At 70.1% G+C, this 57671-nt stretch carries 16 protein-coding genes (2 of these 16 running past the window's edge); 3 read left to right on the top strand and 13 right to left on the bottom strand.

The genetic code is table 11. The annotated features are described in order from the left end of the window. Together LXT21_RS23240 and LXT21_RS23245 are read right to left on the bottom strand one after the other, a co-directional pair. Positions 1–37454, bottom strand: partial view of a non-ribosomal peptide synthase/polyketide synthase gene (locus LXT21_RS23240; protein ID WP_254040359.1) — the 5' portion only. 5605 nt of this gene lie to the left of the window's left edge; only the first 37454 of its 43059 coding nucleotides appear in the window; the start codon lies at positions 37452–37454; its stop codon lies beyond the left edge, outside the window. 152 nt (positions 37455–37606) lie between these two features. Further along, a complete protein-coding gene (locus tag LXT21_RS23245) occupies positions 37607–39883 on the bottom strand; it encodes a TIGR02266 family protein (RefSeq protein WP_254040360.1) in 2277 nt (758 codons plus the stop codon). 175 nt (positions 39884–40058) lie between these two features. Here LXT21_RS23245 and guaB point away from each other — a divergent pair, with 175 nt between their 5' ends. Then, complete coding sequence (guaB, locus tag LXT21_RS23250) at positions 40059–41516, top strand: IMP dehydrogenase (RefSeq protein WP_254040361.1); 1458 nt, start codon at positions 40059–40061, stop codon at positions 41514–41516. A 93-nt stretch (positions 41517–41609) separates the two neighbouring features. On the opposite strand, the gene LXT21_RS23255 is transcribed toward guaB, so the two are convergent. Further along, complete coding sequence (locus LXT21_RS23255; RefSeq protein ID WP_407667017.1) at positions 41610–42239, bottom strand: hypothetical protein; 630 nt, start codon at positions 42237–42239, stop codon at positions 41610–41612. 85 nt (positions 42240–42324) lie between these two features. Between LXT21_RS23255 and guaA the strand changes: the two genes are divergently transcribed. After that, positions 42325–43878 (top strand): glutamine-hydrolyzing GMP synthase, encoded by a 1554-nt coding sequence (guaA, locus tag LXT21_RS23260; protein ID WP_254040363.1) that lies wholly within the window; start codon positions 42325–42327, stop codon positions 43876–43878. Positions 43879–44030: 152 nt separating this feature from the next. On the opposite strand, the gene LXT21_RS23265 is transcribed toward guaA, so the two are convergent. Continuing rightward, positions 44031–46157, bottom strand: a complete 2127-nt coding sequence (locus tag LXT21_RS23265; RefSeq protein WP_254040364.1) for a S46 family peptidase — start codon at positions 46155–46157, stop codon at positions 44031–44033. A gap of 261 nt (positions 46158–46418) precedes the next feature. Further along, on the bottom strand, positions 46419–48806 hold the full coding sequence (locus LXT21_RS23270) for an ABC transporter permease (RefSeq protein ID WP_254040365.1): 2388 nt from the start codon (positions 48804–48806) through the stop codon (positions 46419–46421). Positions 48807–49298: 492 nt separating this feature from the next. Between LXT21_RS23270 and LXT21_RS23275 the strand changes: the two genes are divergently transcribed. Further along, positions 49299–49859 carry a hypothetical protein gene (locus tag LXT21_RS23275; protein ID WP_254040492.1) on the top strand — a complete coding sequence of 187 codons (561 nt, stop codon included), beginning with the start codon at positions 49299–49301 and terminating at the stop codon, positions 49857–49859. Positions 49860–50042: 183 nt separating this feature from the next. On the opposite strand, the gene LXT21_RS23280 is transcribed toward LXT21_RS23275, so the two are convergent. From LXT21_RS23280 to LXT21_RS23315, 8 genes are all read right to left on the bottom strand, one after another. After that, positions 50043–50864: a DUF3014 domain-containing protein gene (locus LXT21_RS23280; protein WP_254040366.1), complete on the bottom strand. Its 822-nt coding sequence runs from the start codon at positions 50862–50864 to the stop codon at positions 50043–50045. 143 nt (positions 50865–51007) lie between these two features. Then, positions 51008–51889, bottom strand: coding sequence for a ribonuclease H-like domain-containing protein (locus LXT21_RS23285; RefSeq protein ID WP_254040367.1), 882 nt, complete (start codon positions 51887–51889; stop codon positions 51008–51010). Then, positions 51889–52308 (bottom strand): (deoxy)nucleoside triphosphate pyrophosphohydrolase, encoded by a 420-nt coding sequence (locus tag LXT21_RS23290; protein ID WP_323394877.1) that lies wholly within the window; start codon positions 52306–52308, stop codon positions 51889–51891. Before LXT21_RS23290 ends, LXT21_RS23285 begins: the two co-directional genes overlap by 1 nt. Before the next feature lie 5 nt (positions 52309–52313). Further along, on the bottom strand, positions 52314–53477 hold the full coding sequence (locus LXT21_RS23295; RefSeq protein ID WP_254040368.1) for an outer membrane protein assembly factor BamB family protein: 1164 nt from the start codon (positions 53475–53477) through the stop codon (positions 52314–52316). Between the two features lie 8 nt (positions 53478–53485). Continuing rightward, complete coding sequence (locus tag LXT21_RS23300; RefSeq protein WP_254040369.1) at positions 53486–54286, bottom strand: tetratricopeptide repeat protein; 801 nt, start codon at positions 54284–54286, stop codon at positions 53486–53488. 103 nt (positions 54287–54389) lie between these two features. After that, complete coding sequence (der, locus tag LXT21_RS23305; RefSeq protein ID WP_254040370.1) at positions 54390–55769, bottom strand: ribosome biogenesis GTPase Der; 1380 nt, start codon at positions 55767–55769, stop codon at positions 54390–54392. A gap of 1 nt (position 55770) precedes the next feature. Continuing rightward, the gene (era, locus tag LXT21_RS23310; RefSeq protein ID WP_254040371.1) at positions 55771–56715 is read right to left on the bottom strand and encodes a GTPase Era; all 945 of its coding nucleotides are present in this window, start codon (positions 56713–56715) and stop codon (positions 55771–55773) included. 240 nt (positions 56716–56955) lie between these two features. Further along, positions 56956–57671: the 3' portion of a peptidylprolyl isomerase gene (locus LXT21_RS23315; protein WP_254040372.1), read on the bottom strand. 4 nt of this gene lie beyond the right edge of the window; only the last 716 of its 720 coding nucleotides appear in the window; its start codon lies beyond the right edge, outside the window; its stop codon occupies positions 56956–56958.

The raw sequence follows: 57671 nt of genomic DNA on the forward strand, positions 1-57671 counted from the left end.
AGGACCGCGAGCCGTGGCTCATGGCCCAGGCCCAGCGACAGCAGATGTCGAGCGAGCTGGCTCGAACGGGCCTCCAGCTCCGCGTACGTGAGGCGCTGTCCCTCGAACTGGAGGGCAATCGCCTCGGGCGTGCGAAGGGCCTGCTCGGTGAACAGCGCGGGCAGGGTGGACTCCGACGGGTAGTCGGCCGCCGTGTCGTTCCAGTCCACGAGGATGCGCTGGCGCTCCGTCGCGTCCATCAGGGACAGGGAGGACAGCGGGGCGTCCGACTCGGAGATGGCCGCCTCCAGGAGGCGCAGCAGGTGCGCCACCATGCGCTCGGCGGTGGCGCGCTCGAACAGGTCCGTGCTGAAGCTGAGGACACCTTGGTACCCCTCCGGCGCGCGGACCAGGGCCAGCTCCAGCTCGAAGCGGCTGACGGTGGACTCCACCTCCACGCCCTTGATCGAGAGCTCCGGCAACGTCAGCTCCGCGTTCGGCATGTTCTGCAGGACGAAGAGCGCCTGGAACAACGGCGTGCGGCTCAGGTCGCGCGTGGGCTGCAGCTCCTCGACCAACCGCTCGAACGGGACGTCCTGGTGCTCGTAGGCTCCGAGCGTGGTGTCGCGCACCTGCGCCAACAGGCTCCGGAACGTGAGCGTCGGGGTGAAGCGCGCGCACATCACCAGCGTGTTGACGAAGAAGCCGATGAGGCCCTCCGTCTTGGAGTGACGTCGTCCCGCGATGGGCGAGCCCACCAGCAAGTCATCCTGCCCCGAGTACCGGTGCAGCAGCGCCTGGTACGCCGCCATCCACACCATGAAGGGCGTGACACCTTCACGGCGCGCCAGCTTCTCCAGGCTCTGACTGAGCGCGGGCGACACGTTCACGGGCACCGTGGCGCCCTGGTGCGAGAGCACCGCGGGACGCGGCTTGTCCGTGTGGACATCCAGCGTCCCCGGGACTCCGGCGAGTTGCTGGCTCCACCAATCGAGCTGCTTCCGGAGCGTCTGCCCCTGGAGCCACTGTCGCTGCCACACGGCGTAATCCGCGTACTGTACCGGGAGCTCCGGCAACGGCGACGGACGACCGAGCCGGAACGCCTCGTAGAGCTGGATCAGCTCGCGCACCAGCACGGCCTGCGACCAGCCGTCCGAGATGCTGTGATGCATGCACACGAGCAGCGCGTGCTCCTTGGCGTCGAGCACGAGCAGCGTGATTCGCAGCAGGGGACCCGTGCGCAGGTCGAACGGGGTGAGCGAGTCCTCGCGCGCCAGCCGATAGGCCTCCTCCATCCGCTCGGCCGGTGAGACTCGGGACAGGTCCACCACCCGGAGGTTGCCGGGCTGCGCGGGGTGGATGACCTGTCGCGGCTCACCGTCCACGGCCTGGAACGTGGTGCGCAGGGACTCGTGACGCCGCACCAGCTCGTCGACGGCGCGATGGAACGCGGCGCGCTCCACGCGTCCCGACAGGCGCAGCGCCACGGGCATGTTGTAGATGGCCATCCCTGGCTGGAGCTGGTCCAGGAACCACAGGCGCTGCTGTGCGAAGGACAGCGGAACCGGCCCGTCACCGCGAGCCACCTCGAGGTCCGGGAGCGTGTCTCCCCAGGTGGCGCCGGAGATGCGCTCGGCGAGCCCCGCCAGCGTGGGGGCCTCGAAGAAGGCCCGCAGTCCCAGGTCCACCTTGAAGTCCTCGCGGACTCGCGCCACCAGCCGCGTGGCCATCAGCGAGTGGCCACCCAGCTCGAAGAAGTTGTCGCGACGGCCCACGGTGGGGACGTTCAACAGCTCTCGCCACAGCTCGGCCAGGCGTCCCTCCAGCGGCGTCGCGGGAGGCTCGTGCTGGCGGCTGACACGGTGCAGGCTCGCGTCGGGCGAGGGCAGCGCCTTGCGGTCCACCTTGCCGTTCGGAGTGAGGGGCAGGGCGGCGAGCGGCACGAAGGCCGCGGGGACCATGTACCCGGGCAGGTGCTGTCTCAGGTGGTCATGGAGGGCCAGGACGTCCAGGGTCGGCTCCAGGCCCTCCGTCGGCACCACGTACGCCACCAGGCGCTTGTCGCCCGGCGGTTCCTCACGCACCAGCACCACCGCGTCGCGGACCTCCTCGCGAGCCCGCAGCGCGGCCTCGACTTCACCGAGTTCGATGCGGATGCCGCGCACCTTCACCTGCGTGTCGCCGCGCCCCAGGTACTCCAGGCCACCGTCACGTCGCCAGCGCGCCTTGTCGCCCGTGCGGTAGAGCCGCTCGCCCTGACCGAAGGGGCTCGGGATGAAGCGCTCCGCCGTCAGGTCCGGCCGGCCGAGGTAGCCACGGGCCACCCCCTCGCCGCCGATGAACAGCTCGCCCACCACGCCCGTGGGCGTGGGCGTGAACGCGCTGTCCAGCACGTACGTCATCACGTTCGTCAGCGGCCGACCGATGGGGACCTCCTGGGCGCTCTCGAACGCCTCGGCCGTGGACGCCATCAGGTCCACCGCCGTGGCCACCGCCGTCACCTCCGTCAGGCCATAGGTGTTGCGCAGGGGCAGGGCGGCGCCCACGGTGCGACGCCACGCGGCCACCCGCTCCGGCGCCGCGCGCTCTCCGCCAATCACCACCCACTTGAGCATCGAGGGCAGCTTCGCGCGGCCTTCCTCCAGGCTCGCCGTCACCTCGTGCCAGAAGGCGGTGGGCAGGTTGAGCTGCGTCACCCCCGCCGCCTCGCACTTCGCCAGGAAGACCTCCGGCACGTCGAGCATGTCCGGCGTGCGCAGCACCAGCGTCCCGCCTCGCGTGAGGCACGGGTAGATCTCCTCCGCGCTGGTGTCCCAGCTGATGGAGGCGAACTGGAGCACGCGGTCCCCCAGCTCCACGGGATACGTCTTCCAGGCCGCGCGGGTGAAGTTCACCAGCGAGCGGTGCTGCACCACGACGCCCTTGGGCCGGCCCGTCGAACCCGACGTGTAGAGCACGTAGGCCGCCGCCTCCGGAGGCACCACCACGCAGAGCGGAGCGACGTCGCCCGTCTCAGGCACAAAGTCCACGTCCACGAAGACGCGGTCCGACGTGTCGCCCAGCTTCTCGCGGACCTGCTCGCGCACCACCACCACGCGCGCCCCGCTGTCCTCCAGCATGAAGCTCAGTCGCTCCGCCGGATACTCCGGGTCCAGTGGCACGTAGGCACCACCGGCCTTCAGCACGCCGAGGAGCGCCACCAGCTGCTCCACCGAGCGCTCCACGCACACGGCGACCCGCGTCTCCAGCCCGACGCCCAGCTCGCGCAGTCTCCACGCCAACCGCGTGGCCCGTGCATCCAGCTGGCGGTACGTGACCGAGTCCTCACCGGACACGACCGCCGTGACGTCCGGCGTGCGCAGCACCTGCTCCTCGATGAGCGCGTGGATGCGTGCGTCCGCGGGCAGCGGCTCGCGTTCACCCGTCCACTCCAGGAGGAGCCGCTTGCGCTCCTCGGGAGGCAGCAGCGGCAGCTCCTCCAGCGGAGCCCCCGGGTCCGCCACGATGCCGCGCAGCAGCACGAGCAGGTGCTCCGCGAAGCGCTCCATCGTGGAGCGCTCGAACAGGTCCGTGCTGTACGTGAAGCCACCGGAGAAGCCCTCCGGCGCGCGCGTCAAATCCAGCCCGAGTTCGAACATGGCCAGGTGGGTGGAGTCGATGGGGTGCGGCCCCACGGACAGCTCGGGAAGGACGATCTCCGGCAGCGGCGCGTTCTGCAGCGTGAGCATCGCCTGGAACAGCGGCGTGCGGCTCGCGTCGCGCGTGGGCTGGAGTTCCTCGACGATCTTCTCGAACGGGACGCCCTGGTGCTCGTAGGCGCCGAGCGTCCGCTCACGCACCTGGGCCAGCAGCGCGCGGAAGCACATCTTCGGCTCGAAGCGCGCGCGCAGCACCAACGTGTTCACGAAGAAGCCGATGAGCACCTCCGTGTCCGCCACGTTGCGGTTCGCGATGGGCGAGCCCACCAGGATGTCGTCCTGGCCCGAGTACCGGTACAGCAGCGTCTGGAACGCGGCCATCAGCACCATGAAGGGCGTGGCGCCTTCCTTCTGCGCCAGCGACTCCAGGGCCTGGCTGAGCTTCAGCGGGATGACCATGTCCAGCACGGCGCCCTTGTGGGTGAACACCGCCGGGCGCGGCTTGTCCGTGGGCACGTCCAGCGCGTACGGCGCGCCTTCCAGCTGTTGCTTCCACCAGCCGACCTGCGCCTCGAGCGTCGCGCCGCGCAGCCAGGAGCGCTGCCACACGGCGTAGTCCGCGTACTGCACGGCCAGCTCCGGCAACGGCGAGGGCAGCCCCTTGCGGAACGCCTCGTAGAGCGACGTCAGCTCCCGCACGAACACGCCGAGCGACCAGCCGTCCGACACGATGTGGTGCACGTGGAGCAGCAGGATGTGGTCCTGCGGACGCAGCTTGATGAGCAGCGTGCGGAGCAGCGGTCCCCGGGAGAGGTCGAACGGACGACGCGCCTCCTCGTTCGACAGTCGCAGGGCCTCCGACATCCGGAGGTCCTCCTCGTCGATGCGCGACAGGTCCACCTTCTGCACGGGCACGAAGGTCGCCGGGTGGATCTTCTGGACCGGCTGGCCTCCCTCCGAACGGAACGTGGTGCGCAGCGACTCGTGGCGCCGCACCAGCTCGTCGAAGGTGCGTCGCAGGGCCCGCTCATCCAGCGTGCCCTCCAGCCGCAGCGGGAACGGGTTGTTGTAGAGCGTGGACCCGGGCTCCAGCTGGTCGATGAACCAGAGTCGCTGCTGCGCGAAGGACAACGGCAGGTCCGTCGTGCGCGGCACGCGCGTGAGCGCCGGGGCCTTCGCCACCGTGGCGTTGGCGATCCGCTCCGCGAGCTCGGCCACCGTGGGCGCGCCGAACAGCTCACCCAAGGGCAGCTCGACGCCCAGCGTGGCCCGGATGCGGGACACCACCTGCGTGGCCAGGAGCGAGTGGCCGCCCAGCTCGAAGAAGTCATCGTGGATGCCCACCGAGTCGCGGTGCAGCACCTCCGCCCAGATGCCCGCCAGCTGCGTCTCCAGGGGCGTGCGCGGGGCGCTCTCGGCCGGGTCCTTGGAGACAGGGACCTCCGGGGTCGGCAGGGCCTTGCGGTCCACCTTGCCGTTGGAAGACAGGGGCAGGGCGGCCAGCTCCACGATGGCCGACGGCACCATGTACTCGGGGAGCTGACGCTGGACGAACGTCTTCATCGCGCCCACGTCCACTCCCGGGGTCTCCGGGACGACGTAGGCCACCAGTCGCTTGTCGCCCGGGATGTCCTCGCGGGCCACCACGACGACGTCTCGCAGGCCGGCGAAGCGGCGCAGCGTCTGCTCGACCTCGCCGGGCTCGATGCGGAAGCCGCGGATCTTCACCTGGAAGTCGACGCGGCCCATGAACTCGAGCGTGCCGTCGGCGCGCCAGCGCGCCTTGTCGCCCGTGCGGTACAGGCGTGCTCCCGGCGTGGAGGCGTACGGGTGCGGCACGAAGCGCTCGGCCGTCAGGTCCGGGCGGTTCAGGTAGCCCCAGGCCAGGCCATCGCCTCCGACGAACAGCTCACCGGTGACTCCCGGCGGCACGGGCTGGAACGTGGCGTCCAGCACGTAGGCCGTGGAGCTCGACAACGGTCGGCCGATGGGCACCGAGCGACCCACCGTGTCCCCGGCCCGCAGCGCGTGCGTGGCGGAGAACGTGGTGTTCTCCGTGGGGCCGTAGCCGTTGATGAGCACCGCGTCCGGCGCGATTCGCGACAGGTGCTCCGTCACGCGCTGCACGGGCAGCACGTCGCCACCCGCGAGCACCTGGCGCACTCCCGCCAGCGCCTCGCCCTGGTGCTGGACGACCTGGTCGAAGAGGGCCGCCGTCAGCCACAGCGCGGTGACTCCCGAGCCCTTCAACAGCGCGCCCAGCGACTCGATCGACTGCGCCTTCGGGGGCGCGAGGACCAGCCGTCCGCCGTTGAGCAGCGAACCCCAGACCTCGAGCGTGGAGGCATCGAACGCCACGGGCGCGAGCTGGAGGAAGACCTCGTCCGGCCCGAAGCGCATGAACGTGTTGTCCCGCACCAGCCGCAGCACGCCGCGGTGGGGAACGCAGACGCCCTTGGGCTGGCCCGTGCTGCCCGACGTGAACATCACGTAGGCCAGGTCCTCCTCGCCCACGGAGACCGCGGGCGCGGTGGTCGGCTGCTTCGAGATGGCGCGCCACTCCGCGTCCAGCAGGACGGGCAGGCAGCCCAGCTCGGGCAGCTCGTCCACGAGGTGCTCCTGCGTCAGGAGGATGCTGACCGCGGACTCACGGAGGATCCACGTGAGGCGCTCCGCGGGGTAGCTCGGCTCCAGGGGCACGTAGGCCGCGCCCGCCTGGAGGATGCCCAGCATGCCGATGATGAGCTCCGGCGAGCGCTCCACGCACAGACCCACGCGGCCACCGGGACGCACACCCATCACGTGCAGGTGGTGCGCGACCTGGTTCGCTCGGGCTCGCAGCTCGGCGTAGGTGAGCTGGCCCTCGGCGTAGGTGAGGGCGATGGCCTGGGGCGTGCGCTCCGCTTGCTTCGCGAAGGCGTCGTGGATCGACGGGGGACGCGGCGCCTTCGTGGCGGTGTCGTTCCACTCCACCAGCACCCGGCTTCGCTCCTCGCGGGTGAGCATGGAGACCTGGGCGAGCGGGACGTCCGGTGAGGCGATGACCTCCTCGAGCAGCACGCGCAGGTGGCTCGCCATGGCGGCCACGGTGTCGTGGTCGAAGAGGGACGTGGCGTAGTTGATGCCGCCGCGGAAGCCCGTCTCCTCGCGATGGAAGGACAGCTCCATGTCGAAGCGGATGACCCCGTGGTGGTGGTCCATCGGCCGCAGCGTCAGGCCGGGCAGGGACAGCGCCGGCAGCGGGGCGTTGTGCAGCGTGAAGGAGACCTGGAACAGCGGCGTGCGGCTGGCGTCTCGGGCCGGGCGGAGCTCCTCCACCAGCTTCTCGAAGGGCACGTCCTGGTGCTCGTACGCCTCCAGCGTGGTGTCCCGCACCTGGGCGAGCAGCGCGCGGAACGAGTCCTGGCCTTGGATCCGGGAGCGCAGGACGAGCGTGTTCGCGAAGTAGCCGATGAGGGCCTCGGACTCGGCCAGTCGGCGTCCGGCGATGGGCGAGCCCACCAGGATGTCGTCCTGTCCGGAGTGCCGCTGCAGGAGGACCTGGAAGGCCGCGAGCAGCACCATGAACGGCGTGGCGCCCTCGCGACGGGCGAAGGTCTCCAGCGCCTCGGTGAGCGACAACGGCAGGTGCATCAGCGCCGCGGCGCCCTGGAAGGACTGCTGCGCGGGACGCGGCTTGTCCGTCGGGAGGTCCAGGTGCGCCGGCGCGCCCTCGAGCTTCTTGCGCCAGTAGCCGACCTGCTCCTCCAGGACCGGACCCTGGAGCCAGTCGCGCTGCCAGACGGCGAAGTCCGCGTACTGCGCCGGGAGCGCCGGCAGCGGCGAGGGACGCTCTTCGAGGAACGCCGCGTAGAGCGCGGCCATCTCGCGGACCAGCACGCCGGTGGACCAGCCGTCCGAGACGATGTGGTGCATGTTGAGCACCAGCGCGTGCTCCTGCTCGCCCAGCTTCAACAGGAGCGCGCGGGCCAGCGGTCCGCTCAGCAAGTCAAACGGACGTCGCGCCTCTTCGAGTGCCAGTCGGACGGTCTCCGCCTCGCGCTCCTTCGCGTTCGTGAGCGACGTGAGGTCCACGAACTGGAAGGGCAGGGGGAAGGCCGGGTGGATGACCTGGACGGGCGTGTCACCGTCCGCGCGGAAGGTGGTGCGCATCGCCTCGTGCCGCTCCATCAACGCGTCGAAGCCACGCTGGAGCGCGGAGAGGTCCAGCGCGCCTTCGAGCTTCAGGGCGAGCGGGATGTTGTAGGCGCTGACGGCACCCGCGAACTGGCTGATGAGCCAGAGGCGCTGCTGCGCGAACGAGAGCGGGAGGGGCTTCGTCCGGTCCACGCGGACCATGGGCGGCAGCTCCGCTCCCGGACGACGTGCATCCAGTCGCTCCGCGAGCGCGGCCACGGTGGGGGCCTCGAACAGGGTGCGCAGCGGCAACTCCAGCCCGAGCGCGCTCCGGACGCGGACCACGACCTGGGTCGCGAGCAGCGAGTGACCGCCCATCTCGAAGAACCCATCGTGAATCCCGATGCGCTCCACGCCGAGGACCTGCGCGAACAGCGTGGCGAGCGTCTCCTCCACGGGCGTCCGGGGCGCGACGTAACGGCCGGCCTGTACGACGGGGGCCTCCGGCGCGGGCAGGGCCTTGCGGTCCACCTTGCCGCTGGGCGTCAGCGGGAGCACGCCCAGGTGCGTGAAGGTCGACGGCACCATGTACTCGGGCAGCCGAGGCTGGAGGTGAGTCTTGAGCAGCGACGCGGTCAGCGGCTCGGCGTCACCCGTGACGTAGGCGACGAGGCGCTGGTCGCCCGGGGAGTCCTCGCGCACGAGGACCACGGCCTCTCTCACCGAGGCGTGCGACAGCAGCGCCGCCTCGATGTCTCCCAATTCAATCCGGAACCCTCTCAGCTTCACCTGGAAGTCCGAGCGGCCCAGGTACTCCAGCGTCCCGTCCCCAAGCCACCTCGCCACGTCCCCCGTGCGGTACAGCCGCGCCTCGGGCACCTGCGAGTACACGTCCGGCACGAAGCGCTCCGCCGTCAACTGCGGCCGCCTCCAGTACCCCAGGCCCACCTGCACGCCGCCGATGTAGAGCTCTCCCGGTACGCCCACCGGCGTCGGCTGGCCCTGCGCGTCCAGCACGTACAGCCGCGTGTTCGCCACCGGCCGCCCAATCGGGATGCTCGTGCGCTGTGTGCCTCGGACGCAGTGGAAGGACGACACGTCCACCGCCGCCTCCGTCGGGCCGTAGAGGTTGTGCACCTCCGCTCCCGCCGGCAGCCGCGCGTGCGCCTTCGCCACCAACTCGGCCGTCAGCGCCTCTCCACTGCACACCACCCGCCTCAGCTGGCTCAGCCCCTCCAGCCCCGGCTCCTCCAGGAAGGCTCTCAGCATCGACGGCACGAAGTGCACCGTCGTCACTCGCTCTTCCTTCAGCAGCTTCGCCAGGTACGCCGGGTCCTGGTGCCCTCCCGGCTTCGCCACCACCAGCCGCGCTCCCGTCAGCAGCGGCCAGAAGAACTCCCACACCGACACGTCGAAGCTGAACGGCGTCTTCTGCACCACCGTGTCCGCTGCCGTCAGCCCGTACTCCTGCTGCATCCACAACAGCCGGTTGACGATTCCCTCGTGCGCGTTCATCGCCCCCTTCGGTCGGCCCGTCGAGCCCGACGTGAAGATGACGTACGCCAGCGAGCCCGCTTCCGCCTCACAACCGGGGTACCCCACCGGTTGCCGGCTTTCCTCCGCCCACCCGCCCTCCAGGCTCACCACTCGCGCGCCATTCGCCGGCAGCACCTCCTTCAGCTTCTCGTTCGTGATGACGACGGGCGCGTCCGCGTCCTCCAGCATCCCCGCCAACCGCTCCCTCGGGTACGCCGGGTCCAACGGCACGTAGGCCGCTCCCGACTTGAGCACTCCCAGCAGCGCCACCACCAAATCCAGCGAGCGCTCCAGGCACACGCCCACCAACACCCCGGGCTTCGCTCCCAGCGTGCGCAGGTGGTGGGCCAGCTGATTGGCGCGTGCATCCAGCTGCGAGTAGGTGAGGCTGGCCCCCTCGAAGCGGACCGCCTCCGCCTCCGGCGTCCGCCGCACCTGCGCCTCGATGAGCGCGTGCAACGTCGCGTCCTTCGGGTACACCTCCGTGCGTCCCTGGAAGCCCACCAGCACCTGCTGCCGCTCCGCCTCGCCCATCAACGGCAGGCGCTGGACCGGCAGGTCCGGAGACGCGACGACGGCGCGAGCGAGCACGGAGAAGTGCTCGACCAGGCGCTTCATCGTGGACTCATCGAACAGCTTCGCCGCGTACTCGAAGCGGCAGTGGAGCTCGCCCTGGCCTTCGACGACCTCGAAGCTCAGGTCGAACTTCGACGTCCCGGTGGCGACATCAATCTGGCTCAGCTTGAGCGTCTGGTGTGACGTCTCCGCGGGCGGCGTGTTGATGACGTTGAGGACCACCTGGAAGACCGGCGTGCGGCTCTGGTCCCTCGGCGTCTGGAGCAATTCGATGAGCCGCTCGAACGGCGCATCCTGTCGCGAGAACGCGCCCAGGGACTGCTTCTTCACGCGGCCCAACAGCTCCCGGAACGTCGGAGCCTCGGTGAGCTGGGTGCGCATCGCCAACGTGTTGACGAAGCAGCCGATCAACCCCTCCGTCTCGGGCTGGGTGCGGCCCGCGATGGGGATGCCGATGGCGAAGTCATCCTGGCCCGCGTGACGACCCAGGAGCGCCTGGTAGAGCGCCAGCATCACCATGAAGGACGTGGCGCCTTCCTTGCGGCCCAGCGCGAGCAGCGGCTCCGCCACCTCGCGGCCCACCACGAAGCGCAGGCTGCCACCGTCGTAGGACTGCACCGCCGGACGCGGCCGGTCCGTGGGGAGCTCCAGCGCGGGAACGCCGAGGAGCTGCTCCTTCCACCACCGGAGCTGCCCGTCCAGCACCACCCCTTCCAGGTACTCACGCTGCCAGACCGCGTAGTCCGCGTACTGCACGGGCAGCTCGGGCAACGGCGACTCGATGCCCGCGTTGTAGCAGGCATAGAGCACGGACATCTCGCGCGCGAGCACCAGCGAGCACCACGCGTCGGAGATGACGTGGTGCATGACCAGGTTGAGCACATGGTCCTGCGGACCCATGCGCAGCAGCACCGCGCGGATGACGGGGCCTCGGGCCAGGTCGAACACCCAGGCGCCTTGTTCCTCGCAGCGGCGCAGCATCGCGGCTTCACGCGCCTCGGGCGTCGCGCCGGGCACGTCCTCCAGCGGCATCGGCAGCCCCGTCGCGGGCTGGACCACCTGCGTCGTGCCCGTCTCGGTGAGCAGGTACGTGGTCCGCATCACCTCGTGACGACGCATCAGCTCGTCGAGCGCACGCTGCAGCGCGGCGGTGTCCAACGGCCCCACCAACCGGAAGCTGGAGCTGTTGTTGTACGCGGTGCTCGACGGGTCCAACTGCTGGAGGTACCAGAGGCGCTGCTGCGCGAACGACAGCGGCAGCGGCGGGTCCCTGCGCGCGCGCGGAATCCCCGTGGGCGCGGTGGGCGCGGCAACAGGGCGAGCCTCGGTCCGCGTGGGCGGCGACGGGGCCTTGGCGGCGGCAGGGGTAGGGGCCTTGGGCGCCGGGACACTGACCGGCTCGAGGCGACCATCCGCGCGCAGTCGCGCATGGCGACCCGTGCGGAACAGCTGGGACGACGCGCCCTTCGGGTGCGCCACCAGCCGGCGACGCGCCTCCTCTTCGGAGCGCCACAAACCGGAGGGCAGACCCGCGCCCTCCAACGCCAGCTCACCGACGACGCCCACGGGCACGGGCAGCCCCGCGGTGTCCAGAATCCACGGACGCAGCCCCGCGGGCACGCGCTCCTCGGGAGCACGCGGCAACAGCGCGCCTTCACGCGGCGCTCCCGCGAGCAGGACCTGGAGCCCGGAGCTCTTCGCCAACGCCGTGGCCAGCTCGGCCGAGGCCCCATCGAGCACCAGCGCCCCCACGGGGCTCAGCGCCTCGCGGGCACCGGGCAGCTCGGTCAACGTGCGGGCCAGTCGCGCGGACGTGTGCAGCAACACCTGACCGGAGCGACGCGCCAGCGCCAGCACCTCGCTCACGCCCTGGTCGCCTTCGACCACCACCTGCTCCTGGCGGGACGCGGCCTCCTGCACCAGCTTCTGGCGGAGCACGGCCAGCTTCTCCAGCCCCTTCAGGACGATGGGCGTATCCAGGCCGAAGTCGATGAGCGCGGCCACCTCGTCCACGTCCGCCTCGCGGACATCGAGCAGGCGCTTGAAGCCGCTCTCCACCGTGCCGATGAGGCCCGTGCCCTTCGCGTGGTGCTCGAAGGTGTGCTCCAGCAGCGTGTTGATGTCCTCCTCGGAGACCTTGTCGATCTCCCCCTGGTGTCCCTGGGCCGCCAGCAGCGACGCGGTGATTTCGGCCGAGCTGCGGAAGTAGCCGAGCAGGGGCTTTCGCACCGTGCGCAGCACCTCATGCTCGTCGTCACCGATGAACGCGTGCAGCATCACCGTGATGTGGCCACGGCCCGGATGACCGTTGCGGCGCCACGCCTCGCGGTACATCGCGACCTTCCACTTCAGCTCGTCGATGGACTGCGCCAGCAGACCCGTGAGCACGCCCGCGCCCACCTCGCCGGCCAGACGGAACGTCTCCGGGTTGCCCACGGCCGTGAGCCACACGGGCAGCTCTCGCTGCACGGGCTTCGGTCGCAGGGCCACCTCCACCGTCACGCCGCCGCCGCCCACGCGCTTCTGCTTCTCGCCCCGCCACAGCGAGCGCAGCGTCTCCAGGTGCTTCATCAGGACGTTGCGGCGGTCCTCGAAGTTCGCCGGGGCGAAGGAGAAGTCCGCCACGTGCCAGCCCGTGGCCACCGACAAGCCCACTCGGCCGCCGGAGAGGTTGTCCACCACGGACCACTGCTCGGCGACCTGCATCGGGTCGTGCAGCGGGAGCACGACGCTGCCGGAGCGCAGCTTCAGGTTCTTGGTGACGGTGGCGATGGCGGCGGCCACCACGGCCGGCTGCGGGTATAGGCCTCCGAACGAATGGAAGTGCCGCTCCGGCGTCCACACCGCGGAGAAGTCATGCGCGTCCGCGAACTTCGAGCCCTCGATGAGCAGCTCGTACTTCGGCCCCGTGAGCGAGTCCTCGTCGTTGGCGAAGTAGATGAGGCTCATGTCCATCGCCTGGGTGCGAGGACCACCCCCCTGGAGTCGGACCAGCCGGGCCGTGACGGCCTCGGAGGGGAAGGCCACGCGCAGGCCGCGCGAGAGCGCCCACAACATCTCCAGCTCCGGCCGCTCGGTCGACGTGTCGAGCGCCGCCAGCCACGTGCCGCCCTCCGCCGGACGCAGCCGCGCGTCCATCGCGGTGAACAGGTCCGCCAGCGCGTGGTGGTCCAGCGTCCACGCGGGTTGGTTCGTCCCCGAGGGCAACACCCACGCGGGGGTCTCCGCGCGAGTCGCGCCCAGGCTCACCGATGCGGCGGACTCCAGATCCTCCACGTACAGCACGCGCGAGGCGTCCAGCTTGGAGGACGTGACGACACCACGCCACGTGATGAGCAGGGGCGCCGCGGCGTCCTGGGGTGCATAGTTCGACAGCCGACCCAGGTCCGTGGCGCCGAGGGCCACCACCGCGCCACCCGCGTCGAGCACACCCCAGAGGACCGCCAGCTTGTCAGGGGAGGGGGGCAGGCAGACCGCGACAGTCGCACCGCTCTTCAAGCCGCTGGCGCGCAGCCTCGCGGAGACACTCCCGGCGCGACGGGACAGTTCGGCCCAGGTCCAGGACTTCTCACCGACGAGCGCGGCCACGGCGTCGGCGTCACGCTTCGCGCGCTCGGCGAGCTGCGCCGGGACGGAGGTGAGGGCCTGCGTGGGACGTGGCGCGGGCCACGCGGAGCGCTCGGCCTCGGTGACGAGCGGCAAACGGGAGACGCGCTCATCGGGTCGGGCCATCGCGGAGGCGAGCAGCACGTGCAGATGGTCAACGAGGCCCTGCGCGGTGCTCGCGTCGAACAGCTCCGTCGCGTACTCGAGCGCGCCGTGGACGCGGCCGGACTCGTCACCCAGCACGAGCGTCAGGTCCGACAGGGTGGTGCCCCACTGCACCGGACCGTCCGGCACCTCGACGATGGAGCCGCGCACGCCGGTCATCTCCAGGGCCGCGGCGCCGCCGCTGATGCCGCTGTGGAAGACGAACACGGTGTCCGCCATGCGTCCCCGGCCGATGTCCTTGCCCGGGATGAGCGCCTCGACCAGGTACTCGTAGGGCACGTCCGGACGGGACTGGACCTCGTTGAGCTCCTGCTTCACGCGGTTGAGCAGCTCCCGGAACGTCGGGTCGTCCGCGAAGCTGGTGCGGAACGCCGCCGAGTGCGCCACGTAGCCGATGAGCGGCAGCAGCTCCGGCCGCGTGCGGTTGCCGATGGGCGTGCCGACGATGATGTCCGTCTGCCCGCTGTAGCGGTGCAGCAGCGTCTGCCACGCGGCGAGCACCAGCATGTACGACGTGTAGCCCTCGCGCTTGCCGAACGCGCCCAGCTCGCGGGCCAGCGCACGTGGGAACTCCACGGGCAGGCGCACGGAGGTGAGAGGGCAGCTCGCGGGACGCTTGCGGTCCGTGGGGACGTCGAGCTGCCTGGGCATGCCCGCGAGGCGCTGACGCCACCAGGACTCCTGCTCGGGGAAGCGTCCTTCGAGGACGCCGGTGCGCTGCCACGCGCCGAAGTCGGCGTACTGGATGGGGAGGGGGGGGAGGGGCGACGGGCGGCCCTGCTTGAAGGCGCCGTAGAGCTGCATCAGCTCGTTGATGAAGAGCGCCGTGGACAGCGTGTCGCAGACGACGTGGTGGATGCTGCCCAGCAGCAGGTGGTGCTTGGGTTCCAGGCGCAGGAGCGCGGTCCGGATGACGGGGCCCGTCACCAGGTCGAACGGCAGCATCGCCTCCTCGCGGGCCAGCCGCATCGCCTCGTCCTCGCGGCGCGCGGGCGTGTCCCCGGCGACGTCGACGATGGGCAGGGGGATGCGCACGTTCTCGTGGAAGCGCTGCACGGGACGGCCGTCGACCACGTCGTAGGTGGTGCGCAGCGCCTCGTGCCGGCGGACGATCTCCTGGACGGCGCGCTCCAGCGTGGCCGGGTCCAGGTCGCCCTCGAGCCGCAGCACGAAGGGGATGTTGTACGCGGACAGACCGGGCAGGTGCTGCTCCAGGCGCCAGACGCGCTCCTGCACGTAGGAGAGTGGCAGCTCGCCCGTGCGAGGGAGCGGAACCAGCGGGAGCTCGCGTGTCGGGGCAGCGGCGGGAGCCTGTCGCAACAGCGGCTCGATGCGCTGGGCGATGCCCGCGACCGTGGGCGCCTCGAACAGCGCGGCCAGCGGGAGCTGGACGCCGAAGGCTTCACGGACCTGGTTGAGCAGCTGCGCCGCCATCAGCGAGTTGCCGCCGATCTCCAGGAAGTCGTCCTCTCGGCCGACGAACTCCAAGCCCAGGCGCTCACGCCACAGCCCCGCGAGCCGCTCCTCGATAGGACCCCGAGGCGCGTCCTCACGCACCGGCGCGACAGGCTCGGGCTCCTGAATCGAAGGGGGAAGCTCGACGGGTGTCATCGGGGCTGCGCGCAGCGACGTCGCCGCCGGCGCGACCACAGGCGGCAACCGCGGCGCGAAGCCCGGCGACGCAGGCGACCCGAAGCCGGTCGATGCGGCATGCGGCGCGAAGCCATTCGACGCGGCAGCCGGTGGTACGAGGCTCGGCGACGTAGGACGTTGCGGCTCCATCCCGGACGGCATGGCCGGCACGGCATGCGTCTCCGCAACGGGGAGCGGCGCCCCCGACGCGGCACGGAGCTGCACGGGCTGCTGTGCCACCACCGACGGCACGGGCTGCGCGCCCGGCTTCGCATCCACCCAGACTCGCTTCTCCTGGAACGGATACGTGGGCAGGTGCAGCCGTCGTCTCTGCTCGTGAGCGAAGAAGACGGACCAATCCACCTCCACGCCCTGCGTCCACAGCTCGCCCACCGAGGCCAACAGGCTCGCGTCCTCCGTCGTCGAGGCGCTCCGGCGCAGCGTCGCCAGCGCCTTCACGCGGTCCTTGTCCTGGCCCAGCGACGCGCGCACCAGCGGCGTCAGGTCCTGACCAGGGCCCACTTCCAGCAGCACGCTGCACCCGTCCTCGAGCAGCGCACCCACCGCGTCCGAGAAGAACACGGGCTGACGCATCTGGTCCGCCCAGTACTGGGGCTCGGCCAGCGCGCCGCGCTTCGCCCACGTGCCCGTCACGCTGGACGCGTAGCGCAGCGTCGGCTCCGAACGCGTGAGCGACGCCACCACGCGCGCCAGCTCCGGCATCAGCGGCTCCACGTCCGCCGAGTGGAACGCGTGCGGCGCGGGCATCCGCACCACCCCCACGTCGCGCGCCTTCAACGTCTCCTGGAGCGCCTCCACCTCCGCCACCGGTCCGGCGACGACACAACGGTCCGCCGCGTTGACAGCCGCCAGCGACAACCGGCCCGTCAGCAGCGGCTGCACCTGCGACTCCGGCATCGCCACCGCGAGCATCGCCCCCGGGGGCATGCGGTGCATCAGCTCACCCCGCGCCACCGCGAGCTTCAGCGCGTCCTCCAGCGACAACGCCCCCGCCACGCAGGCCGCGGCGTACTCACCGAAGCTGTGCCCCAGGACGGCGTACGGCTTCAGCCCCCAGTCCATCCACATCCGCGCGAGGGACACTTCGACGGAGAACAGCGCCGGCAGCGCCACCCGCGTGTCCGCGAGCAACGACGCGTGCTGCGCCTCCTGCCCAGGACCCGACGTCAGGAGCGCGCGCACGCGCTCTCGCAGCGCCCCGTCCAGGAGCGCCAGGCACGACTCCAGGTGCCCGCGGAACGCAGGCTCCGTATCGAGCAGCTCGCGCCCCATGCCGAGCTGCTGCGTGCCCTGGCCCGGGAAGATGAAGGCCACGCGGCGACGGCGCGCGGCCTCCAGGTCCTTGAGCTTCGTGGGCGTGAAGGGCTTGAGGAGCTGACGGGTCAGCTCGGCCGCGTCGCGGGCCACGACGACGCGGCGGTGCTCGAAGCCCTTGCGACCCACGGCGAGCGTGAAGGCCGCGTCGGCCACGGCCAGCGAATCACCCTGATTCTCCGCATGGGAGGCCAGGTTCTTCGAGGCCGCGTCCAGCGCCTCGGGCGTGCGCGCCGACAGGACGAACAGGTGGTGCTTGCGTGAGCTGGAGCCACTCGGAGACATCGGAGCTTCCTCGAGCACGGCGTGGGCGTTGGTTCCACCAATGCCGAAGGAGCTGACCGCGGCACGCCGCGGCGACTCGCTCCTCGGCCACGGCCGAAGGGTGGTGTTGACGAAGAACGGGGTGGCGTCGAAATCAATCTGGGGGTTGGGGCGCTCGAAGTGCAGGCTCGGCGGGACTTCTCCGTGCCGCAGCGACAGCGCCACCTTGATGAGGCCCGCGAGGCCCGCCACCGTGTCCAGGTGGCCGACGTTCGACTTGAGCGAAGCCAGCGCGATGGTGCCCTGGTGCTCGGGCCCCAGGCCGTAGGCGCGCTGGAGCGCCGTCACCTCGATGGGGTCTCCGAGCGGAGTCGCGGTGCCGTGCGCCTCCACGTAGCCGATCTCCTCCGGCTTCACGCCCGAGCGCGCCAGCGCCTGCCGGATGACGGCCGTCTGGCCCTGCACGCTCGGCGCGGTGAAGCCCGACTTGTCGCGCCCGTCGTTGTTCGTCGCCGTCGCGCGAATCACCGCGTGGATGGAGTCCCCATCCCGCTCCGCGTCCTCCAGCCGCTTGAGGACGATGCAGGCCACGCCATTGCCGGAGACGGTGCCCTGCGCCGCCGCGTCGAACGAGCGGCAGTGCCCGTCCGGCGAGAGGATCATCCCTTCCTGGTACACGTAGCCGGTGCGCTGCGGCACCGACAGGCGCGTCGCGCCAGCCATGGCCACATCGGACATGCCCGCCAGCAGATTCTGGCAGGCCAGGTGGACAGCCACGAGGCCCGTGGAGCACGCGGTGTGGATGAGGACGCTCTCACCGGTGAGGCCCAGCTTGAAGGACGTCTTCGTCGCCAGGCTCTCGTGCGTCGCCGTGCCGTAGAGTTCGAACAGCGCGGCACCATCCAACGGCACCGTGGCCCGCACCGCCTCCGTGTAGCCGGAGTCGATGGCCCCCGCGTACAGCGAGATGGCGCCCGGGAATCGCTCGGGGTCGATGCCCGCGTCCTCCAGCGCCGTCCACGCGGACTGGAGGAACACGCGCTGCTGCGGGTCCAGCCACTGCGCCTCGCGCAGGGACATGTCGAAGAACGCGTGGTCGAACCGGTCCGCGCCCTCCAACACGCCACCGGCCGGGACGAACGCCGGGTGCTGGTTCAGCTCGATGCCGTCGGGCAGACCGGGCATTCGCTCCAGCTCCTCGGGCTTGAACCGGGAGATGGACTCGACGCCCTCGCGCAGGTTGCGCCAGAACGCGTCCACCGAGCCCGCACCGGGGAACCGGCCCGCCATGCCGATGATGGCCACGGCCCCCGTCGTCGAGGGACGTGACACCGGCCGCTCCGGCGCCGGCACCGACTGGGGTGCGTTCGCCGCGGCCGTCTCCGCGCTCTGCTTCTCCAGGGCTCGCGCCAGCCCCTGGACCGTGGGGTGCTCGAACAGCCACACAACGGGAATCGGCTGGTCCAGCTCCTCGCGCAAGCGCGCCGCGATGCGCACCACGGAGAGGGACGTGCCGCCCAGCTCTTCGAACAGGTGGTCATGCACGCCGACCCGCTCGGCGCCCAGCTCCCGCGCCCAGACGGCGGAGATGCGCTCTTCCAGCGGATTGGCCGGCTCGACGAAGCGCCCGTGACGTCCCGTGGACGCGGCGTCCGGCTTGGGCAGCGCCTTGCGGTCCACCTTGCCCGTGGTGCTCAGCGGCAGCGAGGGCAGGGTGACGATGATGGATGGAACCATGTACTCGGGCAGGCGCTGACGCAGGCCCGCGCGCAGGTCCGTCGTGTCCAGCGACTGTCCCTCTCGCGGCGACACGTAGGCCACGAGGCGACGGTCTCCCGGGACGTCCTCGCGGACGACGGCCACGGACTCGTGCACCCCGGGCTGGGCGGCCAGCGCGGCCTCCACCTCGGACAGCTCGATGCGGAACCCGCGAATCTTCACCTGGTGGTCGGTGCGGCCGATGAACTCCAGCACGCCCTCGGGCCGCCAGCGCGCCACGTCGCCCGTGCGGTAGAGCCGCTCACCGGGCTGGGGGCTGAACGGATGCGGGACGAAGCGCTCGGCCGTGAAGTCCGCACGCGACACGTAGCCGCGCGCGAGCCCCACGCCTCCCAGGTACAGCTCGCCCGGGACGCCCACCGGCACCAGCTGCATGCGGGCATCCAGGACGTAGGCCGTGGTGTTGTCGATGGGCGTGCCGATGGGGAAGGAGATGCCCGACGGCATGGGCCCCGTCAGCGGGTGGTGGGTCGCGATGACCGAGCACTCCGTGGGCCCGTACGCGTTGATGATGGGCACACGCAGCGAGGCCAGCGCCCGGTGCGCATGCGGCACGGAGAGCACCTCGCCGCCGACGTGGAGCTGCCCCATCCGGGCCAGGATGTCCGGGCGGTGCTCCACGAGCTGCGCGAAGAGGCCGGAGGGCATGTGCGAGAACGAGACCTCGTGCCGCGCCATGACCTCACCCAGGCGGTCCAAGTCACTGGGCACCGCGTCGGCCGGGAAGATGACCACGCGGCCACCGTGGAGCAGTGACGGGCACACCTCGAGCACGGAGCCATCGAACGAGATGGGCGCCAGCAGGATGCTGGTCTCCTTCGCGCCGAAGCGGAGGTAGGGCTCCGAGTAGCACAGGCGCATCAGGCCCCGGTTCTCGATGGCCACGCCCTTGGGACGCCCCGTGCTGCCGGAGGTGAAGATGACGTAGGCCAGGTTGCGAGGGCCCGCGTTGGACACCGGCGGCGTGGACGGCCACGACTCCAGCTTCAGGTCCTCGACGAGCAAGCGCTCCGGGCCAGCAACGGGCAGGGACAGCTTGTCGCTCAGCACACGGGAGGTGAGCAGCAAGGAAGGCCGCGAGTCCTCCACCATGAAGGTGAGGCGCTGCACCGGGTACGCCGCGTCGAGCGGAACGTAGGCGCCTCCGGCCTTCATGACGGCGAGGATGGAGACCACGACGTCGAACCCGCGATCCAGGCACACGGCCACGAGCACGTCGGGGCCCACGCCCTTCGAGCGGAGCAGGTGCGCGAGCTGATTGGCCTTCGCCTCCAGCGCGCCGTAGGTCAGCCGTTGGTCGCCGGACTCCAGGGCGATGGCCTGGGGGTTCAGGCTCGCCTGTCGGGAGAAGCCCTCCACGAAGTTGATGTCCGTGGGGTAGGGCCGCGTGGTGTCGTTCCACGCGTTGACCAGTTGGTGGCGCTCCTCCGCGGAGACCAGGTCCAGCGACCAGAGCGGACGGTCCGGCGCCGCGACCAGGGCCTCGAGCAGGTTGCGCAGGTGGCTCGCGAGGCGCGCCACGGTGGGCGCGGTGAACAGCTCGGTGCTGTACTCGATGACGCCGCGCAGGCCGTCGGCCTCCTCGACGAGGACGAGCCCCAGGTCGAAGCGCGCCGTGTCGTTGTCCACGTCGAGCTGACGCAGGGTGAGGCCGGGCACGCGCAACGTCGGCGTGGGCGTGTTCTGGAGCGCGAACACCACCTGGACCACGGGGCTCCGGCCCAGATCGCGTTGCGGCTGGAGCTCTTCGACGAGGCGCTCGAAGGGGAGGTCCTGATGCTCGTAGGCCGCGAGCGTCGTCTCGCGCACCTGGGCGAGCAGCGCGCGGAAGGACTCCTCGGGACGCACGCGGGCACGCAGCACCAGCGTGTTGACGAAGAAGCCGACCAGCCCCTCCAGCTCGCCATGCCGGCGACCCGCGATGGGCGCGCCGACGAGCACATCCTCCTGACGGCTGTAGCGGGAAAGCAGCGTCTGCCAGGCCGCGAGCAGCGTCATGAACGGCGTGGCCCCGGCCTGTCGACCGAGCGCGACCACGCGGTCCACCAGCTCACGCGGGAGCCTGAGGGGATGCGACGCGCCTTGCGGTGTGCGCATCACGGGACGCGGCAGGTCCGTGGGCAGGTCGAGGACCAGGGGTGCCCCGGCGAGGCGCTGCTTCCACCACTCGACCTCCTTGGCCAGCGTGTCGCCCTGGAGCCACTGTCGCTGCCACGCCGCGAAGTCGACGTACTGCACGGGCAGCGGAGAGAGGGCAGGGGCCTTTCGCGCGGCGAAGGCCTCGTAGGCCAGCGCCACCTCACGCACCATCACCGCCAGCGACCAACCATCCGAGACGATGTGGTGCATGACGAGCACCAGGACGTGCAGCTCCTCGTCCAACTTGAGGAGCACGGTGCGGAGCAGCGGCCCCGTGGACAGGTCGAAGGGCTGACTGGCCTCCTCGGCGGCGTACTTGTGTGCGGCGGCCTCGCGCTCCGGCGGCGCGACATCCGTCAGGTCCGTGAGCGGCAGCGACCATGGCTTGTGCGGGTGGAGTGTCTGGACGGGCTGGCCGTCCTTCAGCCCGAAGGTCGCGCGGAGGGGCTCGTGGCGGGACACGAGCAGGTCGAGGGCCTGTCGCAGCGCCTCCGGGTCCAGCGCGCCCTCCAGGCGGATGGCGCCGGAGATGTTGTACTGCGTGCCTCCGGGCTGGACCTGGTCGAGCAACCACAGGCGCTGCTGCGCGAATGACAGTGGCAGCTCGCCATCGCGAGGGATGGGCCGCAGCGGAGGCACCTTTGACGGTGCATCGCGGAACAGCATCCCTTCCTCGACGAGCTCGGTGACTCGGGCCACGGTGGGCGCGTCGAACAAGGCATGCACGGGCAGCTCGACGCCGAACGTGGTGCGCAGGCGTGAGACGAGCTGGGTGGCGAGCAGCGAGTGTCCGCCCAGCGCGAAGAAGTCATCATGCAGGCCGACGTGCTCGACGCGGAGCAGCTCGCGGAAGGCGGTGGCGACGCGCTGCTGGAAGGGGGTGAGACGTTCGGGCGTGGCGGGCACGGAGGGGCCTCCCGGAGTCGTGGGTGCCACGGGGGCCGGGAGCGCCTTCCGGTCCAGCTTCCCGCTTGGGGACAGCGGGAATGCCGGGAGGACGACGAAGGCCGAGGGCACCATGAAGGTGGGCAAGCGCGTCGACAGGAAGTCCTTCAATCCGCTCGTGTCGGCGGATGGAGTGGACTGGGTGACGTAGGCGACGAGGCGCTGGTCGCCTGGGGAGTCCTCGCGCATGAGGACCACGGCCTCTCTCACCGAGGCGTGCGACAGCAGCGCCGCCTCGATGTCTCCCAATTCAATCCGGAACCCTCTCAGCTTCACCTGGAAGTCCGAGCGGCCCAGGTACTCCAACGTCCCGTCCGCAAGCCACCTCGCCACGTCTCCCGTGCGGTACAGCCGTGCCTCGGGCACCTGCGAGTACACGTCCGGCACGAAGCGCTCCGCCGTCAACTGCGGCCGCCTCCAGTACCCCAGGCCCACCTGCACGCCGCCGATGTAGAGCTCTCCCGGTACTCCCACCGGCGTCGGCTGGCCCTGCGCGTCCAGCACGTACAGCCGCGTGTTCGCCACCGGCCGCCCAATCGGGATGCTCGTGCGCTGCGTGCCTCGCGCGCAGTGGAAGGACGACACGTCCACCGCCGCCTCCGTCGGGCCGTAGAGGTTGTGCACCTCCGTGCCCGCCGGCAGCCGCGCGTGCGCCTTCGCCACCAACTCGGCCGTCAGCGCCTCTCCACTGCACACCACCCGCCTCAGCTGGCTCAGCCCTTCAATGCCAGGCTCCTCCAGGAAGGCTCTCAGCATCGACGGCACGAAGTGCACCGTCGTCACTCGCTCCTCCTTCAGCAGCTTCGCCAGGTACGCCGGGTCCTGGTGCCCTCCCGGCTTCGCCACCACCAGCCGCGCTCCCGCCAGCAGCGGCCAGAAGAACTCCCACACCGACACGTCGAAGCTGAACGGCGTCTTCTGCACCACCGTGTCCGCTGCCGTCAGCCCGTACTCCTGCTGCATCCACAACAGCCGGTTGACGATTCCCTCGTGCGCGTTCATCGCCCCCTTCGGTCGGCCCGTCGAGCCCGACGTGAAGATGACGTACGCCAGCGAGCCCGCTTCCGCCTCACAACCGGGGTACCCCACCGGTTGCCGGCTTTCCTCCGCCCACCCGCCCTCCAGGCTCACCACTCGCGCGCCATTCGCCGGCAGCACCTCCTTCAGCTTCTCGTTCGTGATGACGACGGGCGCGTCCGCGTCCTCCAGCATCCCCGCCAACCGCTCCCTCGGGTACGCCGGGTCCAACGGCACGTAGGCCGCGCCCGACTTCAGCACTCCCAGCAGCGCCACCACCAAATCCAGCGAGCGCTCCAGGCACACGCCCACCAGCACCCCAGCCTTCGCTCCCAGCGTGCGCAGGTGGTGGGCCAGCTGATTGGCGCGTGCATCCAGCTGCGAGTAGGTGAGGGTGGCTCCCTCGAAGCGGACCGCCTCCGCCTCCGGCGTGCGTCGCACCTGCGCCTCGATGAGCGCGTGCAACGTCGCGTCCTTCGGGTACACCTCCGTGCGTCCCTGGAAGCCCACCAGCACCTGCTGCCGCTCCGCCTCGCCCATCAGCGGAAGGTCGGCGATGGGGCTCCGGGCATCACGAACAACCGCCTCCAGCAGGACGCGGAAGTGCTGCCCCAGTCGCTCCGCGGACGCAGCGGAGAACAAGTCGAGGCTGTACTCCAGCGCGCCATCGAGCCCGCCGTCCGGCTGCTCCATCATCGACATCGTGAGGTCGAGTCGCGCCGTATTCGTCGCGGTCTTCAGCACGTCCACGCGGACACCCGGCAGCGCGGGCGGCTGCATGGGCGCGTTCTGAAGCGCGAACATGACCTGGATGAGCGGAGACCTACGGCCCTCGCGCTCACCGCCGAGCGCCTCCACCAACTGGTCGAATGGCACGTCCTGACGGACGTACGCGGCCAGGGACTCCTCGCGGACGCGCGACACGAGTTCGCTGAACGTCGGGTTGCCCTCCACGCGGGCGCGCAGCACCAGCGTGTTGACGAAGAAGCCGATGAGCGGCTCCAGCTCGGACCGGGTGCGCTGCGCCACGGGGCTGCCGACGCAGAAGTCCTGCTGTCCGGAGTAGCGGGACAACAGCACCTCGAACGCCGCGAGCAGGACCATGAACAGCGTGGCCCCTTCCTTCCGCGCCAGCGTCTCCAGCTCCGCCACCAGCTCCGGAGGCAGGGTGAAGAAGTGGCTGCCTCCCCGAATGGTGCGGGTCGCCGGACGGACGGTGTCCGCGGGCAACTCCAACGCGGGCGCGCCGGTGAAGCGGGCACGCAGTCCCTCGAGCTGCTCCTGGATGCCCTCCGACTTCACCCACTCGCGCTGCCACGCCGCGAAGTCCGCGTACTGCACGGGCAGCTCGGGCAGGGGCACGGACTGGCCTTCCGCGAGCGACTCGTAGATGGACGCCACCTCGCGCACCAGCACGCCCATGGACCAACCGTCCGAGACGATGTGGTGCATGCACAGGAGCAGCACGTGCTCGGTGGCGGACGTACGCACCAGCACCGTGCGCAGCAACGGCCCCGTCTGGAGATCGAACCGGTGATGCGCCTCCTCGGACATCCGGGCACGCAGCGCCGATTCACGCGCGGACTCCGGCAGCGTGCTCACGTCCACCACGGGCAACAGCCACTGCTTCGGCGCGGGCTGGATGCGCTGGAACGGCACACCCTCCCGAGCACCGAAGGTGGTCCGCAGCACCTCGTGCCGGCGCACGAGCGTCGCGAACGTCTGCGTCAGCACCTCGACATCGAGCGCGCCCGTCATCCGCAGCGCCACGGGGACGTTGTAGACGGCCTGTCCCGGCTGGAGCTGCTCCAGGAGCCACAGGCGCTGCTGCGCGAACGACAGGGGCAACGCCTCGTCGCGAGCCACCGACACCAGCGGCGGCATCTGCGTCCGGGACGCCTTCAGCATCAGCTCCTCGAGGTGCCGCGCGAGCCCGGCCAGCGTCGGGGACTCGAACAACACGCGCAGCGGCAGGTCCACACCCAACAGCGCGCGCACCCGCGTCACCAGCTGCGTGGCCAGCAGCGAGTGGCCTCCCAGCTCGAAGAAGTCGTCGTCCGGGCCCACCCGGTCCACCTTCAACACCTCACGGAACAGCGCCGCGAGCTGCTGCTGCAGGAGGGGCAGGGAGTCCTCGGAGACGGTCGTCGTCGAGCCGAGCTCCGGCGCGGGCAGCGCCTTGCGGTCCACCTTGCCGTTGGGCGACAGGGGCAGCGCCTGGAGCGCGACGAACGCGGTGGGGACCAGGTACTCCGGCAGCTGACGCCGCAGGTGCTCGCGCAGCGCGCCCGTCTCCAGCGACTCGGGCACCACGTAGGCCACCAGGCGCTTGTCGCCGGGCGAGTCCTCTCGCACCACCACCGTGGCCTCGACCACACCCGAGTGGGTGCGGAGCACGGCCTCGATTTCCCCCAGCTCGATGCGGAAGCCGCGCACCTTCACCTGGAAGTCCGTGCGGCCCAGGAAGCGGAGCGTGCCGTCCTCCGCCCAGCGCACGCGGTCTCCGGAGCGGTACAGCCGCGCGCCCGGCGTCGTCGAGAAGGGATGGGGGACGAAGCGCTCGGCGGTGAGGCCCGGCTGGCCCAGGTAGCCTCGCGCCAGACCGTCGCCACCGATAAACAGCTCGCCCGGGACACCGACGGGCACCGGCTGCATCGACGCATCCAGGACGAAGACCTGGGTGTTCGCGATGGGGCGACCGATGGGCACGGACATGCCCACCTCGTCCCCCGGCGACATCCGGTGGCAAACCGTGAAGGTGGTTCCCTCCGTGGGGCCGTAGCCATTCACGAGTCCCTGGCCACTCGCCAGTCGCTCGCGCACTCGCGGCGCCGGCAGCACGTCGCCCCCCGCGAGCAACTGCGGCACCCGCGCGAGCGCCTCCGGCTGGTGCTGCTGCATCTGGTCGAACAGCGCGGCCGTGAGCCAGAGCAATGAAACCTGGTGACGGACCAGGGCCTCGCCCAGCTCCTTCAGGTCCGGCGTGGCCTGCGGGTAGATGACCAACCGGCCGCCGAACAGCAGCGCGCCCCACAGCTCCAACGTGGACGCATCGAAGGCCAGCGGCGCGAGCTGGAGGACCACTTCCTTGGGCCCCAGGTCGACGAAGCGCGCACCGGTGAGCAGTCGGATGACGCCCCGGTGCGGGATGGCCACGCCCTTGGGCGTGCCCGTGGAGCCCGACGTGTACGAGACGTACGCCAGGTGGTCCGGACCGAGGTCCGCGCTCACCGCGTGCGTGGGCCGGCGCGCGATGGTGTCCCACTCGGAGTCCAGGCTCACCAGGAACTGCGAACCCGCGGGCAGCTCGTCCTCCAGCGAGGACTGCGTGAGCACGGCCACCACGCCCGAGTCCTCGAAGAGGAAGGCCAGGCGCTGCGCCGGATACGACGGGTCCAACGGCACGTAGCAGCCGCCGACCTTGAGGATGCCCAGCACCCCCACCACCATCTCCAGCCCGCGATGCAGGCACACGCCCACGCGGGACTCGACGCCCAGGCCCAGGGCGCGCAGGTGGTGCGCGAGCTGGTTCGAGCGCTCGTCGAGCTGCGCGTACGTGAGCGTCCGCCCGTCGAGCTCCACCGCCACCGCCGACGGAGTGCGCGCCACCTGCGCCGCGAACAGCGCGGGAATCGTCGCCACGGCCGGCAGGTCCACGTGGGTGTCGTTCCACGTGCGAAGGAGCGTCTCGCGCTCCTCGCCGTTCATCAGTGGGAGCTGGCTGAGCCGCTGCTCCACGCCGCCCCGGGCCAGCGCTCCGAGCACCACGCCCAGGTGCTCCGCCATCCGGTGGATGGTCGCCTCGGTGAAGAGGTCGGTGCTGTACTCGAGCTGTCCCTCCAGCGCGCCATCGCGCTCCATCAGCGAGAGCGTGAGGTCGTAGCGTGCCGTCCGGGTCGTGCTCGGCAGCAGGTCCACCTGCACGCCCGAGAGCGACGGGGCGCGCATGGGCGTGTTCTGGAGCACGAACAGCGTCTGGAACAGCGGCGTGCGGGACAGGTCGCGCTCACCGCCGAGGGCCTCTACCACCCGCTCGAAGGGAACGTCCTGCTGCGCGAAGGCGGCCAGGGCCACGTCCTTCACCTGCTGGACCATGGTCGCGACGGTGGGGTCCTCGCTCCACTGGAAGCGCAGCGGGACCGTGTTGACGAACAAGCCGATCAACCCCTCCAGTTCGGGCCGCTCGCGGTGGCCCACCGTCGTCCCGATGGTGAAGTCCCGCTGTCCCGAGTACCGCGCCAGCAGCGCCTGCCAGCCCGTCATCAACACCATGAAGAGTGTCGCGCCCCGCGCGCGCCCCAGGGACTCCATGCCCGTCACGAGGTCCGAGGGCAGACGGAAGGCGTGCATCGCGCCCTGGTAGCTGCGCAGCGCGGGCCGCGAGTGGTCCGTCGGCAGCTCCAGCACGGGAGCCCCCTCGAGCCGCGAGCGCCACCACTCGACCTGCGCGCCCACGGTCTCGCCATCCAGCACCCGACGCTGCCACGCCGCGTGATCGGCGGACTGCACGGGCAACTCCGGCAGCACCGGCGCCTTGTTCTCGAGGAGGGCCGTGTACAGCTCGGCGATCTCCCGAATCAGCACGTCCACGGACCAGCCGTCCGAGACGATGTGGTGCATGCACAGGAGGAGCACGTGCTGCTGTGTGCCCAGCTTCAACAGGGCCGTGCGCAGCAGCGGCCCGTGCTCCAGGTCGAAGGGCCGGTGGGCCTCCTCGAAGATGCGGCGCTCGGAGGCTGCCTCGCGCGCGGAGGAGTCCAACGCGCTCAGGTCCTCGACCTCCAACGCCCAGTGCTCGGGCGCGGCGTGGATGCGCTGCACGGGCTTTCCGTCGCGAGACGCGAAGGTGGTGCGCAGCGACTCATGCCGTTGGGCCACCTCACGGAAGGCCCGGCGGAGCACGTCCACCTGGAGCGGTCCGCGCAGCCTCAGCGCCGCGGGCATGTTGAACGCCACGAGGCCCGGCTGGAGCTGGTCCATGAACCACAGTCGCTGCTGGGCGAACGACAGCTCCAGCGCATTCGCGTCACGGGGCACGGGCACCAACGGCGGCAGCTCGGAGGCGGGCGAGGCGGCCGACAGGTGCTCGGCGAGGCGGGCCACGGTGGGCGACTCGAAGAACGCGCGCAGGGACAGCGAAGCCCCCAACCGGGTGCGCAGGCGCGTCACCACCTGGGTGGCGAGCAGCGAGTGGCCGCCGAGCAGGAAGAAGTCATCCTGTCGGCCCACGCGCTCCACGCGCAGCACCTCGCGGAAGAGGTCCGCGAGCTGTCGCTCCAAATCAGTCCGAGGCTCCTCGAAGTCCGAGGCGCCTGACGTGAACCGCGGCGCGGGCAGGGCCTTGCGGTCCACCTTGCCGTGCGACGTCTGGGGCAAGGCGGCGAGCGCGACGAACGCGCTCGGCAGCATGTACTCGGGAACATGTCCCCTCAGGTGGACGCGCAGCGCATCCACGTCCACGGTGGCGGGAGCGACATAGGCCACCAGGCGCTTGTCGCCGGGCGAGTCCTCTCGCACCACGACCGCGGCCTCGGCGACTCCAGCGTGAGCGCGCAGGAGGGATTCCACTTCGCCCAGCTCGATGCGGAAGCCGCGCACCTTCACCTGGAAGTCGATGCGCCCCAGGAACTCGAGCGTCCCGTCCTGGCGCCAGCGCACCCGGTCTCCCGAGCGATAGAGCCGCTCACCGGGCGTGGTGGCGAAGGGATTCGGCACGAAGCGCTCGGCGGTGAGCGCGGGCTGATGCTGGTAACCCCGGGCGAGCCCCGGGCCGCCGATGAACAGCTCGCCAGGAACACCGACGGGCACCGGACGCAGGTGTGCATCCAGCACATAGGCTTGCGTGTTGGCCAGCGGACGTCCGATGGGGATGGCGTCACCCAGCGGGTCCCCGGGGTTCAGCGTGTGCTGCGTGGTCGCGACGGAGACCTCGGTCGGACCATAGGCGTTGATGAGCGGCGTGCCCCGCATGAGGCGCTCCCGGGCACGCGGCACGGGCAGCACGTCGCCGCCGACCAGCAGTCGCCGCACCCCGTCCAGCGCCTCGGGGTGGTGCTGCTGCAGGACGTCGAACAAGGCCGTGGCCAGGACAGTGGCGTTGACCTTTCGCTCGACGATGAGGCTCGCCAGCTCCGCCACCTCGGGCGTGTGCGCCGGGTAGACGACGAGCCGCGCGCCGAAGATCAGCGTGGTCCACACCTCCAGCGCATGCGGGTCGAACGTCGGCGCGCAGACCTGGAGGACGATGTCGTCCGGCCCCGTGGCCAGGGGCAGTCCCTGGGACAGCCGGAGCACCGCGCGATGCGAGATGGCCACGCCCTTGGGCAGGCCGGTGGAGCCGGAGGTGTACGTGACGTACGCGAGCTGGTCCGAGCTCTCCAGGGCCGAGACCGGGTCCGTCGACTGGCGCGCGATGACGCTCCAGTCCGAGTCCAGTCGGACACGCGAGCTGGCGGGGAGCACCGCGGTGAAGGCGTCCACGGTGAGCACCCTGGAGAGCCCCGCGTCCGCGATGACATGGGCCAGTCGCTGCTCGGGCCACGTCGGGTCCATGGGCACGTAGCTGCCCCCGGCCTTCAGGACGCCGAGCATGCCCACGATGAGCTCCAGCCCTCGCGTCAGGCACAGGCCCACGCGAGGCTCCGTCCCCAACCCCAGGGACAAGAGGTGCCGGGCCAACTGGTTGGCGCGAGCGTCGAGCTGCCCATAGGTGAGCACCTGAGCTCCGGCCTCCACGGCCACGGCGTCAGGGGTGGCCCGGGCCCGCGCGGCGACGAGCGCGTGCAGCGTGGTCTCGGGCGCGGCCTCGGCCACGCGGGTGTCGTTCCAATCGACGAGCACCTGGCGACGCTCGGCCTCGGACATCAGCGGCAGCGCCGAGAGCCGGCTCCGCGAGTCCTCGACGATTCCCTGGAGCAGCCGCTGGAAGTGCTCCACCAGTCGCGCGGCCGTGTCCGGGGTGAAGAGGTCCAGGCTGTATTCGAGCTGGCCCTCCAGCGAGCCCTGGCGCTCCATCAGCGAGACGGTGACGTCGAACTTGGACGTGTCCGTCGCGGTGGGCAGCAGCTCCACGCTCAGGCCCGGGAGGGACGGAGGCTGGAGCGGCGCGTTCTGGAGCACGAACACCGTCTGGAACACGGGCGTGCGGGACAAGTCCCTCGCTCCGCCCAGCGCCTCGACGAGGCGGTCGAACGGCACATCCTGATGCGCGAAGGCCGCGAGCGACTCCTCGCGGACCCGGCCCAGCAGCTCCAGGAAGGTCGGGTCGCCCTCCAGCTGTGCACGCAGGGCCAGCGTGTTCACGAAGAAGCCGATGAGGCCCTCGAGCTCCGGACGCGAGCGGTGCGCCACCGGCGTGCCCACGCTGAAGTCCGTCTGCCCCGAATAGCGCGACAGCAGCGTCTGCCAACCCGCGAGCAGCACCATGAACAGGGTGGAGCCCTCGGCCTGGCCCAGCGTCTCCAGCCTGGAGACCAGGGCCTGGGGCAGCGTGAAGAACCGCGTCGCGCCGCGAGAGGTCCGCACCGCGGGACGCGAGTGGTCCGTGGGCAGCTCCAACACGGGAGTGCCCTGGACGCGGGTGCGCCACCATTCGAGCTGCGCGCTCGCGGCGGCGCCCTCCAGCGCGCGCCGTTGCCAGGCCGCGTAGTCGGCGTATTGGACCGGGAGCGTCGGGAGCGACGCCTCACGCCCCTGCGAGAAGGCCGCGTAGAGCAGCGCCACCTCGCGCACCAGCACGCCCATGGACCAACCGTCCGAGACGATGTGGTGCATGCACAGCGACAGCAGATGCTCCTCGGCCCCGAGTCGCAGCAGGGCCGTGCGAAGCAGCGGGCCGCGCTCCAGGTCGAACGGGTGATGCGCCTCCTCGGAGAGACGCTGCTTCACCGCGGCCTCGCGCGCGGAGACCTCGAGTGCGCTCAGGTCCTCGACGGACAGCGACCAGGAGTCCGGCGCGGGGTGGACCCGTTGCACCGGCTGGGCGTCCTGGGTGGCGAAGGTGGTGCGCAGCGGCTCGTGCCGACGGACCACCTCCGCGAAGGTGCGGCGGAGGACGTCGACATCGAGACGCCCCGACAGCGCCAGGGCCACGGGGATGTTGTACGCGGCCTGCCCCGGCTGGAGCTGCTCCAGGAACCACAGGCGCTGCTGAGCGAACGACACCGCCAGGGCCTCGTCCGTGCGCGCGATGCGCTCCAGCGGCTCCGGCCGTGCCTCCGGGGATGAACCCTGGAGGGGTACGAGGCACTCGGCGAGGCGCTCGACGGTGGGCGCCTCGAAGAGGACACGGAGCGACAGGGAGACGCCGAGCTGCGCGCGCAGTCGAGTCACCACCTGCGTGGCGAGCAGCGAGTGACCACCGAGCGCGAAGAAGTCATCGCGCGCGCCCACGCGGGAGTGGCCGAGCACCTCCGAGAAGATGCGGGCGACGGTCTCCTCCATCGGAGTCCGCGGCACCAGGTACTCGTCCTCGATGACCGAGCGGTCCGCTTCCGGCGCGGGCAGCGCGCCACGGTTGACCTTCCCGCTGGGCGTCAGCGGCAGGGAGGGCAGCACGACGAAGGCCGACGGCACCATGTGCGGCGGCAGGCGCTCCGCGAGGGCCTGACGGATGCGCGCAAGCTCACGCGCGCTCCGAGCGCCACGCATCGGGTCGTTCGCCAGTCGGGAGACAGGACGCGGGTCCTCCTCGGACGAGAGGTCGAAGGGCGCGGACTCGCCAGTCCGGGTGAAGACCACGTCCAGCGCGCCGTTCGCATGCGCGCCGGCCCAGCTCACCTTGACGTCGTAGCCGAGCACTCCGCCCAGCGCGTAGAGGTCCTCCGGCTCCACGCCGCGCGGACCGGGCCAGTCGCGAAGCACCTCGCGCAGCGCGGCCACATGGGGCGGACGACCCGAGCCGGACAGCAGCTCGACCAGCCGGGTGTCATCGAGGATGCGCGCGTTCTGCAGGCCACGCACCGCGAGCATCGCCGGCTGGGCCTCCAGCTTCTGGCGCAGCGACTCCAGCGACAGCGCGTCTCCGTCCGTCCAATCCGGGCGCGGCAGCGCGGTGGCCTCGCCCACGTGGAGGATGACCTCGTAGCGGAAGCGGCTCAGCTCATTGTCGTAGCGGCCATGCTTGGGCAGCACCTCGACGCGGGAGATGCCGGGCAGGCGCGTGGTCAGCGACGTGAAGAACGTGGGCGAGAGGACCAGCTCCTCCTCGGCCATCACGTCGCGCTGCACGCGGTACTGGAGCTGCGCGGTGGACAGGTTCGGCGGCGCGCGGTGCAGGCGCACGGAGGCGCGGAAGGCCTCCAGCACCTCCAGGTTGCGCACGTCGCCCAGGAAGATGCGGCCCCCGGGCTTCAGCACCGCCACGGCGCCCTTCAGCACCTGGAGCAGGTAGTCGCCGCTCGGGAAGTACTGGATGACGGAGTTCAGGATGACGGTGTCGAACGAGCGCGGCTCGATGCCCGACAGGTCGTCCGCGGTGCGATGCAGCAGGTGGACCGAGCGCAGCGACTCCCCGAGCCGCTCCTTCTGACGCTCGATGCGGTCCAGCGCCGGGCGCGCGAAGTCCACGCCCCAGTACGCCTCGCAGCGGGGGGCCAGCCGGTACAGGAGCAGACCGGTGCCGCAGCCCAGCTCGAGCACCCGGCGGGGTCGCAGGGAGAGAATCTGTCGGACGGTGGTGTCCACCCACTCGCGCATCTGTGGCGCCGGGAGCGGACCTCCGGTGTAGCTGTCGTTCCAGCCGGAGATGTCGAAGGTGGCGTCCTCGCTGCGCTCACCTTGCGTGTACGTCTCGTCGTAGACGGCCTTCCACTGCGCCGTCTGCTCCACGCTCGCCGAGGTGTCCAGGTCGCCCAGGACGACGTACGCGGCCAGCCGCTTGTCCCCGGGCGCGTCCTCGCGAGCCATCACCACCGCCTCGCGGACCGAGGGGTGCGTGCTCAACGCGGACTCGATCTCACCCAGCTCGATGCGGAAGCCGCGGATCTTCACCTGGTTGTCGATGCGGCCCAGGTACTCGAGGTCTCCGTTGGCCAGGCGCCGCGCCAGATCGCCCGCGCGGTACAGCTTGCGCCCACGCGCGGAGCCGAAGCGGTCCTCCACGAAGCGAGCGGACGTGAGCTCCGGACGCCGCAGGTAGCCACGCGCCACGCCCGCGCCACCCACGTGAATCTCACCCGGGACGCCCACGGGCACCGGCTGTCCGGAGGAATCCAGCAGGTAGATTTGAAGGTCCGGAATCGGGCAGCCGATGACGCTGGACCAGGGCCGGTCCACGTCCGCCATCCGCACGGGGCGGTAGGTGACGTGCACCGTGGTCTCGGTGATGCCGTACATGTTGACGAGCGTCGGCTGCTCGTCGCCGTGCCGCTCGAACCAGGGGCGCAGCGCGGCCATGTCCAGCGCTTCACCGCCGAAGATGACGTAGCGCAGGGCCAACGTCGCGACCGGTCCTCGCGCCGCGGCTTGCTGCTCGGCGTGGATGAGCTGACGGAACGCGGTGGGCGTCTGGTTGAGGACGGTGACCTGCTCGTCGGCGAGCAGTCGGTGGAACGCCTCGGGCGAGCGGCTCACCCAGTACGGCACCACCACCAGTCGACCACCGTACAAGAGCGCGCCCCAGAGCTCCCAGACGGAGAAGTCGAACGCGTACGAGTGGAACAGCGTCCACACGTCCTCGGGCCCGAAGTGGAACCACGCGTCCGTGGCGGTGAAGAGGCGCACGACGTTGTCGTGGCGCACCATCACGCCCTTGGGTCGCCCCGTGGAGCCGGAGGTGTAGATGACGTAGGCCAGGTCGCTCGGCGCATTGCAGCGAGGAGGCCGCGGGGCGGAGCCCGAGACCTCCGCGTCCGTGTCCATGCGAATCACGGCCGCGCTGCCCGCGGGGATGCGGTCCTCCAGCGAGGACTGCGTGACGAGGACCGGGGCCTGCGCATCCTCCAGCATGAACGCGAGGTTCTCGCGGGGATAGGACGGGTCCAGGGGGAGGTAGGCACCGCCGGCCTTGAGGATGCCGAGCAGGGCCACCACCAGGTCCAGCCCGCGCTCCAGGCACACGCCCACCAGGACATCCGGTCCCACGCCGTGGCGCAGCAGCACCTGGGCCAGACGGTTCGCGCGTCCGTCGAGCTCGCGGTAGGTGAGGCGCGAGGACTCGAAGGTGACGGCGATGGCGTCGGGCGAGCGGTCCACCTGCGCCTCGAAGCGCTCCACCAGCGTGCCGTCGCTCGGCGCGTCGGCGCGCGGGTTCCACGCGTGGAGGACGTGCTGACGCTCCGCCTCCGTCATCAGGGGCAGCTCGGCGATGCGCTGCTCGGGCGCCTCGGCCATCGCGCCGACCACGACCTCGAGGTGGCCCAGCAGCCGGTCGATGGTCTCCGCGTCGAAGAGGTCCGCCGCGTACTTGCAGCCGATGAGCAGGCCCTCGGGGCGGTGGACGGCCTCGAAGGTGAGGTCCAGCTCGGTGGTGCGGTTGTCGAGCAGCGACACGTCCAGCGTGAGCCCCTGGCCCACGGCCACGTCACGGGGGATGTCGTAGTCGTCGAGGACGAAGGCGACGTTGTACAACTCGCGCCGCTGCGAGCCGGGCTGCACGGCGGCGAGCACGTGGTCGAACGGGCAATGTGAGTGCGCGAGCGCACCCAGGGTGCTCTGCTTCACGGCAGCGAGAAGCCCCTTCACGGTGGCCTCGGTCGGCAGGCGGACGCGCAGGGGGATGAAGTTGGTGCAGTCGCCCATCAGCGCGCGGATGCCGGGGACCTCGCGGCCGGAGACCGCGGAGCCGAGCACGAAGTCCGTCTGTCCGCTCCAGCGGTGGAGCACGGTGGACAGCGCGGTGACCACGCTCATGAACGGGGTGACGCCCTCACGACGCCCCAGTGCGTGGAGCTTCGTCATCAGGGCGGCGGGCAGCAGCCGCGAGCGGCGGGCACCGTGGAACGAGAGACGCGGGGGACGAGGACGGTCCGTGGGGAGCGCGAGCAGCGAGGGCGCGTCCGCGAGCGCCTGCTTCCACCACGTCAGCTCCTTGCGCAGGGCCTTGGGGGTGAGGTGCTCGTGCTGCCACACCGCGAAGTCCGCGTACTGGAGCGCCGGCGTGGGCAGCGGAGACGGCTGCCCCTGGGTGAACGCGACGAGCAGGGTCGCGAGCTCCCGGGCCATCAGGCCGATGGACCAGCCATCCGCGACCAGGTGGTGCACGGAGACCACGAGGGCGTGGTCGTCGGCGGCGAAGCGGACCAGGGTGAAGCGGAGCAGCGGCCCCGTCGCGGGGTCCATGGGGCGCTGACCATCGCGCACGGCCACCGCGTCGAGGACGGACGCGCGATCCGCGACATCCTCCGCCTCCGCGATGACCCTTTCGAGGGCGACGGAGGAGGGGGCGTGGACGTGCTGGGTGAGCGCGCCATCCTTCGCGGTGAGCGTGGTCCGCAGGACGTCATGGCGGCGAACCAGCTCGCGCAGCGCGCGCTCCAGGGCCTGCGTGTCGAGCGGTCCGCGCAGCGAGAAGGCGAGGGGGATGTGGTACGCGGTCGACGCCGGCTCGAGCTGCTGGATGAACCACAGGCGCTGCTGCGCGAAGGACGCGGGGTGGTCTCCCGTGCTGGAGCCACCCAGGGCCACGGGCCCCGGGCGCGAGTCCGTACCGCCCTGACCAGACTTGAGGACCTCCGAGATGAGGCCCTGGAGGCTCACGTCCTGAAGCAGCGTGGCCGCGGAGACCCGCGCGCCCAGGCGCTTCTCGATGCGTGACTGCAGGTCCGCGGCGCCCAGTGAGTCCATGCCCAAGCGCGTCAGCGGCGCATCCGCGTCGAGCGAGGACGAGGCCCCACCCAGCACGGCGGAGATCTCCTCTCGCAGCGCACGCTCCAGTTCCTCCGTCGACACAGAGGACGCCACAGGCGCGGAAGGCACCTCGTCACGCGTCGGCGCAGGGGCCTGTGAGGTTGCATCGCGTCCCGGCGACGACGGGCCCCCCAGGTCCGAGCGCCACAGCACCGGCAGCTCCCCCGAGGCGAGCCCCGCACGGCACGCATGACGCTGGATCTTCCCACTGGACGTCTTCGGAACAGCCCCCGGAGCCAGCAGCGCCACGGTCCTCGGCTGGACCTCCAGCTCCCGCGCAATCGCCTGGCGCACGGCATCCGCCACGGCCGTCAGCGCCTCGGCATCCTTCGACTCGGCCAGCTCGCGCGCCACCTCGGCGACCACCGCGAGCGCCTCGCCGTCCGACGTCTCCACACCGAATGCCGCGACGCCCCCCGGCCGCACGCGTCGATGCGCGCGCTCGATGACGGCCTCCACGTCCTGCGGATACAGGTTGCGTCCTCGCAGGATGATGAGGTCCTTGCGACGCCCCGTGACGACGAGCTGCTCGTCCTCGAGCAACACACCCAGGTCCCCCGTCCGGAGGAACGCGGGGCCATCCTCGGCCCCCACGGGACGCGCCTGGAACGTCTCCCGGGACTGCTCCGGCTTGCGCCAGTACCCCTGCGCGACGCTCCCACCGGACACCCAGATTTCACCCACCTCGCCCCGAGCCCGAGGCACCCGCGTCTCCGGGTCGACGATGAGCAGGCGCTGCTCGGCCAGCGTCGCGCCGCAGCTCACGTGCGCGCGCACACCCACCGCATCCGGAGCCACCCTCACGGCGCTCCCGCGCGACAGCGCCGCATCCTCCAGATGATGCACGCGCGGCACGCGGCCCTGCTCCTCACCGGTGACGATGAGCGTGCCTTCCGCCAGGCCGTAGCAGGGATAGAACGCCTCACGACGGAAGCCCGCGGGCGCGAACACCTCCGCGAAGCGCTCCAGCGTGGCGGCGCGGATCGGCTCCGCGCCGCAGAACGCCACCTCCCACGCGCTCAGGTCGAGCGCCTTCACCTCATCCGGCGTCGCCCGCCGCGCGCACAACTCGAACGCGAAGTTCGGTCCGCCGCTCACCGTCCCGCGGAACCGCGACACCGCCTCCAGCCACCGCATGGGGCGCTGGAGGAACGACATCGGCGACATCAGCGTCACCGTGAAGCCGCCGTACAGCGGCTGGAGGATGCCGCCAATCAACCCCATGTCGTGGTACGGCGGCAGCCAGATGACGCCCACGCTGTCGCGGCGCACCTGGAACGCCCCGGAGATGAGCCCCAGGTTGTGCAGCAGGTTCGCGTGGGACAGCATCACGCCCTTGGGCGTCCCCGTGGAGCCGGACGTGTACTGGAGGAACGCCAGCGCGTCCGGGCCCACGTCGGGCTCCTTCCACGTGTCCTCCGGGCCCACGGGAAGGTCATCGGTGGACAACCACTGGAGCGCGCGGAAGTCCGGCGCCTGCTCGAACACGAAGTCCGCGAGCCCCAGGATGCCCGAGGTCGTGAGCACCACCGTGGCCTGTGCATCCTCGATGATGGCGCGCAGGCGGGGGAGGGTGCGCTCGAGGCGCGTCGGGTCCGGCGGATAGGCAGGCACCGCCACCGCGCCCGCATACAGACAGCCGAAGAAACCCGCGAGGTAGTCGAGCCCCGGTGGATAGAGCAGCAGCACGCGCTGCCCCACCGCGCCACGCGACTGCAGCACGGACGCAATCCGCCGCGCCTGGTGATCCAGCTCGTACGCCGTCAGCGCGGCTTCGTCGCCGTCCGACTCTCCCAGGAACGTGTAGAGCGGCTGTCGCGACGACTCTCCGACTGCGCGCACACGGAGGGCGTCATTCAGGATTCGATAAGGAGCATGCATGGGGTGTGGTGCTCGTCGGGGCTGTTTTCGGCCGGCGGCTTAATAACAGGCGAGCCCGACAATCGCGGCCCACAACGACTACCCACATGCAGCTTCATTAGCGGTGTGAAAGTGGAGCACGGGCTGATCCACTCTCAGCATGAAATCGCGCTTCAGGCGCGACCGAACAAGCTTTTGAGCCACTTCATGAAGCCACGCTGTCGCGGAGGGCTCACGAGCGCAGGTACCGCTGGAGCGGCGGTTTGCTGCGCGGCTGTCGGTCGCGCCGCGGCGGCCTTCATCGGCACGGGATTGACGACGCGCGCACCCGACGTGCTCGTGGTCCGCGCGGAGGGTGCGGTGGGTTGAGGCGGCACATTCGCCGCCGCACTCTCCGTGTCGAGCTGTGCGAGCCGAGCCTTCACCGCCTCGGGTGTGTCCTTCGTGGAGAAGGTGCTCGTGACTTCGCGTCCGCTCGAGGACTCACGCGCGGTCACCTTGAGGAGCGACTCGTTGTTCACCTCGAAGGTCACCGTCACCTGCACCGCGCCGCGCGGCAGCTTGGGCAGGCCCGCGAGCTTCAGCGTGCCCAGGTACTCATTGTCGGACGCTCGTTCAGAGTCGCCCTGGAACACGGTGAGCTCCAGCTCCGTCTGGCCGTCACGGTGCGTGGACAGCGTGTAGCTCTTGGTGGAGGGCAGCGACGTGTTGCGCTCCAGCACGGGCTTGAAGCGCCCACCGGGCAGACCCACGCCGATGGCCATGGGCAGCACGTCGATGAGCACCACGCCCTCGAGCTGTCCCAGGCTGTGCGCCAGCAGCGCCGCGCCCAGCGCCACGGCCTCGTCCGGGTGCACACCCTTGCTCGGGGGCTTGCCGAAGAAGCGGGTGATCTTCTCGTGCACCAGCGGGAAGCGACTCTGGCCTCCGACGAGGATGACCTCGTCGATGTCCTTGGGCCCCAGGTTCTTCGCCTTGAGCACCTCGTCGCAGACCTTCACCGTCCGGTCGACGAGCCCCTCCGTCAGCTCCACCAGCTTCTGCCGCGTGAGCGTGACGTCCAGGTCGTAGGGCTTGTCGTCGATCATCGTGACGAAGGCCACATGCACCCGCATCTCCGAACGCTCGGACAGCGCGCACTTGGCCCGCTCCGCCGCGTCGTTGATGCGCTGGAGCGCCACGCGGTCTCCCTGGAACGTGCGGCCCGTCTTCTTCTGGAACTCCTCCAACAGGTACGTGACGATGGCGTTGTCGAAGTCGATGCCGCCCAGGAACGTGTCGCCGCCGGTGGAGATGACCTCGTAGACGTTGTCGGCCAGCTCCAGCACGGACGCGTCGAAGGTGCCGCCGCCCAGGTCGTAGACGAGCACGCGCTGGTTGAGCTTGCGCCCGTAGCCGTACGCGAGCGCCGCCGCGGTGGGCTCGTTGAGGATGCGCTCGACGTAGAGCCCCGCGAGCTTGCCGGCCTCCCGCACCGCCTGGCGCTGGTTGTCGTTGTAGTACGCGGGCACCGTGACGACGGCGCGCGACACCGGCTGCCCCAGCTGGTTCTGCGCCACCTCGCGCACCTCGCGCAGGATGAGCGCGGAGATCTGCTGCAGCGAGTAGACCTTGTCCGCCAGCTTCACGCCCGCATCGCCGTTGGCGCCAGCGGTGATCTCGTAGTGGAACTTGTCCTTGATGTTCTCGACGATGGTCGAGTCGTACGCGCGGCCCACCAGCCGCTTGGCGCCGTACACGGTCTGTCGAGGGTTGGTGAGCATCTGCCCCTTCGCGGGGTGGCCCACCACCAGCTTGCCGCGCGTGTTGACGGCGATGATGGAGGGCACGGTGTTGTGCCCTTCACGACTGTTGAGCACGCCGGGCTTGCCGTTGCGCACATACGCGGCGCAGGAGTTCGTCGTCCCCAGGTCGATGCCGATGACCACGCCCGCGCGCTTGGGCTCCTGCGTGCTCAGGTCCAGCGCCTCGTCCGACATCATCGTCGCGGGCGCGGCGGCCACCGGCGCGCCGGTGCTCGCGGCCGGCTGCTGGGCCACCACCTGCGGGTTGGTGTGCTCGGGGGGAGGTGGGACGGTGTAGTCCGGCGCACCGACACCCGAGGGGACGGGGGGCACGTCCGACTGGGCGTGGGGCAGGGCGGCGACCGCGGAGTCGAGGAAGCGGCGCGTCTGCGGGTCCAACGACAGGAAGCGCAGGCCCATGCCGGCCACGCCCTGGCCGCCCTGACCGGTGACGAAGTGGACCACGGCCTGGGCGTGGATCAACCGCTCGCCGCTGGCCAACCGCAGGTCCAGGGTGACGGCCGTCCCGGGCGGCTTCACCGCGCGGGCGCGCAGATAGATGCCACCGCGCGTGACGTTGCCGCCGTACTTCGCCAGGAACTCCTCTGGCGTCGCGAATGGCAGCTTCACGACCAACCCGACCGCCGCCTGATTCGATTCCGTCAAAGCCCGGTTCCTGAGACGTGAGTGAATAGTCCGGTCGGATTATCGCTTGAAGTGCGAGTGAACGGGCGTCAAAAAGTCCGCCCTTCCAGGTTGCGTGACGGCAACGTACCTCGTATGGAACCGCACCCGCAGGGCGCTGGTGCCTCGCGGGCCCCATGCCCCGGGAGCGCCGCCCATGTTGAACCCCGAGATCCGGCTCGCACTCACCTTCGATGATGTCCTCCTGGTGCCCGCCGAAAGTTCGGTTGTCCCCAAGGACACGGACCTGACGACCCGCCTCACCCGCAACCTCCGGCTGAACATCCCGCTGTTGTCGGCGGCGATGGACACCGTGACGGAGGCGAGGACCGCCATCGCGATGGCGCAAGAGGGCGGCATCGGGGTCATCCACAAGAACATGACCCCCGAGCAGCAGGCGCTCGAGGTGCTCAAGGTCAAGAAGTTCGAGAGCGGCATGGTGGTGGACCCCGTCACCATCGACCCCGAGGCCCCGCTGGGCCGCGCCATCGAGCTGATGCGCCAGCACGGCGTGTCGGGCATCCCGGTGGTGAAGGGCAAGCGCCTGGTGGGCATCGTCACCAGCCGCGACGTGCGCTTCGAGACGAACCTCACCCAGAAGGTCGAGGCGATGATGACGCGCAAGCTCGTCACCGGCCACGAGGGCATCAATCAGGGTGACGCGCAGAAGCTGCTGCACGAGCACCGCATCGAGAAGCTGCTCGTCGTCAACGACGACTTCGAGCTGCGCGGGCTCATCACCATCAAGGACATCGAGAAGCGCCGCACGCACCCCAACGCGGCGAAGGACGCCAAGGGCCGGCTGCTGTGCGCCGCCGCCGTGGGCGTGTCCCCGGACCGCGAGGCGCGCATCGACGCGCTGGTGAAGGCGGGCGTGGACGTCATCGTGGTGGACACCGCGCACGGGCACTCGAAGGGCGTGGTGGACGGCGTGCGCGACACGCGCAAGAACTTCAAGGGCTTCGAGCTCATCGCCGGCAACGTCGCCACGGCCGAGGCCACGCGCGCGCTCATCCAGGCGGGCGTGGACGCGGTGAAGGTGGGCATCGGTCCTGGCTCCATCTGCACCACCCGCGTGGTCGCCGGTGTGGGCGTGCCGCAGGTGACGGCGGTGGATGACTGCTGCCGCGAGGCGGACAAGCACGACATCCCCATCATCTCGGATGGCGGCATCAAGTACTCGGGCGACATCGTGAAGGCGCTGGCGGCCGGAGCGAGCACGGTGATGATCGGCTCGCTCTTCGCGGGCACCGAGGAGGCGCCGGGCGACGTCATCCTGTACCAGGGCCGCAGCTATAAGAGCTACCGCGGCATGGGCAGCCTGGGCGCGATGAAGCAGGGCGCCAAGGACCGCTACTTCCAGTCGGACGTGGACGCGGTGAAGCTGGTCCCCGAGGGCATCGAGGGCCGCGTGCCGTACAAGGGCACGCTCGCCATGAACGTGCACCAGATGCTGGGCGGCATCCGCAGCGGCATGGGCTACGTGGGCTGCGGCAACATCGAGGAGCTGCGCAAGAACGCGACGTTCGTGCGGATCACCTCGGCCGGGCTCAAGGAGAGCCACGTGCACGACGTCATCATCACCGAGGAGGCGCCCAACTACCGCGTGGAGTAGTCCTCCCCGCCGGGAACGAAAAGAGGGCCCGCGCCGAAAGGCACGGACCCTCGAAGGGAGCCAGCCCCTCGGGGGCCGGCTCGGACGGCTTCGCTACTTGCGACCCTTGCGGCCACCGCCGCTGGGCTCCTCGGCGGGCGCGGCGGAGATCTTCTTCTCCGCGTTGGCCACCCGGCCCAGGAGCGAGTCCTTGTCATCCGGCTCCAGCGCCTCGATGGCCTGGCGCAGGGTGCCGAAGTCCAGGCGGGCGATGGTGACGGCGTTGCCGCCCTTGATCTCCTGCACGGTGGGCACCTCCACCAGCTCCCGCACGTAGGTCTCGAACTCGATGCGGATGTCGGCCGTCTGCTGGATGCAGGTGTCCTTGGCGTTGACGAACTGCTGGCTGCCCTCGCGGTAGCTCAGGTCCGGGTTGCGGTTCATCGCCTCCTCGAAGGTGGCGGTGCGCTTGCGCAGCGAGGCGTACAACTCGATGTAGTCCACCAGCCGGTCCGTCTCGGGCCGGTTGACGTTGCGGGCCTTGACCAGCGCGTCGTTGGTGTCGTCACAGGTGAGCTTCTGGAGCTCGGCGACCCCTGGCGTGTCCTTCACCGCCATGTTCTGGGTCTCGCGGTCGAGCCGCTCGTCAGAGGAGATTTCCTTCACGCATCCAGTGGCGGAGAGGAACAAGAGGGTCGCAGCAGTGGAAGCGGACAGGCGGCGGAGCATCCGGACCTCGAACACTTGAGGGGACTTGGGCGTTGCTTTCCGGAAGTTTGTAGCGATAAGGGCCCCCAGCCGTCAACGACGCCCCCTTGGAGAAACTCCGGTGGACCTGCACGCCGAGAAGATCCTGATCCTCGATTTCGGGAGTCAGTACACCCAGCTCATCGCCCGACGGGTCCGCGAGCTGGGCGTTTATTGTGAAATCCACCGCCCGGACCTGCCGGCCGAGGACATCCGCCGCTTCGCCCCCCGAGGCATCGTCCTCTCGGGAGGCCCGGCGTCCGTGGAGGCGCCCGGTTCCCCCCGGTGCGATCCGTTCGTCTTCGAGGCGGGCGTGCCCGTGCTCGGCATCTGCTACGGCCTGCAGCTGACGGCCAAGCTGCTGGGCGGCCGCATCGACCGGGGCGCCCACCGCGAGTTCGGCAACGCGGAGGTGGAGGTGCTGGCCCCCCGCGGCCCCTTCTCGGAGTTCCGCCCGGGAGACCGCGTCCAGGTGTGGATGAGCCACGGAGACCGGGTGGAGGAGCTGCCCCCGGGCTTCGAGGCGATCGGCCGCAGCGGCAACTCGCCCTTCGCGGCGGCGGCCCACCAGAGCAAGCCCTTCTACGGCCTCCAGTTCCACCCCGAGGTGGTGCACACCCCGCAGGGCAAGGCCATGCTGCGCGCCTTCCTCTTCAACGACTGCAAGGTGTCCGGCTCGTGGACGATGAAGGGCTTCATCGACGAGGCCGTGGCCACCATCCGCAAGCAGGTGGGTGAGAACGGCCGGGTCATCTGCGCCCTGTCGGGTGGCGTGGACAGCTCCGTGGCGGCGCTGCTGCTCCACCGCGCCATCGGCCCCCGGCTGCAGTGCATCTTCGTGGACAACGGGGTGCTCAGGCAGGGTGAGCGGGCCCAGGTGGAGGCGCTCTTCGTGGACCGCTTCCACGTCCCGCTGAAGACGGTGGACGCGCGGGCCCGGTTCCTGGACGCGCTGGCCGGCGTGACGGACCCGGAGAAGAAGCGGAAGATCATCGGCCGCGAGTTCATCGCCGTGTTCGAGGAGGCCTCACGCGACATCCAGGACGCGGAGTTCCTGGCCCAGGGCACGCTGTACCCGGACGTCATCGAGTCCGTCTCGTACAAGGGCCCGTCCGTCACCATCAAGAGCCACCACAACGTGGGCGGCCTGCCGGAGACGATGAAGCTCAAGCTGGTGGAGCCCTTGCGCGAGCTGTTCAAGGACGAGGTCCGCGCGCTGGGTCGCGAGCTGGGGCTGCCCGAGGAGATGGTGTCCCGCCAGCCGTTCCCCGGTCCGGGTCTGGCCATCCGCGTGCTGGGCGAAGTCACGGAGGCCCGGCTGGAGCTGGTGCGCCGCGCGGACGCCATCGTCCAGGAGGAGATTCGCGCCGCGGGTCTCTACAAGGAAGTGTGGCAGGCGTTCGCCGTGCTGCTGCCGGTGCAGAGCGTGGGCGTCATGGGCGACGAGCGCACCTACGAGTCCACCTGCGTGCTGCGCGCCGTCACCAGCGTGGACGGCATGACGGCGGACTGGGCGCGGCTGCCGTACCCGGTCATCGAGCGCATCTCCACGCGCATCACCAACGAGGTGCGCGGCATCAACCGCGTCGCCTACGACGTGTCCTCCAAGCCTCCCGCCACCATCGAGTGGGAGTGAGCAGGGCAGGGCGGGGCGCGCGACGGGCGGGCCCCGCTGGTACCTCCCACTGAGCAAACGAAAGAGGCTGCCTGGCGCGCGATGCCCAGGCAGCCTCTTCTTGCTTCAGGGACCGGGTCTTCTGAAGGAGACCCGGTCCACTGGAGGGTGCATCACCCCGCCGGCTTGGTGGGGACGGAGGGCACCTGGGTGCTGCCCGGGCGGAGCTCCTCGAGGACGCGGGTGGCGCCATAGATCTTCTTCAGCGACTCGATGATGGCGTCGCTGTGCACGGCCACCGTGCGGTTGACGCTCTCGTCGAAGCCGTACTCACCGCCCAGCGACTGGATGTTGCCGTCGAACACCAGGCCGATGATCTCCGCGTCCTTGTTGATGACGGGGGAGCCGGAGTTGCCGCCGATGATGTCGTTGGTGCTGACGAAGTTCATCGCCGTGGCGCCATCGAGGTTCTTCTGGTTCTTCAGCCAGGACGGCGGCAGCGCGAAGGGCTCCTCACCGGTGGCGTGCTCGAAGGTGCCCGCCATCTGGGTGACAGGCTCCACCTTCTTGCCATCCTCCATGTAGCCCTTCACCGAGCCGTACGACAGGCGCAGCGTGAACGTCGCGTCCGGGTACGTGTTGGTGCCGTAGACCTCGAACTTCGCCTTGGCCACCAGCTCCGCGTTCTTCTTGATGACGGCGTCGACGTTCTCCTCGTAGTTCTTGCGGACCGCGCGGCCATCCGCGTCGAGCGCCAGCGCCAGCTGGATCATCGGGTCCTTGGAGGCCGCGATGGCCGCCTTGCCGCCGTCGAACAGGCTCTTGCGGGCGGACACGTCACACACCTTGGAGCCCTTGACGTCCTTGAGGACGCACAGCTTGGAGCCCTTCACCAGGCGGGCCGCCAGCTTGTCGGGGGACTCGTTGCCCAGGACCTTCTTGACGAACGGGTGGTTGGAGCCCAGCTCCTCGCGCATCTTCGTCAGGCCGAAGCTCAGGCGGAGGATCTCCAGCTCCGGGTAGATGGGCGCCGGGCTCAAGAGCTGCGCCTGGAGCGCGGGCAGGTTGGCCTGGTTGAACTCACGCAGGCGCTGACCGTTCTCCTTGGGGAGCTCCTCGGAGGCGCGCACCAGCGTCTTGGCGATGCTGTACAGGCTGGAGGAGAGGCCCGCGCCCTGCTCGACGAAGGACATGTCCTTGCGGATGTTGACCATCTGCGCCTGGGCCTTGGCGATCTCGTCCCACGCGGCGCCGTACTTCTTCTTCATCTCCGGGTTCGCGTCGACCTTCTTGCGCAGGTCCTGCTCGGCGGCGACCTTCTGGCCGAAGAACTTCTTGTCCTGGAGCGCCTCCAGGCGGCCCTTGGTGGCCTTCAGGCCGTTCTCCACGCCGAACAGCAGGTTGTTGGAGATGCGCTTCTGCTCGGGGCCGCGCTTCTGGAACTCGGACACCATGCCGCGCAGCTCGGACATCATGAAGAGCATCTTCGGCATGGCCACGTCGCGCTGGTATTCCAGCTCCGCGATGGTCAGCCCGCGCGAGGTGCGGCCGGGGTGGCCGGACACGAAGGTGATGTCACCCTCCTTGGCGCTCTTCTCGGACCACTTGAAGTAGTTGTCCGTCTTGGCCGGCTTGCCGTCCTGGTAGACGCGCAGGAACGTCACGTCCAGATCCCACCGGGGGAACTCGAAGTTGTCCGGATCCCCGCCGAAGAAGGCGATGGCGTGCTCGGGCGCCATGACCAGGCGCACGTCCTGGAAGCGGCGGTACTTGTACAGGTTGTACTTGCCGCCCTGGTACAGGGTGACGGCGTCACAGCGCACCTTGGCGTCGCCCGCGGAGCAGGCCTGCTCCAGCTCGGCCATCTTCGCCTTCAGGGTGTCGGCGTACTGCTTGCCGGACAGGCCCTGGGTGGCCTGGTTCAGCGTCTCGGTGATGTCGGTGATCTGCTCGAGCTGGTTGATCTCCATCGCCGGACACTGCGTCTCTTCGGCTTCGGACTTCGCGTAGAAGCCGTTGGCGATGTAGTCCTTCTTCGCGCCGGAGAGCTGCTCGATACAGCCGCGGGCACAGTGGTGATTGGTCATCACCAGGCCGTTGGGGGACACGAAGCTGGCCGAGCAGCCACCCGCGAGCCGCGCGGACGACAGACGGGCCTTGTCGAGCCACTGCTGCGTGGGCTCGAAGCCGTACTTCTCCTTCACCTTCGCGGACGGGAAGTTGTTGTACGTCCACATGCCTTCGTCGGCCAGGGCCGGAGCGGCGCCGACAAGGGTGGCAATCAGGAACAACCGTTTCATGGACAGGTCCTTTCCAGGGCCGGGGGTGTCGCGGTTCTGCGGTAACCCATTGCGTGGGTCAACCGGGAAAAAAGCCGGGAAGAATTCCCAACCTCCCTGAACATCCGAGCGGCCAGGGGATTCCTCTCGCTGGGGCCTTACGTAGGGGCCTGGGCTGTGATTTCCAGGGTGTTCGCGCCCGATCCTGGGATCAGCCGTGATGCGTCGCTTCCGGGGCCGCCCGTCGCGGTGCGTCGAGGGCGGCCTCGGGTTGGGAGGGACTCAGGTCCGCATGGCGACGAGCGGGTCCACCCGGGTGGCCCGTCGCGCGGGGAGCCAGCAGGCCAGCAGGGCGACGAGCGCGAAGAGGGTGGCCACGAAGATGAAGGTCAGCGGATCTGTCGCGGTGACGCCGTAGAGCTGGCTTTCGAGCATGCGGGTCAGCGCCAGGGCGCCCACGAGCCCCAGGGCGATGCCCACGCCCGCGAGCCTCGCCCCCTGGCCCAGGACCAGCCGGAGGACGTCGCTCGGCCGGGCGCCCAGGGCCATGCGGATGCCCAGCTCCCGGGTGCGCTGGGAGACGAGCAGCGAAATGACGCCATAGAGCCCGTAGGTGGAGAGTACCAGCGCCAGGACCGCGAAGCCGCCGAGCAGGCCCAGCACGAGCCGGCGCAAGCCGAGCGACTCCGCGATGACCTGGTCCATGGTGAGGGCACGGAAGACGGGCAGGCCCGGGTCGACGCGGCGCACGGCCTCGCGGACCGCGGGCAGGAGGGTCTCGGGGGGCACTGACGTCCGGGCGACGAGGACCAGGCTGTCATCGCCCCAGGGCCGACCGTACGGGACGTGCAGCTCCGCGAGCGGCGTCTTGTCGAGCCCGGCCTGCCGCACGTCTCCGACCACGCCGATGATGGTGTGCGGCCCGGTGCCCAGGCGGAGCTGGCGCCCCAGGGCCTGGCCCTCCGGGAAGTGCCGGCGCGCGAGCGTCTCGTTGATGATGACGGTGGCGGGCTGGCCGGGGGCCGCGTCGGAGGCGGTGAAGTCGCGGCCCTGGCGCAGCGGGATGCCGACGGTGGCGAAGAACCCGGGGCTGGTGGAGCGTCGCTCGGCGCGAGGTTCGGAGCCGGGATCCGGCGGGGGCTCGCCCTCGATGACATAGCGGGCATTGTTCCAGGCGCGCTGGATGGGCAGGAGCGAGGTCATCGCCGCGGCGCTCACGCCCGGGAGGGCTCGGACCTCCTCGAGGATGGGCTCCAGGAGCGTCTGCGGGATGTGGGCGTCCAGGCCGTGTTCGTTGAAGAACCGGCTGTCGGGGATGGCGATGTGCAGCGTGAGGAGCTGCTCGGAGGCCAGTCCGGGCGAGGTCCCCAGGAGTTGGAGGAAGCCTCGGCCCAACAGGCCCGCGCCGACGAGCAGGACCAGGCAGAGGGCCAGCTCCAGGACGACCAGCGTGGAGCGGAGCCGACGGCCCGATGAAGGCATGGCGCCTCGGAGGTCGAGCCGGGAGAGCTGGAGCGCGGGAAGCAGACCGAAGACCAGGCCGCTGGTGATGGAGATGGCGGCGAGGAACAGGAACGAGGTCCCGTCGAGGGAGATGGCGGCCCGTTGAGGCATCGACTCGGGGGCCACGGCGAGCAGGCCATCCAGGCCCCAGCGCGCGAACAATCCGCCGAGCGCGCCGCCCAGGAGCGCGAGCAGGAGGCTCTCGACGAGGAGCTGCTGGATGACGCGGCCACGACTTGCCCCGAGGGCCACGCGAACGGCGAGTTCCTGGTGCCGGGCGCCGGCTCGCGCGAGCAGGATGTTCGCGACGTTGGCGCAGGCGATGAGGAGGACCAGGGCCACGGCGCCGAGCAGGAGCTTCAAGGGGCCGCTCCAGAGACGTGTCCGGGCCTCGGCAAGCGATTCGACGTGGGAGGTGCGCTCCTTGAGCACGTCGGGGCTCGCGGCGGCGATGGCGGCGGTGACGGCCGCGAGTTCCTGGTCGGCGGACTCGACGGTGAAGCCTGGGGCCAGCCGGGCGCGGACCGAGAGCAGCGTGGAGAACCGGCCACGGGCGTCGCCGGGAGCGACCAACGGGAGCCAGACGTCCATCTTCGGGTCGAACGACTCGGGGACCACGCCAATCACGGTGTGGGGAATGTCATCGAGGAGCACGGTGCGGCCGAGGACGGCGGGACTGGCGCCGAACCGGCGACGCCACAGGGTCTCGTTGAGGACGGCGACGGGCTCATGGCCGGGCTGGTCATCGCCGGGGACGAAGGTGCGGCCGAGCAACGGGGGTACGCCATGGACGGCGAAGTATCCGGCGGTGCCACGGGTGGCTTCGAGGCGTTCGGAGTCGTCATCGGCGCGGAGGATGGAGCCGCCGACGGTGAAGGCCGTGATGTGCTCGAAGGCCTTGGCCTGGTCGCGCCAGTCCCAGAATGTGAGCCAGGACACCGGGCCGCCGCTGCCTTGGGCCCGGAACTCGAGCAGCGAGACGATTCGCGCGGGTTCGGCGTACGGCAACGGGCGGAGGAGGACGCCGTGGACGACGCTGAAGATGACGGCGTTCGCGCCGATGCCCAGGGCGAGGCAGAGGATGGCCGCGGCGGCGAAGCCGGGCGCGCGACGGAACGTGCGGAGCGCGAAGCGTGCATCCGCGAGCAGGCTGTCGAGGACTCTCATGGGGCCGTTCTGAGTGAAGTCGGTGGGTGGGCGGAGGCCCGCATCTTGGCGGATGGAACGGCCCGAACGACGCCCAGAAAGTGCGGGGGCAGCGGGGAAGAACCCGACGAAATCGACCCCTGGTTCCCCATGGGCTTAGTTTACATAATGCATGTTATCGGACGTTCCGACAGAGGGAGACCAGGGTGGGCGGCGGGCTCTTCTGGGCCATCCTCGGGCTTCCTGGCGTCCCGCCCCAGGCCCCACCCAGCCCTGAGTTGGCCCCGTTCGACGCCGCTGATGGCCGTGCATCCGGTGCACGAACCGAGGCCGCGCTCACGAACCTGAAGCCGACCCGCGTTCCGGACGGCCCGCGCGTCGCGTTCGCTACGGCGTTCGCCGGTCCGCACCTGCCCGCGTGGAACCGCATTGGGGACCGTGCGCCTGTCCGGCTGAACGCTGGTCGCGACTCCTCGCTTCTCGCGGCCACGCTGGACGCGTACCGTGCCCGTCATGCGTTTGCTTCGACGAACCGCGCTCGCCTCCGCGTTCTGCTGCGGCCTGCTCGCCCTCACTGGCTGCCCGGACAAGACGACTCCCGGAGCCCCCGATGCGAGCGTCGCCGACGTGCCCGAGGCTCCGAAAACCCCGCCTCCGACCACGTTCGCGCTCCGCTACCAGCCCCTGGCCGATGCCGGCACGGGCGAACTCGCGGAGGTCTCCCTCGAGCCCGGCGACAAGCCGCTCATCCAGCCCACCTCGAGCCTCGAGCTCACGGCCTCGCGCGGCCTTCGCAACTACCGGATCCGCCTGTTCGACGAGGCTGAACGCGCCATGGTCTCCGACGACGTCGCCGAGGAATCCGACGACAAGCTCGTCTACCGCATCGTCCTGCCTCAGCCGCTGAAGACCGGGTTCTCGTACACGCTGGTCGTCGATGCCCAGACCGGCACGGCCTTCACGGACACCCTAGGTCGCGAGGTCGACGAGCTCCGGACCACGTTCCAGGTCGCCGGCGACAAGGAAAAGCCGGCCCCGGCCCCAGCGCCCTCGAAGAAGAAAAAACGTCGATAAGCAGGCCCTCGGAACATTCCTGGGACGCGGAGAATGTTCCGCCGGCCTCAGGAATGTTCAAAGCGACCCCAAGAACATTCTCCTGGGGCCCCGGAATGTTCACGGGCGCGGACCCGAACATTCACGCCTGAGTCCCGGGCCCCCAACATCTCGATCCCGAGATGTAGCGCCCTCCCAGGCCCGCTAACGCTCCGCCACGGGCGGCAGGTCCAGCGCCGTTTGAAGCTCCTTCAGCTTGGCCTGGATGACCCGGATGTTCTGCGGGCCCATGCGCAGCAGGTGCTTCTGCGCCTTGCTCAAGCCCTCCAGCTCGGGCGACGCGTAGACATAGAGCCCGCCCTGCGGCTGGACCTCGAGCGCACCCTCCGGAACCGGAACCGAGAGCAGATGCTCGATGGCCCGGTTGAGCGTCGAGTCGAACGCCTGTCCCGGCGGTGCAATCTCCCGATGCGCCTGGTCGATGAGCGGCTTCAAGTCCCGGAACAGGCTCCGAGCCACCTGCGCGTCGAACGTCCCGAACACGCGCGCGATCAGGTCGTACCGGGCATGGCTGCGCGGGTCGACGGTCATCTTCTTGTCCTTGCCCTTGCCCTCGACGACCTGGAACCCGCCCGTCGGCGCCAGGAACCCCAGCACCATCCGGGGGCTCGCGCCTTCCGCGACGTTGTTCACGGCCGCCGTCACCCGGCGCACCAGGTCCTTCTCCTGAAGCCAGCGCTGGAGCTCCGCTTCCTCCGACATCCGGCTCGCCAGCTCGCGGACCCGGCCGTCACTCTCCGGCAGCGACTCCGTGGGCGTCACGGGCGCGACCCCGGCATCGACGGGCTTCGGAGCCTCCGCCACCACGGGCACCGGCTCCGGCTGCTTGCCGCGGAACACCCCCAACGCCACGGCCACGCCCACCCCCACGGCCACCAGGGGGCCTCCAATCAGCGCGGCCTTCTTCCCAGCCGAGCTGGACGTGGGCGTCTCCGAGCTCTGCATCGGGTCCGTCGGTTCGCTCATGTGCGCATCCCTCCAGGGTGAGTCACACCCTACAAACGACTCCCCGGCGCATTCCACGGCCCCGGCCACACGCCGACGCCCGGTTGTTCACCAAAAGAGACTCCAGAAGGGTGACGACACGAAACCACCCTGCCCGCTCCGGCTCAGGGAACCTGCTCCTCCGCGCGGACCCGGGCAAGCGTCTGCAGGTCCCGCTCAGTGGGCCCCAGCTCCAGGATGATGCGGCTCACGTCGTACAGGACATCCCCGCGCTCGAACACGGGCAGCCGGGGTACATCCTGGTTCAAGTCATCCGCGCCGCGGTTGTACGCCACGTCCATCAGCGTGCGGAGCTGGAACGAGTCATACAGGTTGTACTCCACCAGGAACCGCAGGGCCTCCACGTCGCCACGCCGCGTGTACGCGCGCCACAGCAGCACCGCGTCGTAGCCGTTCACGCCCTTCATGTGCGGCGGACGCTCGGCGCCAATCTGGCCCTCGATGTCCTTCAACCCGCCGCCCATCCCCAATCGCCGCGTGACGAAGCGCAAATCAATGTGCGCCTCCGGCACCGGGAAGCGCGCCGGCCCGAAGTAGTTCTTCAACACCGGCACGTCGAAGGTGGAGCCGTTGAACGTCACCCACAGCCGTCGGGCCGCCATCGCCTCCGGCAGCGCGTCCATGTTCCGACCCTGGATGAACACGTGCAGCCCGGTCGAGTCGAACAGGCTCACCACCGTGGGCGCCTGCGCCTCGCGGCCATCCGTCTCGATGTCGAAGTAGACGGCGTCGTGCTGGAACTCGGGATACAGCCGCCAGTGCTCCCGCTGCGGAATCAGCTCCGCGAGCCGCCGCAAGTCCCTGCGCTCCAGCGCCTCGCGACCCTGCGCAAGCCGCTCGCGCGCGATGTCGTCCGTCTTCCGGGTGATGGCCACACCCTGGCCGGCCGCCGGAAAGTCATCCCAGCTCTTGATGCCGCGCGCCCACAAGTCCTTCTCGCGCCAGGGCCCCACGCCGGGGATGTGCTGGAACGTCCGCTGAAGCATCAATCGAGCGCGCCCAGCCTTCCCGCCACCAGCTCGTCCAGCAGCGGGATGTCCGCCTCGCAGAACGGCAGGGCCTGCATCTCCACCGGCGTCCGGAACGCCAGCGCATGCGCACCCAGCGGCTTCGGCTCGCCCGACACCACCCGCGCCGCGTAGAGCACCAGCTCCACCGTCAGGTCCGGGTACGTGTGCCGCCCCTCCCACAGCCGCCGGCCCACGGAGAGTTCGACGTCCAGCTCCTCGCGACACTCACGGGCGAGCGCCACCTCGTCCGTCTCCCCGGCCTCCACCTTGCCGCCAGGGAACTCCCACAGGAGCGCGCGGCTCCCACCGGGGAGCCGCTGCTGCACCAGGAAGCGCTGGGTGTCGACGGGACCGGGAATCAGCGCCGCCACCACGCGGACCGTCCGGGTCGTCACCGTCGTCACCCCTTCAATCCGTTGAAGTCCAACGCGTAGAGCCAGCCGTTGTTGGAGAGCACGAACAGCTTCGAGCCCGCCACGAAGGGCGTGGCCGAGACGCCATCCCCCGGGTTCCACGAGACGCGCGACTGCCCCGTCTTCGGGTCCAGGAACAGCAACGCGCGCTGGATGGGGACGATCAGCATTCCCTTGGCGAACACCGGCGCCTGCGCGGCCCTTTCGCCCAGGGGGTGCGTCCACAGGAGCCGCCCGTCCTCCGCCAGGTAGGCATCCACCCGGCCGTCACCCACCGCGAAGAGCATCTTCCCCTTCGACAGCAGCGACGTCATGCCGCCCACGGAGCTCGTCCAGACCAGGTCACCGGACTCCGCCTCGAGCGCGTAGATGCCGCTCTTGTACGAGGCCACGTAGAGCTGACCGTGCTCGTCCATCACCGGCGTCGAGTCCACGTCCAGGAACTCGTTGCCGCTGCCCGACAGCGACTTCTCCCAGTTGGCGCTGCCGTCCCGCATGGCCAGCGACACGACGTAGCCGTCGGAGAAGCCCACGTAGACGTCGCCATCGCGGACCAGCGGCGTGGAAGCGCCACGCACCGAGAAGCCCGACGGAGGATCCCTGCGGTACTGCCAGGCCCACACGCCGTCCGCGGCCTTCACCGCGAACAGGGTGTCGCTCTCGGAGGCCACCAGCACCAGGCCCTCGGAGATGACAGGCACCGTCGCCAGCGACTCGCCGGCCGCGTACTTCCACTTCTCCTCGCCCGTGGCCGCGTCCAGCGCGTACAGCGTGCCGTCACCGCCGGGGACGAAGGCGACGCCGTCGCTCACCCGGGCGCCCGCCGCGAAGCGCGTGCTGGTCTTCTTCGACCACTTGACCTTGCCATCCGAGTCGATGCCGCGGATGAACCCGTCCCGCGTCAGCGCGATGACCGTCTTGCTCAGCCCGTCGTACGCCGGCGTCGCGACCTCGCGCGGGGCGTACTCCATGAGGGTGGGCGTCACCAGCGGAGCCCACCAGGCCACGGAGAAGTAATCCAGCGGAGGGGCCTGCTCCGTCCGAGGCAGCTCCGGATTGCCGTAGCGAGGCAGGCTGCTGCAGCCGCCCAGGAGACCGAGCGCCACGGCGCTCCCCAGCCAATGCTTCCAGCTCACGAGCTGCTTCCTCATCGTCCGTGCTACCCCGCGTCCGGAACGGCGGCGGCGGGCTGCGCCGGGGCCGGAATCTTCACGCCCTGCGAGGCCAGCACCGCCAGCCGCTCGCTCGACAGCCGCGCCGCGGTGGTGTTCGGGTGGTCCGTCGACACCTTCGACAGGACGCTGGCCGCCTCGTCCTTCTTGTCCTGCGCGATGAGCATGCGGCCCTTGTGGTAGTCGCCCATGCCCGCCAGGAACTCACCACCGCCCGCGGCGCCCATCTGCTCGAAGGCCTTGAGGGCCTCGTCGAACTTCTTCTCCGCCTCGAAGGCGTAGCCCTGGCCCTCGAACGCACCCGCGCGCAGCGGATCATTCTGGGAGGCGCCCTTCAGGAAGTCGCCGAAGGAGGTCTGCGCGTCCGCGAAGTTGCCCAGGCGGAACTGCGCCTCGCCCAGCGACAGCGCGGCCGTGGTGGCCGAACGGGTGCCGCCGTGCTCCTTGCGGAAGTCCGACAGGGCCTTCACCAGCGCCTCGTCGCGCTCCTTCACGGTCTTGAAGGGCGTCTCGGTGTCGCCCGGCTGCGCGGGCTGCACGCCGTCGATGGGGCGGTCCAGCACGGAGAGCGCCTGGCCCAGGGCCTGGGACGCCTTCTCCTCGCCGCGCTTGGACAGCTCGCTCGCGATGGCCGCGCCCACGCCGCCGAGGATGATGACGGCCACGACGATGCCGATGAGCTTCTGCCGCTGGGCCAGCCAATCACGCGCGTCGTTGCCCACCTTCTGGAAGGTGTCCGGCTGACGAAGCTCCTGCTGGCGAATCTTCTCGGTCTTGGTTCCAGCCACGTCGGTCAACCTCTCTCTGCGCTTCGATGCTCTACCCTGTCGGAGAGCGGGAGGGCGGCGCACTGTACGGAGCGCGCGCCGCGAGTGTCAACGCACGGACGCTTCAGTTCTTGCCCTGGAGGTGGGGCTTCTTTCGCGCCTCACGCTTCGCCTTGCCGGGGCGCTCCTTGAAGACGAGCCGGATGGGCACGCGCAAGTCGAACGTCTTGCGGAGCTGATTGGTGATGTAGCGCTTGTACATGTCCGGAACGCCTTCCGGGTAGTTGCACGTGAGCGCGAACGTCGGGGGCGCCGCCGCCACCTGGGTGATGTAGTACAGGCGCAGGGGCTTGCCCCGGGCGATGGGCGCCGGGTGGTTGTCCACCATGTGCTCCAACAGGCGATTGAGCTGGGGCGTGGGCGCCCGGAACCGGAACTGCTCGGCCAGCTCCACCGCCACGTCCACCACCTTCTCCACCTTGGAGCCCGTCAGCGCGGAGGTGAACAGGATGGGCGCGTAGCCCACGAACTTCAGCGCGTGCTTGAGCGACTCGCGGAAGGCCTCCTGGCGACGCTGGTCCTGGTCCACCAGGTCCCACTTGTTCACCACGATGACCAGCGCCCGGCCCCGCTCCTCGGCCAGGCCCGCAAGCTTCGCGTCCTGATCCACCGCGGGCTCGGTGGCGTCCATCAACAGCACCGCCACGTCGCTGCGCTCCATCACCTTCAGCGCCGCGATGACCGAGTACTTCTCGATCTGGTGGGCAATCGTCTTCTTGCGCCGGATGCCCGCGGTGTCCGTGAGCAACAGCTTCTTGCCCTTGTACTCGAGCGGCGAGTCGATGGGATCCCGCGTGGTCCCCGGCACGTCGCTGGCCACCACCCGCTTCTCCTTCAGGATGGCGTTGACCAGGGTGCTCTTGCCCACGTTGGGCCGGCCGATGATGGCCACGCGGATGACGCCGTCGTCCGGGGGCGCGGTGTCGTCCTCGCCCTCTTCCTTGGGCGGCAGCTTCTCCACCACCTCGTCGAACAGCCCGTTGACGCCCAGGTTGTGCTCGGCGGACAGCGGGTGCACCTCACCCAGGCCCAGCTTGTAGAAGTCCGCGGCCAGGGCCTGCATCGTGCCCGTGGTGTTGTCCAGCTTGTTGGCCGCGACGATGACGGGCTTGCCGCTCTTGCGCAGGTAGCTGGCCACCGCCACGTCCGCGGGCGTGACGCCGTCGCGTCCGTCCACGACGAAGACGATGACGTCGCACTCCTCCACGGCCAGCTGCGCCTGCTCGCGCACCTGCTGCAGCAGGGAGTCCTTCTCACCGGGGACGAAGCCGCCCGTGTCGATGAAGGTGAACGAGCGGCCTCCCCACACCGCGTCCGCGTAGTGGCGATCCCGCGTCACGCCCGGCTGATCCTCCACCAGCGCGAGGCGCCTGCCGATGAGGCGGTTGAACAGCGTGCTCTTGCCCACGTTGGGGCGTCCGACAATGGCGACCAGGGGCTTCATCTCAGTCGTATCCCAGCTTCTTGAGGCCTTCGGGGCGCTCGCTCCAGCGCGGCTCCACCCGGACACGCAGGTCCAGGTAGACATGCGCGCCCAGCAGCCGCTGCACGGACTTGCGCGCGTCGGTGCCAATCGTTTTCAACATCTGACCCTGCTTGCCGATGATGATGGCCTTCTGGCTGTCGCGCTCCACGTAGATGGACGCGGCGATGCGGATGAGTCCGCCCAGCTGGCCCGGCGGCGTGCCCGGACGGGGCTCGCGCTCGGATTCATCGAAGATGTCCACCAGCACCGCCGTGGAGTACGGAATCTCCTGACGGCAGTGCCGCAGCACCTGCTCGCGGATGTACTCCGCCACCAGCGTGCGCTCCTGCTGGTCGGTGAGCATGTCCTCGTCGAACAGGCGCTCGCCCTCCGGCAGGTGGCCCAGCACCGCCTGGAACAGCCGCTCCACGCCGTCCTTCTCCCGGGCGGAGATGGGCACCACCTCTGCGAACGGGAACTCCTGCCGGTACAAATCAATCAGCGGCAGCAGCGCCGCCTTGGGCAGCGAGTCGATCTTGTTGATGACCAGGAAGGTGGGCTTGCCCAGCTTCTGCAGCCGCTCGAGGATGGTGCGGTTGCCCGGGCTCACCTCGAGCTTCTCGCCGGCGGGCGGCTCGATGAGGAAGAGGACCAGGTCCACCTCCTCCGCGGCCTGCAGCGCCGTCTCCACCATGTAGCGGTTGAGCTCCCCCTTGGCCTGGTGGATGCCGGGGGTGTCGATGAAGGCGACCTGCCCCTCGGGGCGCGTCACCACGCCGAGGATGCGGTTGCGGGTCGTCTGCGGCTTGCCGGAGACGATGGCGATCTTCTCACCGGTGAGCGCGTTGAGCAGGGTGCTCTTGCCCACGTTGGGGCGTCCGATGAGCGCGGCGAAGCCGCTGCGGTGGTTCTTGGGAGAGGCCATTGCTTCGAAGGTGGTCTGGGAGTCCCGCGATGCCGGGAGCCCCTGAGGGGAGACTTCCAAATGAACGCCCTATAACAGACCCTCGTCCCTGGCTTCTGCCGGGGAGCGACGGGCGGGCGGGCGACCTACGGCTGGGACGTCAGGCGGCTCACCGTCCGCGGTGCGTCCTCCATGTCAACGTCACGACACTCCTCCCATCTACCAGAGCCCCGCCGAAGGCGCAGGCCCGTCTTTCACGTCTCACCACGGTCGGGGCGACTCGGGCTGCTGCGAACCCTTCCGCTTCGGCGCATCCGCCGGGGCCTGCGTCGCGGCGAGGCCCGCGGGGGCCTTGTCGCTCAGCTCCACCTTGGTCAGCACCACCGCCTCCCGCGGCCGGTCGCGGTTGTCCCGAGGCAGGGCGCCGATGCGCTCCACCACGTCATAGCCCTTCACCACCTCGCCGAAGATGGTGTGCCGGTTCGTCAGGTGGTCCGGCGTGCTGGTGGTGATGAAGAACTGGCTGCCGTTGGTGCCCGGCCCCCGGTTGGCCATGGCCAACAGGCCCACCTTGTCGAAGATGCGGCCGGACTGGAACTCGTCCTCGAAGCGGAAGCCCGGGTCACCCGAGCCCGACCCCGTGGGGTCTCCCCCCTGAATCATGAAGCCCGGGATGACACGGTGGAACACCGTGCCGTTGTAGAGGGGCTTCTTCGACATCTCCCCGGACTTGGGGTCCCTCCACTCCTTCTCCCCGGCCGCGAGGCCGACGAAGTTCGCCACCGTCTTGGGTGCGTCCTTGGAGAAGAGCAGCACGGTGATGTCCCCCGCGCTCGTCTTGAGGGTGGCGTAGATGTCCTTGCCCGCCGCCACCTTCTTCGTCCACTTGCCCGACGCCGCCGGCGCCGCGGCCACGGCGGCCCCTGCCCACAGGCAGGCCACCAGGGCGAGCGACAGACGCAAGGGGGCGGAGGGAC

The organism is Myxococcus guangdongensis (assembly GCF_024198255.1).
GTDB classification, from domain to species: Bacteria; Myxococcota; Myxococcia; order Myxococcales; family Myxococcaceae; genus Myxococcus; species Myxococcus guangdongensis.

What these genes read in the sequence shown, in the direction of transcription:
- guaB (WP_254040361.1), top strand. Translation starts at nt 40,059, where the DNA reads ATGTTGAACCCCGAGATCCGGCTCGCACTCACCTTCGATGATGTCCTC.
- LXT21_RS23265 (WP_254040364.1), bottom strand. Translation starts at nt 46,157, where the DNA reads ATGAAACGGTTGTTCCTGATTGCCACCCTTGTCGGCGCCGCTCCGGCC.
- LXT21_RS23270 (WP_254040365.1), bottom strand. Translation starts at nt 48,806, where the DNA reads ATGAGAGTCCTCGACAGCCTGCTCGCGGATGCACGCTTCGCGCTCCGC.
- LXT21_RS23275 (WP_254040492.1), top strand. Translation starts at nt 49,299, where the DNA reads ATGCGTTTGCTTCGACGAACCGCGCTCGCCTCCGCGTTCTGCTGCGGC.
- LXT21_RS23280 (WP_254040366.1), bottom strand. Translation starts at nt 50,864, where the DNA reads ATGAGCGAACCGACGGACCCGATGCAGAGCTCGGAGACGCCCACGTCC.
- LXT21_RS23285 (WP_254040367.1), bottom strand. Translation starts at nt 51,889, where the DNA reads ATGCTTCAGCGGACGTTCCAGCACATCCCCGGCGTGGGGCCCTGGCGC.
- LXT21_RS23295 (WP_254040368.1), bottom strand. Translation starts at nt 53,477, where the DNA reads ATGAGGAAGCAGCTCGTGAGCTGGAAGCATTGGCTGGGGAGCGCCGTG.
- der (WP_254040370.1), bottom strand. Translation starts at nt 55,769, where the DNA reads ATGAAGCCCCTGGTCGCCATTGTCGGACGCCCCAACGTGGGCAAGAGC.
- era (WP_254040371.1), bottom strand. Translation starts at nt 56,715, where the DNA reads ATGGCCTCTCCCAAGAACCACCGCAGCGGCTTCGCCGCGCTCATCGGA.